We start from the raw sequence: 57,671 nt of genomic DNA, 5'->3' as shown, positions 1-57,671 counted from the left end.
TTTGTGACTCAGGACTCATAGTAGGACGCAAAGGATTGGTAATGGGTAATGGGTAACAGGGAACAGAAGAAAGATAAATTTCCCCTTCTGTTACCCGTCACCTGTCACCTGTCAACTGTCAACTGTCACCTGCTTCTGGAATCAGTTGTAGGAACTTGTCAATATCAACAAAAGCATCTTTGTAGCTACTCAAGGCCAAACTAGTGTTACCGACCTTAGCAGCTTGGTCAATTTTTACCAAGTGGCTTAAAAAATCCTTGCTGATCTGTCTGGCTTTAGGTTGGTCTTGGGGTAACAAATTGGGGATGACGTAAGTCATATTTAACCTAGCTTCTGTAATTGGGCCATGGATAAAATTGCCGACATCAATCCATTCACTGCTTTTAATCAGGGTTTTGAGTTCTTCTGAGCGATCGCGCACTATCTCAATATCAGGAACATACACCTGAATTTTCGCCACTTGATCTGGTGTGTAAGTTGGAGGTGCAGTAGCAACACTAGAACCACCACAGCTGATCAGGAATGTAGTCACTAGTACGAGAATCAGTGATAAAATAGAGCGTTGACGCACCATAAACGGAAATTAATTTACTATTTGTTTGCGGCTTTACAGTGTTATTTTAGATCGCTACTGTTCTTTATCGTTCTAGTCAACAAAGGTTTTTCCAAAAAATACTCCAGCTTGACAAGAACTTGTTGCCAACCCAATCAAAAGGCAGAGTTGTTAGTACTAGAGAAGGTTTTTTTAGTATAATTACTCAAGGAAATGTGAGGAAATCATAATTAACAGTTGCTAAATTTCCAATCTTCTTGATAAGCTAAAACACCAATGAGATCAACTTTCTCAGCGTTTTTCTGTTTTCACATCCCCATAGGCCGATGCAAGATTAGGAGTATTTCGTCGTGAACGCAGCTGAACAGACAACAAACTTTGAACTCACCAGCAAGATTGCTACGGTAGTTAATTTGTTCAAATTAGAGTTTCCTGATGCCAAATCCGATCTTAAACCTTGGAAAAATGACCCAGAAACTAGGGAATTAGTAGATCCAGATTCCATAGATATCGGTTTTCACTTTCCGGGAATCAGCAAATCTTGGCGCAGTCGCAGTATTTTAATTCAAATCCGTTTTTATCAAGATCCTATCAATCAATCCAAGCGTGCAATTGGTGTTGAAGCATCTGGATTTGACCATCGTGGACAAGTTTGGCGACTGTCAACAGTAGAACAATGGAATTTTGTTGGTGAGTCTACACCTTCCCCTTTAGTTGGAGACAAGCTTAAAGAAGTTTGCAGACAAATTTTAGATATATTTAATCTAAATTCCACTTTATAAACCTTATTAAACAAAAGCTTAATCTTCTGGCTTTAACACTATTGCTAATACCTGAATAGTGAAAAATTAAATTGGCTAATTTATATTTTTAAGCAGCCATAACTAACATAACCTGAGTTCGGTGTTCGGAGTTCGGAGACGCTACGCGATATGCCTACGGCACGCTACCGCGAACAGGAATCCGGTTTGATTCCTATATACAGCAGTTTGCGTAGTTAGGAGGTACAAAATCTAAGTTGAAACCTATACACAAAACCAGTTTTACTTCTGACTCCTGACTCCTGACTCCAGAATTCTGACTCCTGAATTCTACTATAACTGTTAACCGATAACAGAAATACCCGTATTTTTCTGCCATAAATAAATTCTGCAAGTCAAATTGATCAGCGCGTAAACATTCCCAGGGTGTTATCTGCCATAAACATCACACTGAGGAAATATATGCGCTTTTCCCCATATAGTAAACAACGCAATTTTTCTGTTTTATTTGCTGTTAAATGTGTTGGCTTTACGTTTTTTTTTGGAACTTTAATTTATGGTGGTTTTTATACAGGTTCTTTCATGATCTCTTCTGTTACATCCAGCTTAAACACTATTCACCCTACCTCAATTCCTGGTATTAAAGACCAAGAAAAATGTGAGAATACGGGTAGAGTTTGGCGAGATAATAAATGTTGGGATTATCAACATAATCCTGCATTTTGATGATTATATAGCAGTTTTATTTGATTTTTCCAAATCACCCATATACAGCTATCAGATCCCCGACTTATATAAAAAATCGGGGATATTATTACCAGGAAGACATAAAACTCCAACCCTCTTTTCCCTCTGCTTCTGGATTGTTATCTTCTGGTATATTTAAATTTGCATCTTCTCGAATTAAATTATCATAGTCACCTGAATCAACCCATTTTAATAATTCTCCAGTTCGCATTACTATCCAAGAAAGTCTATATTCTGTATAGCTTAATATTTTTGTCACCTGATCTAAATTATCAAAGCTATTGGATGCAAACTCACGAGACTGAATTAGAAAATCTTCAATGACATTATTATTTAAGTATTCATCGGGTAAACCAGCAAGTTTCATCAATGCAGTTGTGGCTATATTAATATCTTGACAAGCTAATAAACCAGCACGATCAGCAGTTAATTTAGCCATCATTACCCAATTATATAAAGCTAGCTCAATACCACTGGCAACTAAACCACCAAGACCTAATGTAGTACTACTCAATAAATTTTTTAAAGCCGGCATCACAATTGCCATTTGATGATATATCATATGTTGACTCTTAATGCGAGCAACTTCAGATCCTAAAACATAAACTAATTCATCTGGATTTAGCCATTCCATCGCTTCTAAATTAACACCAATTAAAGGTTTTTCTACTCCCACAACATATGTTTGAATATAACCTGTACCTCGAAAAAAATACAATTCAGGCAGGGGAGAAACATCAAGAATTTGGCAAGTTTCTACCAATGCTTGATATAATTTAGGAAAATTACGATTTGTAACTCTAATTTCACTACCAAGACTTTGCAATCTCAGCAAGCGATCAATACTATATTCGTTAATTTTTTTGAGTATGGGGGATATGCCCGGCATTTTTTGTAAAGAACCTAAAGCTTGCCGATCAAAGGGGTGTTCATAGGTTTTTGAATTTAAGCCAGTTAAAATTTTTCTGGTCATGGGTTCTGAGGGCTTTGAAGATGAGGTTGCTTCTGTTATTCTCTAATAGAACCTCACCAGATGTTTAAAAATAATTATCTTGAACATCTCAAGCCTGGAAACCCAACCTTTTTAGATGTAAGTATTCAGGATAGAGAATACTCCAAGTCAGGAGAATAAAGGCTTTTTAAGTCAACTTTGATGATTTTGATAAAATTTCACTTCTCTCTATTCTTCATTTCATAAGCATCCTGACTCCTGACTCCTAAATTCTTACTTTTGGATGAGATAATAGGTAAAGACGTTCCTCAGGAACGTCTCTAGCTTAAATATTCGCCTGTTGTCTTTGATAAAGTGACCAGTACAAACCCTTTTGTTGTAATAACTCTGTGTGTGTACCCCGTTCAGCAATTACACCTTTTTCCATCACTAATATTAAATCAGCACGTTTGAGAGGTGCGAAACGGTGGGCAATTAAAAACACGGTGCGGTTAGCAGAAACTTTTTGCAAGTTTTGTAATACTTGTTGTTCGGTTTCACTATCTAAGGCGCTGGTAGCTTCATCTAAAATCAAAATTGGCGCAGTAGAAAGAAATAATCGTGCTAAGGCTATACGTTGTCTTTGTCCACCAGATAAAGCTGTACCTCTTTCACCAACATTATTTTCGTAGCCATAAGGTAATTGACTGATGAAATCATGGGCTACGGCTAATCTCGCGGCTTCTACAACCTGTTCTGCGGTAATATCTGGATTTCCTAAAGAGATATTTTCCAAGATAGAACCGTTAAATAAAAAGTCTTCTTGGAGAACTACGGCGATTTGTTGTCGTAAAGATGCTAAATCAGCACTTTTGATGTCAAAACCATCAATAAGGATGCGTCCTGATTCAATTTGATATAGACGTTGTAAAATTTTGGAAAGGGTACTTTTTCCAGAACCGCTGCGTCCGACAATCCCTATAAATTGTCCTGGTTCGACATTAAAAGAAATTCCTTTTAATACGGGTTCGGTATTGGCATTGTAGCGGAAGAAAACTTGATCAAAGCTAACTTCACCTTTAAGCGGTGGTAAAACTAAACCTGTTCCGGCTTCGGTTTCTGGTGCGGCGTTGAGAATATCGCCAATCCGGTCTACAGATAGTAAAACCTGTTGGAGATTTTGCCACAACTGCACTAGGCGCAATAGGGGTCCAGTGACTCTACCTGATAACATTTGAAAAGCGATTAATTGACCTACTGTGAGTTGATGATCAATTACTAATTTTGCCCCAAACCAAAGGATTAGTAGTGTAGAGAAGTTGGTGAGAAAGTCGCCAATATTACTGCTAATATTAGAAGTTGTGGAAGCTTTAAAACTGGTGCGAATAAAGCGAGCAAATAAACCTTCCCAGCGATCGCGTGCTACTGGTTCGGCTGCGTGGGCTTTGACAGAATGTATACCAGTAACTGTCTCTACGAGAAAAGATTGACTATCCGCACTACGGTTAAAGGTTTCATTCAACCAATTCCGCAAAATCGGTGTCGCCACAATTGTCAAAGTCGCAAACAAGGGTAATACGGCTAAAGCCACAAAAGTGAGGGGAATGTTGTAATAAAACATCAACCCCAAATACACCACCGCAAAGATGCTATCTAGGATAACGGTTAAAGCCGTACCTGTGAGGAATTGGCGGATTTGTTCTAGTTCCTGTACCCTGGCGATTGTGTCTCCCACTCTCCGCGACTCAAAATAAGCCAAAGGTAAACGCATCAAATGGCGAAAAAGTTGAGCCGATAAACTCAAATCTAAACGCCGTGCGGTGTGAGTAAAGATGAATAGGCGCAGGATTCCCAGGATAGATTCAAATATAGCGACTAACAAAAGTGCGATCGCCATTACGTCCAAAGTGGCTAAACTCTCCTGTACCATCACCTTATCAATGATGACTTGGGTAATCAGCGGTGTCGTTAACCCTAACAACTGCAAAGTAAAGGAAGCCAGCAATACCTCACCCAACAATACCCGGTACTTCCAAACAGCAGGAGTGAACCAAGAAAGGTTGAATTTTTCTTGTTTAGAGACTAATTCAGCTTGCCAAATTTGTCCATCCCAAGCAGCTTCTACTACAGACTGGGTTAAATATTCACATTCAAAATTGAGGGGATTAGCAATGATTAAACTATTGCCTTTCATACCATAAGCCACCACCCAAGAAGAAGTTTTGATTTCTTCAGATTTCCACAGCAACAAAGCCGGAAATGACAACTGTCTTAATTCACCCCAACTTACCCGCAACTTTCGCAGAAGTAACCCTAGCTTTTCTCCAGCTTCTACCAAATTTTTAGGGCGTTGTCCTCGCATTTGCCGTTGCACCCATTCCAATTGCACAGCATTATTTAAATATTGCGCCACCATTGTTAAACAAGCAGCGCCAGTATTCCCACTCACTACAAAAGGATAAGCAGGTGAAGAAGGTGACAGGTGAGAGGTTACAGGTGACAGTGAAGAAAAAGAAGAAGGATAATAATGTGCTTCCTCTCCCTTCTTCCCTCTGTCACCTGTAACCTGTTCCCTCTCAGCTATAACCTCTTCACTATCACCTTCTTCACCTGTCAAATTCCAAAATTCATCAATTTGAGGAGTGGAAAATTTTGCCCATAGTGCTGAACTCCAACACACAACTACCACTTCCTTACTAGCAGCTACAGCTTTACAATCAATGAATAATTTTTGACACTCACCAAACCAATTTCCTTCCTGTAGGGTAGCTAAAGATTTGCTGACATCATCTCGTAAGCGAACTTTACCCGTAACAATAAAAAACTGATTATCTCCTGCTGCTTGTGACCAAATTCTTTCCCCAAGTTTGTATTGCCGAACTTCGGAATAATTTTTTAATTGGGTTTTTTGTTCGGGAGTCAACCAGCATAATGGCGGTTGATCCCAAGGCATAGCAGCTAAAACATTTACTTGTAGAGATTGATTATCCAGAATTTTTAGCTCACTTGTAATTTGACTGTCAGATTTTGAATTTTCTCCCCTATCCATTGCTCAAATAACTCATTTTGTAGTGATTGTTTAAGTTGAATATTTTCTAAAGATGCTGGCAGAATGTTTTCTAATCTAAACAAACTAAACCGCCCTTCTAATTCGATTGGGCCTATTAATTGACCGGGATTTACCGCATCCACAGCCGCCCTCAGCATATCTGGTAAACTACCCCGACTAAGTGGCCCCATCATGCCATTAAAAACTCGCTCATCTGCCAGTGAGTACTCTTTTGCTAGTTGCTCAAAACTACTTCCTTCTTCAATTTGAGTGTGTAGTTCTTCAGCCAGTTCTCGATTATCAACCATAATTCGAGAAAGTACCACTCGATCTAAGTAAATCTTCCGTTCAATAAAGTATTCTGATAGTTTTGAATCAGCGATTAAAGCCTTCAGTTTTTCTAATTTGAAGCTAAAAGTAACTGATGCTAGAAATGTGGCATAGTCAGTACCATTATTTTTTAACCATGCTTGGAAATTTTGGGGATCAGTAAGTTGATTTTTGAGCCGATAATCAATAATTGTTTGTTCAATTAATCCTGTACTGATATCTATGTCATCTCGTTTTTCTAGTTCAGTTTCTATTATATATTGACGCAGAACATCACTAATAAACTGATTCAGTTTACCAGAGACTTGTAAATACTTGACTACTTGAGAAAGGTCAATTTGCTCGTCGTTGACAGTCAAAAATGATGAAGATTCCATGAAATAAATATGATGAAGCCACTAAAAATATATACAACTTTTCCATTAAATAATAGATAAAACCGCAGGAAATTACGGTTCACAATGATAAAGATTCTGTGAATTAAATATGGCAAAAATAAATAATTATAAAATTTACCGACAATACTTAAGTTATTCAAACTAGTAAATACAATAATTTACTCAAAATTTAGTATTCTATGCTGCCAGAAATATAAAAAAAACAGCAAATTTGCTGCTATATTTTATCCAAATTTTGGTAAAAATTTAAACAAATATGCTCTTCCAAATCAAGGCAATGAGAATAGCTGCAACTGCCCCAATGAGTGTATTGACGATATTTACAACTTCATTAGTAAGCCAAGTATATTTAGATTGCAAAGTTGCACCAATGACACTTTCTAAATTTGTAGCAATAAATGCTGCGATCGCACACCAAACAATTCCTAGGGGATCAATTAGATTTACTCCCCAAGCCACAAGTGCGATCGCGATCGATCCTACTACACCCGCTAAAGTCCCCTCCAAGCTTACCGCCCCTTCTGTTCCCCTCGCCACAGGTTGCAGCGTCGTAATTAAAAACGTACTTTTTCCATAGGCTTTACCAACTTCACTCGCAGTCGTGTCAGATAGCTTAGTGCTAAAACTCGCCACATAACCCAAAACTAGCAAAGACTGGAAACTGGGTACAAGCAACACTCCCACAGCGCACAAAGCCCCAACTAACGCCGAACCCCAAACGTTTTCTGGGCCTCTAGCACCAGAACGCTTTTCCGCAATTCCTGCTGCTTCCTTTTGTGCCATCCCAATGCGTGTTACCCCAGAACCGACAATAAAATAAAACACTACCACTAGATATCCTTGCCAACCCAGTGTTCCCCAAATGATAATTCCCAATAACCACGCATGAAATATACCAGCCGGGGTAAGCAATTTTTTAGGAATAATTGCCACTATTGCCAACAAAATTGTATTTAATACAACGCCTACTAACCAGGGATTTGCAGAATTAATTAAAGATAACATTAGCCATTAAGTAAGTGTATATTCTTCACTTTAAAAGTTTTCCGACTGAAAAGGCAACAGCAATTCCAAATAAGATGTTATGCCTACGACAAGCTACACAAACACATCTCTTTTTTCCTTAATCTTGTATTAATACTTAGTTTGACAGACTCTCATGTTATATTGGATTCATAAATTACATTAAATTTCCATGCCAGAAGCAAAATTCATGGGATCTCCTAGCTGTTCACTTTGGATTTTGGTAGCTCGAACAGATTTGCCCTTTATGATGCATACAATACCTCATCTTGTAAAGATGAGTAACTTCGATTTTAGTCAACGTGTATTAGCTATAGATACAGCACCCTTATCGGGAGATAAAGTAGGGCGACCAGGAATTGGTACTCTAGAGCAATTGCGTGCTTGCTGCCAAGAATTGCTAAATAATGGAGTTGTGGATACGGTAGTCGATATCGACTATTCGCCAACCTATCAAGATCAAGTGTATGTCAAACATTTTGGTAGCCCCATCCGCAAAACACATAATTACAAAGGATACCCAATTCTGGGAACGATTTTTCACATTGAAGCTGCAAAAAGCGACTATATGCTGCATTATGACAGCGATATGCTGCTCCACCAGCAATCCAATCATAGTTGGATAGATGAGGGCATAAAATTGCTCCAACAACATCCGGAAGTGATGGCAGCAAGGCCACTGACAGGCCCACCAACCAATGATGGTAGTATGTATCAAAGGTTTCCTTACGAGCGAGATACAGACGGCTTTTACAAGTTCAAATTTTTTGGCAGTCGCGTTTATCTAATTGACCGCAAGCGTTTTGATGAGTTGCTGCCTTTACCAATTTTGTGGCGCAGTTATCGACGAAAAATACTCAACAATTTGCCCACAAAAATAAAAACGATATTAAATAATATTACTGGCAAGGGAGATTTAGATTCATGGGAAATTATGGTTTCCAACTTGTTAGAAACAACACCTTATGTAAGAGCCGTTCTTGATTCACCATCAGCCTGGACACTTCACCCCATAGATCGCAGTCCTGAGTTTATCGAAGCTTTGCCAAAAATTATTGAGAAAATTGAATCAGGTTTGTATCCTCCTGAGCAAGCTGGTTATTACGATCTTCAGCTAAAGTATTGGCTGTAATCATCAAGACCTTAGCCACAAAAGAGCCAAAATGAGAACCTAAGCAGCGATTCATCAAGGCTTTTACAAATTTGTTATCTCCAAATTTTTGTAAATATACATTGAAGAAATAGCATCTACATCCATCTCCTTTCTTTCACCATCATCTGTATTTTTAAACAACACTGTAAACGCACCAGCGCCTAAACCATCCTGGGGAAACATCCGATAACAAGGAATAGGAGTTAAATGTGATTGATACTGTGATAAATGAGGAACTTCCACCGCTTCAAATTGAGGAAATTTTTCTAAAAACCATTCACATACTTGCTCATTTTCTTCTGGTGAATAGGTGCAAGTCATATAAGCTAAATAACCTTGAGGAGCTACAATCTGCCCTGAGTTAGCAATAATACGTTTTTGGCGATTTGCGCTTTTATTAATTGATGTAGAATGAAAACATCCAGGTGCTTTTTCACCCTTAGCTAGTAAAGATTGCCCAGTACAAGGAGCATCTACGAGGACTAAATTACTAGACAAAGGAAACATTTCTGCCAAAATACTAGAATCTCTATTTACTACACCACTAGGTTTAATCTGGCAACGTTTCAAGTTAGAAATTAACATACCCAAACGCTTACCAATCACTTCATTACTAATCAGTAAATCAGGTTGTAATGCTTGCCAAGCAAAAACACTCTTACCTCCCGGTGCAGCGCACATATCCAACACTAAAGGTACTGATTGATTGATAGTTAATAAAATAGAAGCAGCAAATACAGAAGAAAAATCCAAACAATAAAAATATCCTTGTTGATGTAGGGGATGTTGACCGGGTTTTTGTCCTAACTGTAACCGATCTACAAATTGGGGTTGCCAAATTGTTGAATTTTCTACCATAAAAGGAGAATCTTCTGGCTTGTTTTTACACCAAATAATACAAGGTAAAAAAGGCTTAGGATTAACTAAAGCATCTATAAATTTTGCTTGTTGATCATCATTATTAAATAAACGACGCGAAACTTTAAGTAATAAATTTGAAGGCTTTTCCATCTTTAATTTTGTGGGTCAAGTATTTGGGGACTTTATCTAATTAGAACAATATTAAAACTGTTACACCAGAACAATGCCATCAAGGTATTTAGCTGCATACTGAAAATATAATGACCACCATTTAGATTGCGTTTGCGAAGCGCGTCCGGCGCGGCTTCTGGCCTTTGGCTAGAAGCTAACCGTGTTTTGACACTTGCTAAACTAACCCATTGCACCGGAGAGGTCATGATCCCAGATAATTTTCCGAAAAAATTACGCCAAGAAGCAAAACTTTGGCGAGATGAAGGACTTATTAGTTCTTCCCAACACCAGCAACTAGCAGACCGTTATCAATTTAATAAAATAGAAGCGGCTGCACGAGAAAGTTCTGGATTAATTGCCGTTGCCGCAGGTGGCTTACTTTTAGGATTAGGCATAATTATCTTTGTAGCAGCAAATTGGCAAACATGGTCAAGAGAAGTCAAGTTTATCTTGTTAATGAGTTGGTTTCTGTCTACTGCTATCACTGGTTTTTATACTTGGAGAGAACCAACACTCAAGAAATCTGAAAATAAAAAGCCACAACGCGGTAAACGTCTACTAGGAGAGGGGTTGTTAATTCTCAGCGCCTTTATTTTAGGGGCAACTTTACTGCTAATGGCACAAATATTCAATATTAGCGGTTCTGCTGCTGAGTTATTTTTGGCTTGGGGGTTCGGTGTTTTAGTGATGGCCTATAGTCTGTCGCTCAATTCTTTAGGTATTTTAGCTATTGTTCTCATCCAAATTGGTTATTGGATAGGACTCAGAGAGTTTTTATCCTCTCCTAATGAGTTGAGTTGGGCGCGGTTAGCAGTGCGACATATGCCTTTGCTTTCATGGTTGGCGTTTGTTCCCTTAGCCTATGTCTGCCGTTCACGGTGGATTTTTGGGTTAGCTGCTGTAGCCTTTACTGTTTCTTTGCAATATAACCTCAACCCATTACCACTGGCGACTTTTTCTTCTAATGTAGTTCCTTGGGTGGCCTCCTTTGCTTTAGCACTCCCGCCGTCATTACTCTGGAGTTATGATGACTTGCTTTTCCCTACGGTTCATTACAGGTTATTTCAACCCCTAGCCCGTAATTTAGCCTTGGTGTGTTTCAGCGTCGTCTTTTACTTGTTATCTTTCCGTTGGCAATGGCAATCTTTTGGTTTTGGTAATTCGGTAACAAATTCCTTGAATGTGTTCCAGTCTCTGCCAATAATTGATTTGGGAATTATCAGCGGATTGGCTGTTTTGCAGTGGTTATTTCTGTTTCGTCATCGTAATAATCCCACCCGCAAGGAAGTATTTTTCACGATCACTGTCATTATCATTTTTCTCAGCTTTATTGTCATAGTACCTTTTTGGCATCAAGCTATTAGTCGTATTCCTGAACTGGGCATTTTTGTTTTCAATGTCCTGTTGACAACATTAGTGTGGGGACTGATTCAAGAAGGAATGAAGTTAAATAACAGATTTTCTTTTTGGTGCGGTATGCTATTGTTTGTCTTGCAAATTATCAGCCGCGTGTTAGAGTACGATACCGATTTATTGTTTAGATCATTGGTGTTTGTATTGTGCGGTTCTGGTCTGATTTCTGGGGGTCTTTGGTTTGAACGTCGTTTCCAGGAACGTACTGCTACTAAGAAACAGTAGAGAAGCTGTTTAGCTAGAATTAACAGATATACTAAATCTCTGCGTTAAAAATCCTATTAGTTATTGGTCATTGGTTATTAACAAGTGACAACTAAACAAACTCTAAGCAATTAATTATCATGACAAATAAATCACCTGAATCGAATAAACCATCTGAATCGAAGCAAACCTTAAGCCCAGAGAAGGAGTTTTCAGAAAAGTTGACTTTTCGGGATTACTTGATAGCTACTGAACAAAAGGCTAATCAGCCGCTACCAATTTGGCGGTTAGTAGCACCTTTAATGGTACAAATTGGCCTAATTCTGGCGGTTCCAACTCAAGCGATGTATACAGATGTTGCTGGTAAGTCGGTGGTTTTGCAAACTCTACCGGTATCTTCTAATAATTTGTTGCGGGGTTCTGCTTTAACGCTTGATTATAATATATCCCGCAGCGCAACTTTGAGAAGATTACCTGGTTGGAGAGATTGGGTAAGACAAAATTCCCTGAGAAACTCACAAGTAACTCAGGGTAGTGTCTTATATTTAACTTTGCAAGAACAACTGTCTTTTAATCGTGATGTTGGTATTCCCAGGGCTTGGCGGCCAGTGCGGGTAAGTAGTAGTCGGCCTCAGAACTTACGCAATAATCAGGTAGCTTTAAGGGGTAATTATCAAGATGGTTTGATTAATTACGGTTTGGAAAACTATTACATTTCTGAAGAACAAAGACAGCAGATTAATAATGATCTGTTGGAAACACAGGAAAGCAGAAATGGGCGGAGATCGCCGATATTGGTAAGAGTGAAAGTCGATCCTCAAGGTAATGCTGTACCTACGAGTATGTGGATAGGCGATCGCAATTATCGCTTTTAGTCTTGGTGGTGTAAATTCCAGGCTGCACCAAAAGCAGCCCCAGCCCCGGCTAATAACCCAGTACTCATACCTTGAATAGTTTTTTCTACTGGGTTTTTAGTCAGACATTCGCTGCTGATTGTATCAGCACTCAAGCACATTTTGCTTTCTGCCCATGCAGAGGTTCCGCCTAAAATAACACCAGATACACTACAGGAAACAATAAGGAGTAACAGGCGCTTACTTTTTCTATCCATAGATGGATGCGTAAAATCGAAGGATGGAATGTGATCATCAACTACTTTACACTCTTTTTGTAATTTAGGAACAGGCTTGCCGATCTAGGGGTCATTCATGAATTACCCCTACTCTATGGGATCATGTTTTTTATGGAGTTCTCTAAATCCTGATTTTGATTACTAAATATAGGAATCCTATTTGATTTTTGACCAGAACTCAGTACATACTGAAAGCCTTCTTTCCTGTTCCCTGTTAAGAGTTCCCTGCCTCCACGAAAAATTCATGAATCAAATCGGATCACTATATTTGAGTTTAGTCAATCTTCAAGTTGAAAGGTAAGCGGGCATAAACTCCTTGAGGATCGTTCATTTTGTTCAAAATTGAAATTTCTTGCTGCAATTTTTCAAATTCTGCCAGAAGCGGATTAGCTGATTTGATTTGAGTTTTTTCAATTCCTAGTTTTGCTTGTGCTTCTTGCAGTTTACGCCCAAAAAAACGTTCTTCTAAGGTTGTTGCTCGCGGATATTCTTGTAATTCCCAATTATTACCTAATTTTGCTGCTTTGGCAGCATATTCAATAGCAACATTTAGACCACCAATTTCATCAACTAAACCGATTTGCTTTGCTGCTGCACCTGACCAAACTCGACCTTGGGCGATTTCCGCTACTTTTTGTTGGGGTAGCTTTCGACCTTGGGCAACTTTATTGATAAACATACTATAAATCCGGTTAACGCTGCGTTGATATAGAGCTAATTCTTGGGCAGATTTCGGACGAGCAACTGTTTGGTTATCGGCATATTTTGCAGTTTTGACTGTATCCCAGGTGATGCCGTTGTTATTTGCTAGTTTTTCACCGTTAAATAGTACGCCAAAGACACCTATAGAGCCTGTAATGGTGTTGGGTTCGGCAAAAATGCGGTTGGAGTCGCTGGCTATCCAGTAACCACCAGAGGCAGCGATATCACCCATTGAGACGATGACTGGTTTGACTTGTCGAGTTAATTTTATTTCTCGTTGTATGACTTCGGATGCTGTGGCGCTACCACCAGGGCTGTTAATCCGTAAAACGACAGATTTGACATCTTGATCTTGGCGGATTTTATTGAAGATTTTAGCAAAGTTATCGCCTCCTATTTCTCCATTTTCCCCTTTTCCATCGACTATTTCACCTTCTGCATAGACGATCGCAATTTTATTTTCTGAGTTGCGTTCTACACCCATTGATTTACCGGGAACTTCGGCATAGTCACTGATGTTAATTTGGCGGAAGCTTTTATCGTCTTTATCACTAGCAGTTATTTTTTTTAGGTCGGTAACTACCTCATCTAGATAGGCTATTTGATCTACCAAACCATTGCTTTTAGCGGTGTTAGCTTCTAGAATAGCTTGACTATCTGCGATCGCTTGCAATTTCTGTGGTTGAATTTTCCGGCTTGTCCCCACAGATGTCCGCCATTCTCCCCACACGTCATCTAATAATTTCTGCGTTTGTTCTCGATTTTCTGGACTCAGTTTGTTGAGTATAAACGGTTCTACTGCTCCCTTAAATTTCCCTACTCGGACTACTTGAACACCTATACCATATTTCTGCAATGCTCCTGTCAAAAACATTGGCTGTGAACTCAAACCGTTGATTTCCATTAGTCCTACGGGATTGAGAACGATATTATTAGCTACCGAACTTAAATAATATTCCCGTTCATTCCAATCTGTGCTGTAAGCGACAATTTTTTTGCCAGATCCACGGAATTTATCTAAAGCTTGACGGATTTCTTTCAGGGAAGCATAGCCGAGTCCACTAGCTGCACCAGATTTTGTCGCATCTATATAAATACCAACAATGCGCGGATCTTTTTGTGCTTTTTCTAAGGTTTCGATAACTTTGCGGAGTGTAATTCTATCTTCGTCTACTCCTGTTAAGGTTTTTTGCAGTAAGTCACTGGAACTAGGTTGACTATCGGTGATTTTCATGGATAAGTCGAAAACCAGCATGGATTTATCTTTGACTTCTGGCCCGTGTCTTTGGAAGTAGTAGCAGCGACAATCAGGAATAATAAGCCTAGAGTACTGATACCAGAAAAAATAGTCAGTCCCAGTAAGCTACCAATTAAACTAGCAAAAGTTTGTTTAAGAAAGTTAGTCATTAGTTATTAGTCATGAGTTATTGGTCTTTAGTCATCAGTAAAAAAACCAATGACTAAGGAAAGACAACCTGTTTACCTTATTGTATGCTGTGCAAACTGTTGGATTGCTTTAACTGATACAAAGTTCTATTACCAGTACAGAATAATACGGTGGTGATTTCGGCAATTAATACTTCTGCTAAGTCTTGCAGGGCTGTTTCTGATACATCTGCTGCTTGTAAGAAGGGCATTGCTAAACCAGCGATATCTGCACCGAGTGCGATCGCTTTGGCAACATCTAAGCCATGACGTAACCCCCCAGAAGCAATTAAGGGGATTTGGGGTAACTGAGCGCGAATACTAGTAATACACTCTGCTGTCGGTATCCCCCAATCCGCAAAAGTCTTACCCAAGCGCCGTTGTAAAGACGTTTCTGCCCTTTCGCTTTCTACCAGCGCCCAAGATGTTCCACCTGCACCAGCTACATCAATGGCTTGTATGCCCACAGATATCAGTTTGTCTGCCATTGTTGCGGAAATGCCGTTACCCACTTCTTTGGCAATTACAGGCACTGGTAATTTAGAGCATAAGTTAGCTATTTTGTCAAACAAACCCCGAAAATTGGTATCACCTCTGGGTTGAATGAACTCTTGCAAAGGGTTAATGTGTAAAATCAAAGCATCAGCTTCTAAAATATCAATAATTCGCAGACATTCATCAACGCCACATTGATAATTAAGCTGCACCGCACCCAAGTTAGCAAACAGCAGCACATCGGGAGCATATTTGCGAATAGCGAAAGTTTCAGCAACTTGGGGTTTTTCCAATGCTACACGCTGGGAACCTACACCCATTGCTAGTTTATATTGTTGGGCGATTTCAGCCAAACGACGGTTAATGATGCCGGCTCGATCTGTTCCTCCTGTCATGGAAGAGATTAATAAAGGTGCATTCAGGCTTTTTCCTAAAAAAGTAGTGCTGATATCAATGTCAGTGCGATCGCATTCCGGTAAGCAACAATGAGTAAAACGATAGCGTTCTAGTCCTGTAGTAACTTGCTGACACTGGACATCTTCCTCTAGACAGATGCGGATATGATCTGCTTTGCGATTTTGCGTTTGTGCCGGGGTGTTGGTAGGAGGGTTCACGGGTAATGATTCCAAGCTTTTCTCTTCATTATTGTGACAGTCCCTAGAAAATTTTCACGAATCAAATAAGATCCCTATGCGAGGCTGCATTCCATTGAATTTTTTACTACCATTTTTTAATTAAATTATTCTCATTTGCATCGCATAGTGATTTAACACTACCAAAACAATACCTATACTTCATTAAAACTTTGTGTCAAGTTAAGTAATAATACTATAGACTTAATTATACAAAACATAGAAGATAGCAGATAGACTGCTCAATAGTTACAGGGTATCAATCGCAATGGATGAGCTAATACTACAAGGCAATCAGGATGTCTCCCATCCTGTTTCTGGACTGGCAAAAATCGCTTTTTTGGATGGTATTGGTAAAGTCCTCAATCCCCTTGACGGAACTCACCTTAGTCTTAATCCATTGCTATTAACCACAATTGAAGCAGTACAAGACTGGTCTAACATAGTACCTGAACCGCTATCATGGGATCATATTTTTGGCTGGCAAAGTTCTACTACTAACATCCTGCAACAAGATATTTACCCCACCCTACAGCAATTTGCACAATCTCCTGATTTTCAGTCACAGATACACTCGATTTTCGGAGATAATCTCAACGCTGGGAAATTAAATGAAATTGCTTCTGATTGGTTAATGGGTAACTTTAGTCTATTGCCACAGATAGAAGTGCTAGACACAACTGTATTTTCCACAAGTACATTAGGCGCTTTTGCTGGAGAAACCAATCAAATCTATCTTTCTGAAAAATTACTTAGCAGCGGAAATACTGAATTAATTAAAGAGACAGTCATAGAAGAAGTTGGACATTTCCTAGACAAACAAATAAATACAGCAGACAGCCCCGGTGATGAGGGACAATTATTTGCAGCAGTCGTTACAGGTAAACAGCTTAACGCAGATCAGATTGCAGAGATTAAAACCGAAGACGATACAACGACAATCTTTGCAGATGGCAGATTTTTAACAGTTGAACAAGCTACATCTACAGTTACCATAACTGCCGCTCCTATAATTACCATTGCTGTCAGTGATGCAACTGCGGCTGAAACCATAGCAGGACAAACCGCAAACCCTGGTAAATTCACACTCAAACGCACAGGGGATCTCACTTCAACCCTAGCAGTTAATTATACCGTTGCTGGGACTGCCACCAATGGTACAGATTACAATCAATTGACTGGTACTGCAACTTTTGGCGCTGGTGCATCTACAACCACAATTGATTTGACTATGATTAATGATGCTATTTTAGAACCAGCAGAAACAGTCATAGTTACATTAAATAGTGGTAACAGTTACAATTTAGGCACAACAACAACCGCTACAGTTAACATTGCTGATAACGATAAACCGACAATAACTATCAAAGCTACTGATGCAAGTGCGGCAGAAACAGTAACAGGACAAACCGCAAATCCTGGTAGATTTACTCTCACACGCACAGGGGATTTGAGTTCATCTCCCACAGTTAATTATACCGTTACGGGTACTGCAACCAATGGGACAGATTACAATCAATTGAATGGTACTGCCACTTTTGCATCTGGTTCATCTACAGCCATAATTGATTTGACTGTGATTAATGATGCTCTTTTGGAAGCACAGGAAACAGTCATACTTACATTAGCGAGTAGTGAAAATTACACTTTAGGAACAGCCACAACAGCTACAGTTAACATTGCTGATAACGACAAACCAACAATTACTATCAAAGCCAGTGATGCAAGTGCGGCAGAAACTGTAACTGGACAAACCACAAATCCTGGTAGATTTACTCTCACGCGCACAGGGGATTTAAGTTCATTATCCACAGTTTATTATACTGTGACGGGTACAGCAACTAATGGCACAGATTACGAAACATTGACTAAAAGTGTGACTTTTGCCGCTGGTTCAGCTACAGCAATAGTTGATGTTAATGTCAAAGATGATGATGTATATGAAGGGAATGAAACAGTTATCGTCACTTTGGTAAATAACGCCAATTACACTTTAGGAACTGCAAAAACTGCCAATGTAAACCTAGTAGATAACGACAAACCGACAATTACCATTAAAGCCAGTGATGTAAATGCAGCAGAAACAGTAGCTGGACAAAGTGCAAATCCTGGTAGATTTACTCTCACACGCACAGGGAATAAAACTGCTGCTTTAACTGTCAATTATACAGTAGCGGGTACAGCAACTAATGGCACAGATTACAACACATTAACTAAAAGTGTGACTTTTGACGCTGGTTCAGCCACGGCGATAATTGATGTCACTCCTATTGAGGATATTGTCTATGAGGGTAATGAAACAGTTATCGTCACTTTGGCAAATAAGGCTAGTTACATTGTAGGAACTGCGAACACTGCTACTGTTAATCTTGCTGATAATGATTCTGCAACAACTGTTAAACCGACTATTTCTATTAATGCTAGTGATGCAAATGCAGCGGAAACAGTAGCTGGACAAACTGCAAATCCTGGTCAATTTAAACTTACAAGAACTGGAGATTTAAGTTCTTCTCTGACGGTTAATTACTCTGTGGTGGGTACTGCAAGTAATAGTGCCGATTACAATAATTTGAATGGAACAGTTACATTTGCTGCTGGTTCATCAACGGCGTTAATTAATGTTACTCCCATTGATGATGCTGCGGTTGAGGGAAATGAAACTGTGATAGTTACTCTCAATTCTAATGCGGCTTATAATTTGGGTGCGGTTAAGACTGCAACAGTAACTATTGTTGATAATGATCCTTTACCTTACATTACTCTAAGTAGTCCTAATGGTGGAGAATTCTTACAATCAGGTTCAACTTATAATCTAAGCTGGACTGACAATATTAGCGAAAATGTAAAGATTGACCTGTTTAAAGGAGGGGTTTTATCTAGAATTTTATTTAGTTCGACGGCAAGTGATGGTAGTGAAAGTTGGACTTTACCATTTGATTTAGTCGCAGGTTCAGATTACTCAATTCAAATTAGCAGTGTTAATAATGCTAATGTTTACGACTGGAGTAATAGCAACTTTACTATTAACACTATTAACAGTGATTGGTACAGTCAGAGTTTATTAGATACTGGACTGATCAGCTTAACTCGTTCTTTAGGAGAAGATGGTAACTTAAGTCGTAACGACATAATTTCTATTTTCCGTGAAACAAAAGATGCTGGTGTGATTGATGCTAATGAATTAACTGATTTGCGTACTATAATCAATAACTCTAGTCGTTTTACAATGACGGATCATGTAATAGTTCTGTCTAATAAAATTGCCTATAGTGTTCCGGCTAACAGTCGCTCAGGTTTCGGTGACTTGTTTGCTGGTAGTAGTTCTACCCAAATGGAAAACCTGATTGGTAAATGGTTCTTAGGTACAGATCGTCCTGTTTTAACCAGTTCTTCTTACATCTATCAATATACCAGTGGTTCTCTGTTCCAAAATGGAATCTCTTATACTGATGTCAATCAAGGAGTAGTTGGTGATTGTTACTTCCTTGCAGGATTAGCAAATACAGCATTTCGTTCATCCAGTACAATCCAAAATATGTTCATTGACAATGGAGATAACACTTATACAGTTCGCTTTTACAAAAATGGTGTAAGTGATTACGTCACTGTTGACCGATACTTACCCACTGATGCCTATGGATATTTTATCTATGCTCATCAAAGTGGAGATAGTTGGGGAAGTTATAATAATGTTTCTAATGAACTTTGGGTTATGTTAGCAGAAAAAGCTTATGCTCAGATGAATGAATCAGGAGGGTTACAAGGTGCTGCTAGTGGCATATACGCTAATAGTTATAGCAGTATCGCTAGTGGCTATGGAGGTGGTGCGATCAAAGATATTACAGGACGTGATACAGTTTATGACTATCTCACAACCAGTGATTTTTCTAATATCGTTAATGCTTTTAACTTAGGACAAATGGTTTATTTTAGTAGTAAATCATCTCCGATTAATACAAGTGTTGTCAGAAATCATGGATACGTTCTTGTAGGATATAACTCATCGACTCAAAGATTCACTCTCTATAATCCTTGGGGAGAAAATGGAGCTTATGACTCAGATTGGGTTCAAAAACCTGGCTATTTAGAAATGTCAATTAGCGAATTAGCTAGTAATTTTGACGGCTGGGAGCAGATAATTACATAATTCGTCGTATAGCTGTAACTGGATATTTCCCCCTCAAGGCTACAGCTATACCCATTAGCTGATATATGAAGTGGGAGAGCCTATTTGGGAAGATGTATCGAGAGCGATCGCATAACTCACATCTTGCACCAACAAAAATTGATGCAACCTCATTAATTATTAAACAGAAAACGTGGATAAAAAGTCCAAAACTTGATTAATCCACGTTTATTATAGCGGTTATCGGTTGAGTGAGATACAAGAACCCCAACCTCCTCCTCCTTCGGATTTACCAGTCGCCTACGGTGGTAAAGCCGCCTACAGCGATGAGGGGGCTATGATGTATTTCATTCATGTGCATACCGCTATATCTATTTCTCAGTTAGTAATTACCGTTAGTAATTACCTGCCTAAAAACCGACTAGCTAATTTCATAGCGTCAGCAATATCAACGTCTCCGTCTCCATCAGCATCTAGGAATTTATTCAGCAACGGATTTCCGCCTGATTGCAAGAAACTCAGCACTAAAGGCACTAATGTAGGTAATAATTGTTGAATCATCCCCACATCTAGACCTGTGCGTTGCGCTGCAATTTCTGCAACTTGTTGTTGAATAGCCGGAGAAAATAGGGTATTTACGGCTTGGGAATCTGGAGAAGTACCTGCAAATTGATTCACCAAGTTTTGGACGGCTTCAGTTCCCTCTGTGGCTTGCTTTTCTTGCAAAGAGGAATGCACCTGTTTCCCAACTACTGTTAAGATTGATTGAATAGTGGCAGTATCTGCACCAGTAGTGTTACTCACTTGCTGAACAGTGTTAGCAATTTTTACTAATTGACCTAAACCACCTTGTTGGTTGGAATTAGTGACTGAGCCTAGAATTTGATCAAAAAGTCCCATTCAGTTTTTTCTCCACTTGTAATGTAATATTTGCCAGAGTTCATACTTTAATAAAGAAAATTTAGTGGAAATTTAAGGTTGATTAAGCGGTAGAGCGATGACAAACTCTGTACCTTGATCTACCTCAGAATTACAACTAATTTTGCCTCTATGTTTTTCTACCACAATTTGATAAGTAATGGCTAAACCTAAACCTGTGCCAATTCCGCGTGGTTTGGTGGTAAAAAAAGTTTCAAATATTTTTTGTTTATTTTCTGGCGTAATTCCTTGACCGTTATCTGCAATTCTTACTAATACCCAATCATTACATAGGCATTCTGTAATAATGGTGATTTCAGGTGAAAATTGTGAATTGCCATAAGATTTTTCTTCTAATGCATCAATAGCATTACTCAAAAGATTCATAAATACTTGATATAGTAAACCCATATAACCAGGAATTTGGGGAATTTCTCCATAGGAGCGAATAACGTTAATACTATGTTTGATACGATTATTTAAAATCAATAATGTGCTATCAATACAAGGATGTAAATCTACTAAGTTAATTGTACCTTCATCTAACCGCGAGAAGTTTTTTAAACTGCGGACAATTTCTCGCGTGCGTTCAGTTCCTATTGTCATGGAACTAAATATTTTTGGTAAATCAGTTTCTAGGAAATCAAAATCAATTTCTTCAGCTATATTTTGCACTTGAATAGGCGGATTAGGAATTGTTTCTTTATAGGTTTTAAGTAATACTAATAAATCGTCAATATAACTTTGTGCATGGACTAAATTACCAGAAATAAAATTAACAGGATTATTAATTTCATGGGCAACACCTGCTAACATTCGCCCTAAACTTGACATTTTCTCACTTTGAATCAGTTTTGTTTGCGATTCTAATTCTTGAATTTCTAAAAGGTGTTTTACTTGTTGAATCAATAAATTTAAAGCATTAGCTAAAGTGCCAATTTCATCTTTTGTGGTTACAGGTGCTTGTAATTCAAAATCAGCTTCTTGGGTAACTCTGTGAGCTATATCTGTGACAGCATTAATAGGACTAGCAATGATTTTACTTGTATATACAGCTAGAGCTATTGCGATCGCAACTGATAGCACCATACTCACAATAATGATCTGTGCTTGCAGTCTGGTAGCCTCTCTATAAGCTAAATCAGCTTCTTTTTGGCGATTTTGAACCGTTTCGGCAAATTTGGATAATTCATGGGCATATTGATAAAAGTTCTGTGCGGTTTGACTTTGATTAAATTGCCAAATTAATTGCTGTGCTTTTGCTAAATCTTCTGGATTAGATCTCAACAGGGTAACTTGCTCAACTAACTGTTTGAGGTTTTGAAAATATGCTTTGATGTCGCTATTATACTTTTTGAGCAAATTCTGCAAATCATCTTGGGAATTGGGTTGACTAAATTTCTCTAACTGGGAAAATAAAATTTCGGCTTCCTGAAGATGAGCTTTTAATTCAGAATTTTTTGAGCGTGAAGCTTGCGACTGACTTAAAACAGGGATTATTTCCTGTTGATCAATCTGAACTTCCAAAAGCTTTCCTTGCAGACTACTTAACAAACTTCCTTCCTGATTGGCCAAGAGCATTTTTGCACCGGCTGCTTGGAAGTAGAGAGCGCCCATTACTAACCCGGCGGCTGTCCCTAAGACTGCAATTCCTAGAGAAAGGGTATATCCACTGACAATTTTTTGTCTAATACTGAGTCGATTAAAGAATTGTCGCAACCAGTTAGAGGAACTTAATTCAGAGATAGACTTCATGGTATAACTCGCCGTTGAACTTTTCGATAAGGTAAATTTTGAGGAAAAATGAAGAATTCAGCAGCCAGTCATTAACAGTGATCAGTGAACAGAGATTAGATAATTTTGGATTTCGGATTTCGGACTTCAGTGCGGTGAGACTGCACGAACAACAAGGTACAGTAAAAGTGAGTCGAAGGATTTTCGATTGATTTCTTGGATAAATCCGGGGACTTTGACCATCAAGGAATCATTGGTCACGGTTTTGAAGGAACATTTGATACAAACTGGATCTTAGTTTAGCAAAATTTGCTTCTTTGGACTCTGGATAAAAACACTCAACCTATTAAGATCAGAAGCATCTGTCTACTTAATACCCTTTCATTTTTGCTATTCATGCCTCTGTCGCGCATAGTCACACTTATTGTTGGTCTGATTATCATTTTGGGTTTAGCCCTATGGTTGATTGATTCGCTTACACGGCTATACTGGCAGTTATCCTATTCTCCCCTATTAGGAAATCTGCTGCTGTTGCTGCTGATTCTGCTTTTGGGAGGGTTGGTTGCTGCTTTTGTCTATTATGTACTGGTGCTGCAATCTGGTGAACAAAAATCACGCCGTAGTCACAGACGAGTTACTCCTAGTCAAATTCCTGCGGCTAAATCTGATGCGGCTTCAAGTACTCTTCAAGCTGTACGTCAGCAGGTAGCCCAAATTCAAGATGAGGTTACTCGTCAAGCTTTATTGAGTCGCACTCAGGAAATTGAAACAAATTTGGCACGGGGGGAAATTCAAGTTGTGGTGTTTGGGACAGGAAGTGCTGGTAAAACTTCCCTAGTGAATGCGATTATGGGGCGGATAGTCGGTCAAGTCAATGCACCGATGGGTACAACTCAGGTGGGGGAAACCTATTGTTTGCGGTTGAAGGGATTAGAACGGAAAATTTTAATTACCGACACACCGGGGATTTTAGAAGCGGGTGTGGCAGGAACGGAACGGGAACAGCTTGCTAGGGCTTTGGCGACGGAGGCAGATTTGTTGTTATTTGTGGTAGATAATGATTTAAGGCGTTCTGAATATGAGCCGCTGAAAGGGTTGGCGGAGATTGGTAAGCGATCGCTCTTGATTCTCAATAAAACTGATTTATATACAGATGACGATACAGAAGCTATCTTGACAAAGTTGCGCCAGCGGGTACGAGATTTTATTGCTAGTAATGATGTTGTAGCGATCGCAGCTAATCCCCAATCTGCACAATTAGAAACCGGCGAAACCTTCCAGCCAGAACCAGAAATTATCCCCCTATTACGACGCATGGCCGCTGTCTTACGCGCTGAAGGTGAGGATTTGGTGGCAGATAATATTCTCCTGCAATCTCTACGTTTAGGAGAAGAAGCCCGCAAACTGATTGATTCTCAACGCCGTCGTCAAGCCGATAAAATTGTGGAGAGGTATCAATGGATTGGGGCTGGTGTGGTTTCTGTCACCCCTTTGCCAGTTGTAGATTTACTTGCCACAGCCGCAGTTAACGCCCAAATGGTGGTAGAAATTGGCAGAGTTTACGGTTGTGATTTAAATATGGAACGAGGACGAGAATTAGCCCTGTCTTTAGGAAAAACCATTGCTGGCTTAGGAATCGTCAAGGGTGCAATTGAATTACTCTCGACTGCACTACAACTCAATGTTGCCACCTTTGTGATTGGTAGAGCCATCCAAGGGGTGACAGCAGCTTATTTAACGCGCATTGCCGGGAAAAGCTTTATTGAATATTTTCGCCATGATCAAGATTGGGGTGATGGGGGAATGACGGAAGTTGTGCAGCAACAGTTTCAGATCAATCGTCGGGATGAGTTTATCAAAGTTTTTATCCAAGAAGCGATCGCTAAAGTAGTCCAACCCTTAAAAGACACCTTTGAGGATCAAGAAGAGAACAGCAGCGAATCTCGTTAGAGTTCTCCAATTAAAAAAATATCCCACAATTTCTTTTGGTGCGGGCATCTTGCCCGCTAATAATACAAGGACGAGCAAGATGCCCATCCCACAAGATTGGATCATCTTTTTTGTGGAGTTCTCTTAGGCAAATTTCGTACATTGTTACCTATTGTATATTCCCTGCCCCCAGGGCATGGTTAATCTCTATCTTTTGAGATATACCTATCGACAATATTTCGGTTTAAATACGAATACTGTTGATTAATGTCCTTAACCTCCTCTATTCCTGAGCTTATAAATCAGATTGCAGCGCTTTGCTAAGGATTAAGGACAATTATCAAATCAATGTTACCCATAACAATGTTTTTCTCTCAATATTAAGAAATATTTCGCTAATAGCGTCAATAATATCGAGAGCCATCGTTTTCAGCCTTTAGATTTACTTATAGAAACAATAGAAAATTAGTAATAAAATTCCCAAATGGCTTGACACCTTGATGTATCCAATTAAGTCGGTGGATAAATAGCGATCGCAAACCGCAACCTAAAAATCACACAAATATTTCACCACTTCTTTATTTTTTGTGAAAACGTAGCCAAACTAACCTTTTTATCCCTCTACAATCTCATTCCTTAAACTCCTAAGATCCCTAATACCTCAGACCCCTGATACCTCAGACCCCTGATACCTCAGACCCCCTAAAAATAAAAATTAGTGTTCTAAGCTTCATTAAGCCTACGTAAAACCACTAAATAAAAAAATTGAGCATCTATGATATTAACGTGAATTTGATGTATTTTATTTCACCTCTTTGCAAACTACCCCAGAAAACAGTAAAAAGCTGTAAAAGCCTATGATGACGTTGTTAATCCATCTCTGTCAAGGGTGATAGACATTTATAAACTTGGATTTAATCTACTCACCTTAATTTAAAGCTACAAATAATTATTTCTCGGTATTCCGGAAACTGCTAGGAAATTCAGAAGAGGTAGGTAACAACTTATGTAAGGCTTTCTCAGTAAGGAACTTATGAGCAACCAAACAGTAAAACAACTTCTACAAGGACGTTATCAAATTGTTCAAAGCCTTGGTGCAGGAGTATTCGGACAAACATACATTGCCGAAGATGTAGACTATCCAGAAAGACCTAGATGCGTAATTAAGCAGTTAAAAATCAATGACTATCAGTCTAATGCTTACTTTGACTACTTAAGGCTGCGTTTCCTCACCGAAACTGAAACCCTCAAGCATTTGGGAAAACATAACCAAATTCCGCAACTGATCACCTTTTTTGAAGAAAATGAGCAGTTTTACTTAGTACAAGAACATATTTCTGGACAGCCTTTGTCCGTGGAATTAAGTCTCAATCAACAGCAGGGAATCCAATGGACTGCAATCGAAGCAATGACATTTCTTGAAGACGCTTTAGGAATTCTCGAATTTGTTCATTCTCAAGGTTTTATTCATTGTGATGTGAAACCAGAAAACTTAATCCGACGCGCTGGTGATCATAAATTAGTGCTAATTGATTTTGGCTCAATTCAGCCAATTGATTTTAGCACTGATGCAGAATTACCCATTTCCCAGATTCCTGTCAGTTCATTGGGTTACATACCACCAGAGCAATTTCTGGGTCAAACACAACCCAATAGTGACATTTATGCTTTGGGTATGATTGTTCTCCAAGCTTTAACAGGATTAACACCTCTACAACTAAAAATTGACCCTACTAATAATGAAATTCCCTGGCGTTGTGAAGGCACTGAAATTGATGAATATTTAGCTGTTTTTATCAGCCAAATGATTCGTTATAATTACCAAGAACGCTTTCAATCTGCCAGCGAAGCACTGTGGATATTAAATCACATAACATGGAAACACCAACCGCAAATTGTTCCCACCCAAGCTCCAACTTCTTTAAAAAAAACTGTTCAAAAGAAAAAGAGTAAATCGGAACCATTATTGGCAGGAATGCGACTGGGGCTAGCACTTAACTCTTTGGTAGTGGGATTAGGTGTATCGGCTCTAGTCAATAATTCACTAGTTTATTCAGAAACAGGAACTTTATCTAAAGCTATAACTGAATATCAATCAGGGGATTTAGAAAAGGCAATTAATATCGCTAAATCAATTCCTCCCTATAGCAACGTATATCCAGAAGCTCAAGATACAATTGCCGAATGGCAAAAACAATGGCACAGTGATACAGAAAATTATCTAGCAGCCGAACAAGCTTTAAATGACGGTAAATTATCAGATGCAATACTTAATGTTTCTCAAATTCCATATACTTCATATTGGCGTTCTAAACGAGAAAAACTAGTTCAGCAAACACAAGCTAACCTGGAAGAACAATCACGCAATTTATTAAATCAAGCTTACGCAAAAGCTGAGAATAGAGAATTTTCCGCTGCTTTAGAATATTTGCGTCAAATTCCTCCCGAAACTTCTGCTGGTACTATAGTTCAACAAAAATTGGCTGAATACAAACAAAAGCAGCAGATAAGAGCAGGTTATTTTTTACATACTGCTTACAAAAAAGCCTTAATGAATGACTTTGCTAGTGCGATAAAATTGCTCAAAAAAGTTCCCCAAGATACTGAAGCTTATCCTCAAGCTCAAATCAAAATACAAGAGTATAATCAAAAGTTAGAAATACGAGGAAAAATTCAAAACATCGTTAAAAATAGCAGAGTTTCTGTCATCAATCAACCTACTATATTTGGACAGATAGACTCAGATGCTAAAATTGCATATTTTCTATCACCAGATGAAGTACGAGAAGTCAATATTAGTACTTAACCAATATCAAGGATACTCACCTAACAATCATATATATGGGTTCAAAAATCCACTAAATTTGAGATTATTTATAAATTTGAATTAGGTAGCCGCAGAATCGGTACTATTATAGAGCGAGATTTTTCTGGTTGCAATTGAGTTTGCACCTGTTTTATAGCATCTATTGCTTGTTGGTAATCAGGCTTGTATTTAATCGCTTGTTCATAGGATGCGATCGCTTCTTGATATTGTTTTAAATTCAATAATGTATTTCCTCTACTATACCAACTTTCATAATGATTTTTCTGATAACGAACTGCTTTATTATATGATGCTAAAGCATCTGCATATTTTTGTAAATTATATTGTGAATTACCTAAATTATACCATACATTATAGTCATTTGATTTTAAAGAAATTGCTTTATTGTAAGATTCAATAGCTTCTGCATAACGTTGACTTTGATGAAATGCCCATCCTAAACTATACCATGCTTGATAGTTACTAGGATTATATTTAATAACTTCTTTAAAAGAATCAATTGCTTCAGAATATCGCCGTAAAGTAATCAAGCTATTACCTCTAGAAAACCAAGCTTGATAATGACTGGGCTTGTACTGTACTAATTGACTATATGCTTTTAAAGCATCTTCATGGCGGTTTAAATTGACTAGAGCATTTCCCCAATTATATAAAGCTGCTTCATAGTCTGGTTTTAATTCTAAAGCTTTGATATATGCTGTTATTGCATCATCATATTGTTTTAAACTCTGTAGCAAAAATCCTTTTTTATACCAAATTTCATAATTGTCTGGTTGCAATTTAATTGCTTGATCATAGGACTTAATTGCATCATCATATTGTTTTAAATTCTTAAAAGCATCACCTTTAGCATTCCATACGGCTGGGTAGTCTTCTTGCATTTCCAAGGCTTTATCAAAAGCAGAAATTGCTTCTGAATAACGCTGTAAATTCGCCAAAGTGAAACCTCTACCAGTCCAGGCTTCTAAATAATTTGGCTGAAGTTGAATAGCTTTATCATAAGCTATTAGTGATTCTTGATATTTTTGTAATTCAAAGAATGCTTGACCTTGACCATACCATGCTTGAAAATAATTTGGTTTAATATTTGCTGCTTTTTCATAAACTGCTAGGGCATCTTCGTATCTTTGTAATTGTAAAAGTGTATTACCTTGTTTATATAATTCTGTAGCATTATTAGTATTAACTTTATTCAAAATATATATTGATGCTGTTCCCCCCAAACCCATTAATAATAATCCTAATGTTAATTTGATAAATATACCTTTTTTGAATTTTTGCGGTTTGATATTTTTAAGATTATTACTTGTAGCAGCCGGACTTAATGCCAGTGTCCCAGAAGATGGTTTATTTAAACCTTGCAATGCATTTAATGCTACAGTTGCTGAAGCATAACGTTGACGAAAATCATAACAAACCATTTTATCTAAAAAATCTGCAAATTCTGATGTAACTGTGGCATGATTTCGCCACATAATTTCATTACTATCATCATCTTTTTCTAATTGATCCGGTGATAATCCAGTTATGGCTTGAATGGCAATAATTCCCAAAGCATAGATGTCACTACTCAACTTTGGTGTTCCTTGTGCTTGTTCTCCAGGCATATAACCGGGTGTGCCAATAGCGACGGTAGATTTCGTTTTACCTGCGGGAATCATGACTTGGGTGGTGATTTCTTTAACTGCGCCGAAATCAATTAAAATTAATTTGTTATCTTGTTCTCTTCTCAGGATATTGCGTGGATTAACATCACGGTGAATTACCTTTTGTTGATGTACAAAGTCTAAAATTTCTAAAATTTCTTGTAACAAGGAAATTACTTGATCTTGATTTAGAGTTTTTCCTGCTGCTAACTCTTGACTCAGGTCATGACTAACGATAAATTCCTGAACAAGATAGAATTCTGCATCTTCTTCAAAGTACGCTAGAAGTTGGGGAATGCGATCGTGAGTACCTAATTTGTACAAAACCTGTGCTTCAGTATCAAATAGCCGTCTAGCTATTTCCAAAGTGGCTGCATTAGTTGACTGGGGCTTGAGTTTTTTGACAACACACTGCGGTGAACCTGGCAAATGAGTGTCATAAGCAACATAAGTTTCGCCAAATCCTCCTCCTCCTAGGTGGCTGATAATTTGGTATCTTCCTACAAGTGTGTTTCCTAGCATCTCGGTTGCTGAATTGAATGCAATATTACCTAATTACATCTTGCCACAGAGGACTGGGGATTGGGTATTGGGGAGATGGGCAGGAACAATTACCAATTATGATCACGGATTTTAGAGTTTTTGATTACCAATTACCAATTACGAATTACGAATTATATGATTCCCATTAGTGATAATATCTATAGTTGGAAAAAGCCGATTATTACTTATTGGTTAATTGGTATTAATCTGTTTATATTTTGCTGGGAACTGAGTTTAGATATTAATGGTAAGTTAGGTTATTTTATCAATAGTTGGGGAATAATTCCAGAGCAAACTCATACAGCATTTACAAATGCAATTTTTTACAATTCAGCAGCGTGGATTGTTGTATTTTGGCGATTATTTTCTCTACCTATATCGCTGTTTTTACATAGTAGTTTTAGTCAATTATTGGGGAATCTACTTTTTTTATGGGTGTTTGGTAAAACTTTGGAAAGAACTTTAGGAAAACAGAGATATTTATTACTTTACTTAGTCACTGGCATTTTTGCTGGGATGATTCAAATTTTTATGGAACCAAAATTAACAATTCCAGTGATTGGTGCTAATGGGGCAATTGCATCTATTTTAGGTGCTTATATTATGAAGTTTCCTAAAATAAATATATATTCAATATTGCCTTTAATTATTGTATTTATTCCTGTGGAGATACCAGCATTTTTTTATTTGTTTTGGTGGTTTGTACAACAGTTATTTTACGGAATTGGTAGTTTAAATATTCCTGGTGGTGTAGCTAATCTTGGTTATTGGGGACAATTTGCAGGATTAGTAACGGGTGCAGCTTTTATAAGAATGGTGGAACGGCGGTAAATTCGTAACTCTGGGATCTTTACCTTATTTTCCATCAAGCGATCGCACCACATTATCCTGTAGGGGTGAAGCATTCGCACAGTATATATGGGCAGAAGATGAGGAAAATCCTACAAATGCTAATTAGCGATCGCTTTATTTGTTGAATTATTAATCAAAAAAACCTCCCAGATGGGAGGGAAAGAAGTAGCGGAGTCAATTTATCAACCTACACCATCACTACAGCACTCGCACCTCCGAAGGCTGCTGCAAGACCGGAAACAACCGCTGTGGCAAATAACCACCAAGCAGCATTAGCCGCAGCTTGGCGCGTTTCCTGGGCTTGTCGCTGTGCTTGGTGTTTCACCTGTTCTAGACGATGTTGGGCTTCGCGCTGTAAACGTTCTGCCCGTTCTAAGACATTATTCCGGGCGCGTTCAACTTGGTCAATAATCCTGTTAATATCTGCTTCTGAGATATCCTCACGGGAACTCAAAATTGCGACTAAAGTTTCCCGGTTGAAGGATGAAAGGCGATCGCGCAAAGCATCAAATCCAGCTTGAGGATCATCAAACAATTGGCGGATATCATGCTTAATTCCATCATAATTAAGTTCCGGGCGATCTAGAGAATTGAGATAATTACGAATATTGGCAAAAATGCCCTCAATCACATCTTGGATACGTCGTTGGACTCCCCGTACTTGTTCTACGAATTGGTCGCGGATGAGGACGATATTATCGGCAATTCTGGCTGCTTCTTCATCAGTCATGTCTTCCCGAATTTTCAACAAAGCGATTATGGTTTCTCGGTCAAAATGTGCCAAGCGATCGCTCAAACTTTCCATCCCCACCCTCGGATCATGCAACAATAAATGTAGATCTCGCTTGATCCCTTCCGGGTTCAATTCTTCCTTACCCGTCAGCCGTAAATACTCTTGCAGATAAGTTTGGAAAGTTTGTACCCTTTGCTGTGTCCTGGTTGCAAGGCGACGTGGCGCACGGACAAAGTTACGAATGGATGTCTGCACATCATCAATGACTTGATTAACTTGTTCCTCACTCAAGTCTTGACGTTGACTCAACAATTGCACCAAAGTATCCCTATCAATATGCGATAAACGACGACGCAGGGCAACCATACCCTCTCTAGGATGTTCAAATAATCTCGTCAAATCTCGCTGAATTCCTTCAGGATTCAATTCCTCCTTGCCAGTATTTCGCAAGTAATCGGCAATAGTAGTAGTCACAGAATCATATTGTTTCCTGGCTTTTTCTGTCACTAGTTGTGGTGTATGGCGGATACTATGCCATGATTCTTCCACCGTATGAATAATTTGATTAACTTGTTCTTCAGTTAAATCTTGGCGTTGACTCAACAGTTGCACCAAAGTATCTCGATCAAACCGAGACAAACGCCACTGAATTGCTGCTAGTCCAGCCTGGGGATCTTCTAAAAGTCTTCTCAAATCAGCACGGATAGCATCAGGATTTAATTGTTCCTTGCCTGTATTCCGCAGATATGACTCGACATTTAACCAAAGGGTTTCTGCTTGATATTTGGCTTGTTGTGCCAGTCCTAAGGATTCTACCAAAACGCGATCGCGCTGCATTTCCAATTCATCCAAAATCGGATCTAAATCCCGTTCTTGAATATCATTGCGTGCTAAGAGAATCTCCCCCATTTGTTCCCGTTGCATTTGTGCCAGTCGTCGGGATAAAGTTTCATGATCTGCCTCTGAATCTGCCAACAGTGGTTTAAAATCTCGCTCAATCCCTTCTGGTGTTAACTCAGTTTTCGCAGTCACCAACAGATAACTTTCTACCCGTCGTTGCAAATCTTGAATAATTTCTCTTTCTTCCTGGGCCGTTACTGTCACTAGCACATTATCCCGCACAGCCATCAATTGGTCAGCAATGTGGGTAATTTGTGTTTGAGTCAACAGTCCCCGTTGTTGGAGAATATTCACAAAATCCTGGCGAGATATTTTTTCTAATTCCCTATGTATTACACCAGGGTCAGCAACTGGATCATAGATCACATCCCGAAATTCTTGAGCAATTCTTTCCTGACTTAGTTGCCAAGCATAGGTGTTACGCAGGTAGTTTTCAATATCTGCACGAATGGGACTATAAGGTTGTTCTGTAACTTGTTTTATGACTTTTTGTCTAGCAGTACCAAAAGAATGCAAAATTTTCTCCACATCCAAATCTGATAAATCAGCCCTACCCAAAACTACCCCAGTTAGTGCCGATATTGCCTGTTGTACCATTCCTGGCTTTTTGTCTGCTGCTTTGGAGGTATGGATTTCAGCCATTAACTGGTCAACTTTAGTATTGAGTTCATCGGTTTTAGTTTGTCCAGGGGGAAGGGATTTGAGATACTCTGTCAACTCACCCAAGCCATTTGTACTTGGTGCTTGCTTACTTACCACCTGTTGCCAAATTTTGTATAAAGTATCAGCAATACGCTTAACTTCCCGTTTAGATAAATCAGTCCGACTGCTCACCAAATCAATAAACTGTTGACGGTCAATGTTGCGGAGGTCTGGACTATGAGCGATCGCTTGAAACTGCGGTTCATTGAGTAATCTTTCAAATTCTCCCCGAATTTTAGATATATCAAGTTCTGGGGGACGTAGCTTTTCTATGTAATCTTCTATATTCTCACGAATACTGGCCGGATCGAAACCAGAAGCAGGTAATGCGATCGCACTCTCCAACTCACGACGCACAGCAGATGCAGCCGCACCAGCCGTTGCTACCACTTGCTGATTCACAGCTTTAGCCCCCAGCGCCGCCGTAGCCGTTCCCATAATCGCCTGAAAACCAGAGGTAGCAGTATTCACCACTGAGCCAATTAAAGAACCTACAGTAGTAGTACTAACCCATACTAGTAATAAAAAGTATGCCCCCCAAATTACTAATCCTAAAATTGCTCCTAAACTCGGATCTAAAATCAACAAACTCAATTTCACAGCCAAGAAACAAGCAATTAATAAAGCTAATGTAACTGTAACTAACGTCCAAACCCCCAAGCCCGTACCGATTTTGCGAATTGTGCCACCAAAACTTTCAATTTCTTCTGATTCTGATGGATGTCCCAAATAGGAAATACCAGCAGCAACCGAAAGATTTGTGAAAACTAATTGGAAAGCAAATGCCAGAATCACCCCAGAGATTAAAGCCACAAAAAAGCGCGGGCCAGAAGTGAGAACCGATGCCTGTGCTGGTGAGACGTTGGCGGGGTTTACAGGTATTTGTGCCATCCACCATAAATGTTTGTACAGTTCCTGCATGATTTATATTTTCCTGCCTCTAATTCAACTTGAGAAATTCAATATTTCGTTAGTATTTGTGTCCAAACACAACTCCTCTAGCTTCTAGAATCAGGGAAAGTAGGCTACCATAGCATCCATCTAAGGTTTGAAGACCTAGTACAACCTTAGAAAGGAATTGAGTCTTTTATTATTGTAAATATATGTTTAAATTATGTCTTTTATAAATAGAAGTCTTGCTATTTTTAGTTATAGATTTTCAGTTTTTACTGAACATAAATCATGGTTCAATTATCTTAGTTTACGTTTATTTATAATTAATAATTTTGTCAACCTCTCAAGGTAGATTTGTTTGCGTTACCAGGTTGATAATTATCTCCCACAAGTAGTGCCTCTAGTTTGTATCTATAGGCATAAAGAAACTTTGTGTGTCAAAGCTACATTAAAGTAAAGCAACCAAATTGTTTTGGATAAAAGATTCAAAACCTCAAATTCACTTAATTTTGGAGATTGCAAATGGAAACTCGCTCTTCTACCGATATACCATCTGTTGCTAAAGCCTATAACGGTGTAGATCGTAACGCTTTTATCTTTGGCTGGAATCCTCAAGCCGAATTGTGGAATGGACGCTTGGCAATGATTGGATTTCTAGCTTACCTACTTTGGGATTTAGTCGGCTATAGCGTTCTTCGTGACGTGCTGCATATCATGAGATATTAACCAACCTAGTTAGCTAGTTAAGGCTGGTAATAGGTAATTGGGATAATTCCTAATCAAACTCCGTTATCTACCTATGATCTTTAAAAAATCCCCTTTTCCAATCAAGAACAGGAAAAGGGGGAATTTTTTTATAATTTGCACAACTTAAAGTAAAAAACGCACCAACATATACAACCCTGAAGTCACAAGTTGCAGCAACATTACAGGAAGACCGTAATGCAAAAAAGTCTTAAAGGAAATTCTTCTCCCATGCTGTTCAGAAATCCCAGCCGCTACAATATTAGAAGATGCACCTACGAGAGTACCATTACCTCCCAAAGTTGCACCAAACATCATGGCATAAAACAATGGTAAAACTTCCGGGGGAAACTGTCCTTGATAATTTTGTGCTAAAACTTCTGCTGGTGCTAATCCCACATTGACAATATATTGTTTTAGCAAAGGAACCATCGCCACAACTAAAGGAATATTAGGAATAACGCTAGATAATATCCCCACCAAAAATAGCAATATTAGCGAACCAAGGAAAATATTTTTGCCCAAAATGGTTCCTAAAATACCTGATAAACTTTGAATCACACCTGTTTTATCTAGTCCCCCAATTAGCACAAAAATGCTCATGAAAAATATTAAGGTACTCCAGTCTACATCCCTTAATATATTGTTAACAGTATCAATGCGGCTATGGTGAGATAACAATAAAGCTAAAGCAGCACCTAACAAAGCTACCGCAGCAGGTGAAATAGGTATTGGTAAAGATTCACCAATTACAAAAAATATCAATACAAAACCTACAATCACTCCACCCACCATTAAAACTCGTGGATGATTGATTTGTGGATGTGGTAATTCCTCCAAATTATCTAGCGTTGTATTCCAAATTTTTTTAAATAAGAATGGTAGGGTAATAACTACAGTTCCAATAGCCAAGACTCCTCCTAAACTCAAGTTCCATAAATAATCTATAAAACTAATATTCACAGCATCACCAACTATATAAGTCGCGGGATCTCCAACTAAAGTTAACAATCCAGCACTATTGGCAATCAACACCATTAAAATCAATAAAGGCACAAAATTTACCCCAATTTCTTGTGCTATTGGAGGAATTAAAGGTGCTAACAGCATGACTGTTGTCGCATTGGGCAAAACGGCACAAATAGGAGTAACAATTCCCACAATACTCAGTAATAAACGCTTACCATTACCTTGCGCTAGGATGACAATTTGTGTGGCTAAATAATCAAATATCTTAGTAGGCTCAAATGCACGCACCAATACCATTACGCCAAAAAATAAACCCAGTGTTCCATAACTATTGCCAATATAACTAACAGCCTCTGGCAAAGTCATAATATTACTAAAAACCAGTAATAATGCTCCCAATAAAGCAGCAATAGTAAGATGTACCCACTCCATCATGATTAAAACAATGACGGTAATAAATATGATTACACTGAAGATAGCTTGCCAATTTTCCACACATTTAACCTCGAAATATTACTGCTTGGATAGTAGCGAAAAAGCCACCTATACTTTAGGTGACTTTTCCATAATTTTAATTAATTGCCAATCACTGTGATTGAGAATAGCAATTATTCATCAATGCAACTGGGAATACCCAAGACAGCACAGGGAAAATTAGTACCTAGCGTCTTAATCATCGGATCATCTACAGATTTGCACCCTAAAAATAGAATATCAGCAGTTTCTGATTCCACAAATTTTTTAAGTTCTGTACCAATTTTGCCAAACCGCAGATGTGATTTAAATGAAACTTGCCATTCTTGAGCTAGAGTTTTTGCTTGCCAGAGAATTCTTTCTGCTTCTTGAAAAAAAGTTCTTGATTCTCCTTGTAATTTTGGTGAAATTTCTATTACCTTTTGTTGAGTTAATACTGATGTAACTGACTTTGATAAATTGCTCGCTGCACACTCTAATGGCAGCTGATTATGGGGAAAATTGAAAATACCAAGATATTGATTGCTGGAGTTTGGTTCTACTACATAAACAGCCTGAACTGTAACTTGAGTATTGGTAGCTAAACTCGTTTGGTGGGCAATCCAACAAGCAATATCTAAGGCTGTATGACTTTGAGGTGAAGCATCATAGCCAACAATTAAGTTAACGGAATTGGTTATTTGATATTGTTGAGAAACCTGGTTTTCAGCTTCTGGTAACAATACCATTTGTTCAACTAGGTCATCACGACCTATCGCACATTGCAAACGTGCTAACATTGGTTTGATTTTCACAGTTTTAACTTCTCTCCCTTGAAACGGATTACAAATGAGAAGCAGGGATGCTAATTTTGGATTTTGGATTTGATCCAAAATCTAAAATTGATTTAGGAAACCCCAATCATAACTGCTATTACAGCCAAGGTTTTGGGGGTTCCTTCCATTGCCGACGGAGTTAGCTGACGGGCTAAGACTGGAAGGTGTCTCTCGTTAGATTAGCCCCAATTTTTGGTTCCTCCGCTTCAAATCTAGCTTTCATGAATTTGAATTAGGCTACCCACTAAAAAGACAATAATACTATTTTATTCTTCTGAAGTAAAGTAGTGGTCTAGAAAATTTAAAGCGTGGTTGCGGAGTTCAAAATATTCTTTAGAATTTCGGATCGCACTCCGATCACGTGGACGCTGAAACGGAACTTTGAGGATTTCTCCGATATTAGCACATGGGCCATTGGTCATTAATACAATCCGATCAGACATATAAATTGCTTCATCTACATCATGAGTAATCATCATTACTGCTTGACGATGATTTTCCCAGATATCTAATACCTGACGCTGCAATTTACCACGAGTTAAAGCATCTAGTGCGCCAAAAGGTTCATCCATTAATAACATTTTGGGGCGAATTGCCAAAGCTCTAGCAATACCTACTCTTTGTTTCATACCTCCAGAAATTTCATCAGGATACTTATCGGCAGCCGCTGTTAAGTTTACCATTGCCAAGTGTTCATTTACAACGCTAATTCTTTCGGCACGATTAGCATTTTTTAGCACTTCATCCACAGCTAAACGAATATTTTCGCGCACGGTTAACCAAGGTAGCAAAGAATAATTTTGAAATACCATCATCCTCTCTGCACCCGGTTTGCGGATTTCTTTGCCATCTAAACGTACTGAGCCAGAGGTAGCTTTTTGAAATCCACCGATAATTTTTAGTAATGTTGATTTACCACAACCAGAATGTCCTATGACAGAAATATACTCATCCTCACCAATTGTCAGATTAACGCCATCTAAAATGACAGCATCACCTTTATCTGGTGTCGGATAAGACTTGACCAAATTTTCAATTTCTAAAAACCCATGATGGGGCTTAACTTCTTGATAAGTATCGTTAGAGAAAGAGGTATATCTCATGATTAAATATTCCTGAATTAGTTGAATTTTGGATGGTAAATATTACTCGTCCCATACTCTGTATGAGAATGAATTCTAGAAAGCTCTAGCTCTAAAGTCCTTGAAGGCGGAGCCTTTGTGATTGCATTTCCAGTCAGAGACTGGGAACGAGATATCCCTTTTTTAGGACATAAAAAAGCGAGTAGGAGCATTTGCTTTGATGGTAAAACTATTTAGATAACCGACAGGATCACTAGGATCAAAGCCTTTTTTATCTATGAATACTTCTGGCGGTTCAACTTTATAATCTTCCTTGGGGCATTGAATTCCCATTTCCGCAGCAATCTCCCGATATAAATCTGTTCTCCAGCCTTTTTGGGCTAATTGAACGGCATTTTTGGGAATTTCTTTGATTTGCCCCCAACGAGCAGCTTGGGTAATTAACCAGATGCTGTGAGAACGCCATAAAAATGTCGAATGATCTCCTGTTGGTTGAGGAATATTTTTAGGAATATCAAAGAAAATTGTGGTATCAGCGGCTTTAATAGTTCGGTTTTTGTCATCAAAACCACCATAGCTGTAATTGCCAATAATTCCCGGAGAAGTCAATTTAGTTAGGGGTTCATTTTTCTGTTTTGGTTTTGCACCCGTAAAGGATATTTCTGTTAGCAATTGAGCTACTTCTTGACGATTTTCGGGTTTACCGCAATACTGACAAGCTTCTATCATTGCCTTTACTAAAGAACGATAGGTTTTGGGATAATTGTTGATGAATGATTCCATCACTCCCAGCAGTCTGTCTGGGTGTCCTTGCCAAACTTCTTTACCTTGAGCGAATGTAAAACCGATACCTTCGTTTCCTTGAATTGCTCTGGTGTTCCAAGGTTCGGCTACCATGTAAGCTTGCATAGCGCCAATTCTCATGTTTGTCACCATTTGCGGTGGGGAAACGATAATTACCCGAAATTCCTTGAAGGGATCTACACCAGCAGCAGCGGATATATAGCGGACAAAGTATTCATAAATAGCAGAACTCAAAACTACTGCCCAAATTTTCTTTTCTGGGGGTTGTTTGTCAAAATAGCCCCGGAAGTCTTTTCCAAAGGCTTCTAAAGCACCATCACCATATTTTTGTTGATATTCGTACCAAGGACGTATCCCAAAGTCCCACATCTCTTTGTTCATGGTCATGGCGTTACCGTGACGATGTATGGTCATGGCTGCACATAAGGGGGCATGACGTGCGCCTTCTGCACCTATGCGGGCGTTGGTGACGGCACCAGAGACGACGGGAGCAGCATCGAGACGACCGAAAATCAGACCGTCGCGGGAGTTTCCCCAACTAGCTTCGCGGTTGAGTGTGACATTTAAGCCATATTTGCGGAAAAAACCTTTTTTCCATGCGATCGCAAATGGCGCACAATCATTTACAGGAACATAACCAACTGTAAGATCAGGTTTTTCTAAATCTTGGGGTCTAACTAAGGGTTCCACAGCTAAAGCTGCTTCTGTCAGTCCTTTAACAGACTTATCTCCAGATATCCCACATGATGACAACGCTAAACCCGCAGTCGTTGCACCTATTCCCTTGATAAAATCTCTGCGATTCCAATTATTTTCACTCATAATTGTCTACAATTTCGGATTTTTCGTGTTGCTGATTGATGGGATGATTTGTTGCTCACGCAGAGGCGCAGAGACACAGAGAGAAATGAAGAGTTTGGCGTTGCATAATTAGAGGATGAAATTAACTTTGAAAACTTTTTTTCTTTGCGTCTCTGCGTGAGACAAAAGATGTAATTGATTTACCTGAAAATCGCCGTAAATAATTCTTTTACTTCACACTTCCCGGACGGTGGGTAACTAATTCTTGAATTTTGCCGACAGCATAATCTAAAACTAAGCCAGTTAAGCCAATTACAAACACTGCCAAAAATACAGAACTGAGATTTAAACGACTCCATTCATCCCAGACAAAAAATCCTATACCTACACCACCTGTCAGCATTTCTACAGCAACAATTACTAGCCAAGCAATCCCTAAACTAATTCGCAAACCTGTAAAAACATAAGGCAAACTGGCAGGCCAAATAATTTTGATAATCTGTCGCCACCGAGGCATTTCCAACACCAGTGCTACATCTAAATAATCTTTGGAAACGCTAGAAACTCCCAAGGCTGTATTAATAATAGTTGGCCAAAGGGAGGTAATGAAAATGACAAAAATAGCAGAAGGATCTGCCAAATTGAATATAGCTAAGGAGATAGGCAACCAAGCAAGGGGTGAAACAGGTTTAAATATCTGAATAATAGGATTAAAAGCCAGCATCGCTGGTTTAGACATCCCAATTAAAAACCCCAAGGGAATTGCTACTAATGCACCTAACCCAAAACCTAGTAATACCCGGCGTAAACTGGCTAATAATAACCAACCAATTCCTAAGTTACCTGGGCCTCTGTCATAAAAGGGATTTAAGATGTAGTCAAGATTAGCAATTAAAGCTTCTGATGGTGTAGGCATCAATTCACGATTAGCAATTGCTACCACCCACCACAGTATAATTATTCCCAAAAAACCGACAACAGGCAATAGAAACTCATCCCGAAAAATGACAGGTTTTGCTTTTTTCCAAGCAAATTTTCCTGCAACCGCAATGGTTGCAGCTAAATTAAGTTGAAAGATCATTTATAACCTCAACAGATTTAAGTGCAGGTACGAAAAATGCGAGCAGTACCAGCCTTGGACACTGATGAGATCAGAACATTAGAAAAATGCTGTCTCTTCAGTCTCCTCTCAATGCTTACGAAGTTAGCTGACGGGCTAGGACTGAGAGATGTCCCTCTATCAGGAATAGTGAGTTTTGAGTGCTAAGTGATGAGTTGAATATTGATTAATTTTTCACTTTTTGCTCTTAAATAGTCACTTTCTGAAAGATACGCCCCAAAATTTGGTTTCTCCGCTCCAGCGTTAACTTATGTGCTGGATTAAGCTGACTTACTCTAAATACACATTAACAGCAAAACCATAACATTAATGTACAGTAAAAGCATCTGTATTCATAATTAATTTTATTACTTTCAGTACTTAATTGTAGTAAGTCTTCTATTGCGTCAGCAATAATTAAATTAGTTTATAGTTGTAGGATGAGTAAGTCTCTGTCTATAGGCATATAGAGAAAAGTAAGTATCAATAATTATGAAATTTATATACTTAGGTATTTTTGTTTAGCATGGTAAAAATATTACTGAATTACTCAATAAACAGATAAATTATTACATACTTTCTCTGCTAAGTAAGTTGTATATAAAATTGTGATTATCAAACATATAATCGTTAAACTGATTACATAATAGACATCCAATTAACTGAATTAAAAAAAATGGATTTTAGTCAATTACTGGCTGAACGGATTGATACAATAATAGATCAATGGGTAATAGCAGTTCATCAAGATAAGCGGATTGAAAGTGCAAATAATCTACCATACAGCAGAATCAAAAATCACGTGCCTGATGTCTTAAAAGCAATGGTTACTGTGCTTTCAACATCTCAGGGTAATGATTATAAAGCTATAGTAACTGCCAGTTGGCAGCATGGATCACTTCGGGCTACACAAGGCTTTAATCCAGCAGAAATTGCTAGGGAATATCATCATTTAAGAACGGTGATTTTTGATACTCTACAAATAGATTTAATGCAAGGAAAGCCGACAGAGATCATTCGGACTATGCGGTTAATTAACGCCGTGATTGATGAAGCGATTGCACGCTGTTTTACTAGTTATGTTGATGAAAGATTACGAGAATTAGAAAATCTACATAACACTTTAGCATTACATAATCAGGAACTAACTCGCTTAGTTAATACTAATCGAGAACATCTCTCTCTACTAGCACATGATTTAAAACATCCCCTAGCTTCGATTATTGGTTACTCTGATTTATTTTTACGTGAACATCGAAAAAAAGCTCACAAACAAGATACTTGTAACAATATTGAACATATTGAACGAGTATTACGTAATGGCCGACACCTGCTACGTTTAATTAATGATTTACTAGAATTATCGCGGCATGATGCTGGAAAAACTAGACTTGAACTCACATCAACTAATGTGTGTGAAATAATTGACAATATATGTGAAGTGTTTGAACCTTTAGCCACTGAAAAAGATTTGATTATCACAGTGAATTGTCATCAAGCTCTCCAACAAGTAATTACAGATGGCTTTCAGTTGCAACAAATTTTTATGAATCTTGTAAGCAATGCGATTCGCTACACAGAATTGGGCAGTATTAATATTTCTTGTCAGATGTTAGATGATCAAAAATGGGGATTTAGCATTACTGATACAGGTATTGGTATTGCACCAGAAAACCAAGAGCAGATTTTTGAACCCTATTTTCGCTACGCTAATAAAAAGTTTCGTCTTCCTGATAGTACTGGTTTAGGTTTGGCCATAGTTTCCCGATTGGTAAAATTATTACAAGGTGAAATTAAGCTAGTTTCTCAACCAGGATTTGGTTCTACTTTTACTGTAATATTGCCGTTGCAAATGGAAATGAAAGAAAGTTGATTTCGCTCAAAGAGACAAAAGGTATTTTTGCAGCTTTGAGTAAAATCAACAATTTTTACTCTAACAACCCGCGTTTTTTCAATTTAGCTAACGCATCTTCAGCAGCATCTTTTTCTGCTTCTTTTTTATTACGTCCCTGTCCTGTTCCACGTGGTTCTTTTTCTCCCTCTACAAATACTTCGGATTTAAACACTGGTGTATGAGACTGTCCACCTATTTGTTCTGTCACATATTTGGGGGGATTTGCGCCAATTTCTCGTTGTACCCATTCTTGAAAGCGGTTTTTGGAGTCTACATTAGAACGAGATACGACAATTTTTTCTGAGACGGAATCAAACAGCGGTTCTACAATAGTGCGAACTACTTCAATATTGGAATTGTTATCTAGATAGTACGCACCAAGAACGGCTTCAAATGTGCTACTTAATAAATTAGGATTTTGATATCCTCCGTCTCGAATTGCACCTTGTCCTAAACGCATTCTGAAGTCTAAACCTACTTCAATCGCAAATTTCGCTAATTGCTTTTCATCAACTAATGCAGAACGACGACGAGTTAATTCATCTTCTTCTTTTTCTGGATAACGTTTATAGAGATATTCACCGCTTAAGAAATTGAGAATAGCATCACCAAGAAATTCTAGACGTTCGTTTTGTTCAGCTTCTCCTGGATGTTCGTTGATATAAGACCGGTGGGTGAGTGCTTGACGGAGGAGTTTTTCGTTATGAAATGTGAGAAGTTTGTGCATTTTTATTTTTTCGTTTTGTAGGTAAGATGAATCTTATTTAAACATGAAAAAACCGCAAGATGCGGTAGTTTTGGTAAAACCCAGATAACTAATATAACTGGGTTTCAAAAGCAAATTCAGGCAGTTAATTTATATTACTCTATTAAAAGCAATTCCTGATTTTGTCTTTGGATTCTACCTGAATCTACAGCATAATCAATAAACTTACTAAAGCTTGTAAATTGCTTACCATTAGGTGTAGAGATTGAGGAAACGCCCTGATATTTCGGGAATAGTTGACGCATTGATCTACCAATGTAGCTGTAGTGTGTAGGTTTACCTTGACTTAACGCATTTTTGACAGTTTCAATCAGATACACTTCAGCTTCATTGTAACTAATTTGAGGATTGATAATGGTGGTTTGAAGTTGAGTTTCTTCACCAACTAATTGAGGTAACTCGTCTATAAAGTGGAAGTTATCATCACCGACCAAATTAATTAACCTTGGACTCTCACTACCTCTTTGAGCGAAGACAATCACTTTTTTATCCATAGCTTTGAGAATGGCAATTAATACAGCAAAATCTCCATCTCCTGACAATAGGATAATCGTTTTTAGAGAAGGATGAAAAGCAACTGCATTATAACATTCATCTTTAAGTTGATTATCTGCACTATTTTTTGATGAGTCTGGAACATCTACACAATTAAAACCAAGTAATTGAAATATATTTTTGGCATCAACTTGATTTTTATGCAGTGAATTATAGTAAAAATTCTTCGATTTTATATTTCCCTGCATTTTCGCAAAATTAAGTAATAAATCACCATATTTTTTGATTGAGAGAACATTTTGAATATCCCCAAAAATGCCAACAGAGTCTTTTTTCTGAACTGTTTGGGTGTTCAAAGATAGATGAGTCATGATCAAACGTCCAATTTTTTAAGTTAACTGGACAGATTCAACAAATTACACATCCATAGCAGTAAAAATACTTGAAGGAAAAACTACATAATTATCTCCTCCTCCAGTAGCTTGTCTATATTAGGCAGTTTCAGTCTCAGTAACAGGATTCAGAGAATACATAGACTTTTGCAAGTAATGTAATCCTTGCTGACAAATTCTGCATTATACCTCCATCTGAATATTTATCCAGATACTTTATTTTTTTCGTGCTAATTGAGTAATTAGCGATGTAATAAAACATCAGGCTAAGTATCCAAACGAAGGTATAATGCAGGACTTATCAGAAAGGAATCCTGCTGCTGAGACAACCACCGCCCTGCGATATATAGTTCTGCTTGAGATAGCATTTATATGTTGGCTGTCTTCTTTATACAATCGCACACTGAATCTGAAATGTCAAGCATTATTATTGTAAATAATTGTAATATCCATAACTTGATATATTCAATTAATCTATTACGCGGATTTCAGCTATCTGAAACGAGAAATATTATAATAATATAGCAATCCTACCCCAATAGTGAGAAAATACGTAGATAAAAATCCTTGTTTGATAAGCATTTGAGGCTTTTTGAACTCTCACGGATCATTTAGGATTGCTATAGATAAAAAGAATAAATTATCAACTCATGTCAGCTAAAGATATTTTTCATGATGCTGTTAGGAAAGGATTAGAAAAAGAGGGTTGGGTGATCACAGATGATCCTTTGAGGATTGAAGTTGGTGATGTGGAAATGTACATTGACCTCGGTGCGGAGGAAATTTTAGCGGCGGAAAGAACAGGAGAGAAAATAGCAGTTGAAATTACGAGTTTCACAGGTACATCCAGTATTTCTCAATTTCATACAGCAGTGGGGCAGTTTTTTAATTATCGTTTTGCATTAGAAGAGAAAGAACCAGACAGAGTTTTATATTTAGCTGTTCCTTCAGGAGTTTATAACGCTTTCTTTCAATTGCAGTTTATCAAAACAGTTGTTGAACGTTCTCAAATTAAACTTATTATCTACGATCCGATTCAGGAGGAAATTGTAGTATGGAAAAACTAGATAACTATCGCAATTATGTAAAACAAGTGATCACAGAATATTCTCAATTAGGTTCACCGAAAGATGAAATTGAACAACAACTGATTTTTGATACTGTTGGTGATCATTATCAGTTGATGTATGTTGGTTGGAAAAACAGACGACGACAACATGGTTGTGTTTTACATCTTGATATTAAAAATGGCAAGATTTGGATACAACATGATGGCACTGAGATTGGTATGGCAGATGAATTAGTTAAATTAGGAGTACCAAAAGAAGATATTGTCTTAGCATTTCATGAACCTTTAATTAGACCATATACTGGTTTTGCTATTGCTTAAATTTAGATATCGTTATTCCACATACCCGAACTCTTAAAGAAGTCGGGTATCTAAATTTTAAAATTTGAGTCCGTTATATATATTCTAAAATGTGCCAGAAATTGCTATGCTACAAATATAATAAATATTAAGGAAACAATGCCTGCGCCTACTATTACCCCGACAATGACTGCTTTTCCCCTGACTGCTGTAGTTGGTCAAGAAGCAATTAAGATAGCCTTGCTGTTAACAGCAGTAGATCCCGCTTTGGGGGGTGTGGTAATTGCAGGTCGTCGTGGTACGGCTAAATCTGTGATGGCGCGTGCTATCCACGCCTTGTTACCACCTATTGAAGTTGTTAAAGATTCACTGTGTAACTGTGACCCGAATCACCCAGAAGAATGGGATGATAAACTCTTAGCTGAGGAAAGACAGGAGATAGAAACGGAAATTATCCCTGCACCTTTTTTGCAGATTCCCCTTGGTGTGACAGAAGACAGGCTTTTAGGTTCTGTGGATGTGGAACAGTCGGTTAAACAAGGTGATACGATTTTTCAACCGGGGTTACTAGCTACCGCAAATCGTGGGGTGCTGTATGTCGATGAAATCAATTTATTAGATGACCAAATTAGTAATCAACTTTTAGCTGTATTATCGGACGGACGTAACCAGATTGAACGTGAAGGGATAAGTTTTCAACATCCCTGTAAGCCGTTGTTTATTGCGACTTATAACCCAGAGGAAGGGGCGTTAAGAGAACATTTACTTGATAGAATTGCGATCGCACTATCAGCAGACGGAGTTCTGGGTTTAGATCAAAGAGTACAAGCAGTTGAGCAAGCGATCGCATATTCCAAGTCTCCCTCAGAATTTCTGCAACAATATAGCGAAGACATCGACTCACTCAAAACCCAAATCATCCTCGCACGGGAATGGTTAAAAGAAGTCACCATTACCCAAGAACAAATTACATACCTCGTTAATGAAGCCATTCGCGGTGGTGTAGAAGGACATCGTGCAGAATTATTTGCGGTGCGAGTAGCCAAAGCCGCAGCAGCTTTGGAAGGACGCAATACTGTCAATGCTGAAGACTTACGTCGCGCAGTAGAATTGGTCATTGTTCCCAGAACAACCATAATTCAAACCCCACCCCCAGACCAACCACCCCCACCTCCCCCACCACCACCAGAAAATCAAGAGGAGTCGGAATCAGAAGAAGAACAAGAAGAAGAACAGGAAGAAGAGAAAGAAGAAGAACAAGAACAGCAAGAACCCCCAGACATTCCCGAAGAATTTATTTTTGATCCAGAAGGGGTAATTCTTGACCCAGAAGTGCTTTATTTTACCCAAATGGCACAACGTCAAGGTAAATCTGGAAGTCGCAGTATTATCTTCTCAGACGACCGGGGACGGTACATCAAGCCGATGATACCTAAAGGTAAAGCTCGTAGAATCGCCGTAGATGCCACACTCCGCGCCGCTGCACCGTATCAAAAAGCACGGCGAGCTAGACAACCAGATAAAAAAGTGATTGTGGAACAGGGAGATATCCGTTCCAAGCGGTTGGTGAGAAAAGCCGGTGCTTTGGTGGTGTTTGTTGTGGATGCTTCTGGTTCAATGGCTTTAAATAGAATGCAATCCGCTAAAGGTGCGGTGATGCAACTTTTAACAGAAGCTTATCAAAATCGTGACCAAGTATCTTTAATACCCTTCCGAGGAGAACAAGCAGAAGTTTTATTACCACCAACTCGTTCCATTGCTTTAGCTAAAAATCGTTTAGAAAGATTACCCTGTGGTGGTGGTTCTCCCCTCGCACATGGTTTAACTCAAGCAGTTCGTGTGGGTGTAAATGCCCAAATGGGTGGGGATATCGGTCAAGTTGTCATTGTGGCAATTACTGATGGTCGTGGTAATATTCCTTTGGCTCGTTCTTTAGGTGAACCCATAGAACCAGGTGAAAAACCAGATATCAAAGCCGAATTATTAGATATTGCAGGCAGAATTCGAGCTTCAGGGATGCAATTGTTGGTAATTGATACTGAGAGTAAATTTGTATCAACTGGCTTTGCAAAGGAATTGTCAAAAGCAGCCGGTGGTAAATATTATCACTTACCGAAAGCGACGGATAAAGCGATCGCAGCAATGACTAGAGGAGCTATAGCGGATATAAAATCTAGTAGATAGTCTGAATCAGGATTTACAGGATTAAAAGATTGACAGGATGAATACAAAGAGATGCTTCAATTTGGTTGCTTAACTACATCTAAATTAAATTTGAAATCCTGTTCATCCTCAAATCCAGTCAATCCTAAGCACTAATGACTCCTGACTCAGCTTGTGGCTGTAAGTAGCAGATTAACTCCTGTATTCCCTTATGCAGATACCGAGTTACTGTCATCGGACTAGCACCAATTTTCTTAGCGGCATCCTTGCGGGTAAGTTCCTTAACAAAAACTAATTCAACTGCCATGCGGGGTTTATCGTCTAACATATTCATAGCCCCTTGTAGCTGTAGTCGTTCTTCCTCTTGTTGTTGCAGCAGAGTAGTACGAGGACAGGGAAGTATATCACCCAAAGTGATTTGATAATCAACGTAGTTAGCCGGAGTAGCGTCTAAACTCAGAGGCATCCGGTTTTGAGCAGCTAACTTGCATTCTTGCCACTCTTGTAGAGAAATATGAAGTTTGTTAGCAATTTCAATATCTTTGGGTGGACGGCTTAGAGATAGCGTCAACTCTTTGCGAATTTTTTGCCCTTCATTGTAAAGTTCTTGCCAACGACGGGGAATTCTGACTAAAGTAGAGCGATCGCGCAAAAAATGCAGCATTTCACCGCGAATATAAGGTATAGCAAAGGAGCTAAACGCATAACCTTGAGTAGGATTAAAGCGCTCAATAGCCCTAATTAAACCAAAATAACCGATCTGTTCTAAATCTTCATAAGGCTCATTACACTGATGGCTAAATTTATAAGCCATTTTACGGACTAAACCCGTGTGTAACTGTACCAGTTGGTTACGAAGTTTAATAGAAGGAGCGCGGTGGTATAAGTGTAATAGCTCTATACCATCATATTGCACAGAGGACTCACTTGCTGCCATATCAATTCCCTTGTAGTAACCCCCTTCCCCGAAGAATGGAGTTGCGTATACTTGATTTCAAACTGTCATTATTTTCCTTAGTCATCGCTGAATAAGCCATCGTTGTTTTACTGAACTTAAAATAAGCTTACGTCAGCTTCTAAGTGAAATCACTTATGAGTCTTCATTTTTCTCTGTTATCTGTAATTTTTCTTTACAACCCTAAAATTTCCTCAGTACATAGTTTTTCATTATGTGATTAAACAGAAACGACTCTACGTAATAATGCTATATATGTGCAGTATTTATCTCTAATAGAGAATAAAAAATCAACTAACACCTGATAATAAATAAAAAACAGGTGATCTCCCCCTTAACACTTCGTTACAAAACTTACTTTTATTTAGTGAATATTACTTAATTATTCAAGAATGACTACTAGATCCGTTATGAGAATAGCAGCAACCCTAATCAATACCTGTGGAAATATCGTTATAAAATGCGTTAAAATTTAAAACCATAAAAATTGTCTTTATAAAATTTTACAAGCACTACTAAAAAATCTCTTTTCTAGATATCCTCCCTAGTCTCTAAACACAACTATTGGTAAGAATGGAGAAGAAGAGGTAATTTACTCAAAAATTTAGTAGTTTTTAGATATGAGCAATACCAGCAATTTTCGTCAAGCTTTCCGTGAAGCTCAAAATCACGCCCTTGTTGGCCCCAATGTCATTGCTAACGCCCTTCCCTTTGTTGGTGGTGGTTTAGTTTTAACTGCATTGGGTACTTATGGCGGTTTGGGAGTGATTCGTTCTAACCCCGAACTATTCTTTCCTACCTTCTTTGGTGCTGTAGTTCTGGAGTTCATCCTCTTCTTTATCGCTCAAAATGTTGCTTCCAAAGGTAACAACAGTGTCGCCCTCCCATTATTAGCAATTTACAGCCTCTTATCTGGATATACCCTCAGTGGGTTGGTATTTGTCGCTTTGAGAACCCAAGGCGTAGGTCTTCAAGGCATTGGTATCGCTGCCCTTGGTTGTGGTGTCACCTTTATTGCAGCTCGTCAAATTGGTTCTAATCTCTCAGAATCAGACGGTATAGCGTTGACAAAAACCGTCTCCTTGGGGGTAATTGCCTTAGTTGTTGTTTGTCTAGTGCAGTTTGGGTTGGCATTATTTGGTGTTTACACACCCACATGGTTAGAAATCGGTATCTCTGGTTTAGGGGTATTTATTTTCGCGGGAGCTTCTGTCGTCGATTTCTACATCTTGCCCCGCACCTATCGAGATGATCAGTACTTGCCCGCAGCTTTGTCGATGTACCTAACCTACATCAACCTGTTTATCTTTATTCTGCGGTTACTCATTGCTATCAATGGCCGTGATTAATTGATTGTTATACTCAAAACGGCTTAATCATTTGATTCTATAGGTAGGGGTAATTCATGAATTACCCCTACACATCTAGGTTTTCCCAATTTTAGAAAAGTCCAAGTTCTAACCGTGTTTAGTATAACAACAGAAACAACACCATTTAACTAAGACTAACCGTGGTTCATCAACAAGAGCCACGGTTTCTCATCATCAAGCTGATTTACACCACAGATTTTAGCTAATTTGTCCAACTTACAGCTAAAATCTAAGACATAAAGAGCGATAAAAATCCAAATCGTTCTCAACTAAAGTAAGTAATATGGATGTCCTAGAACTCAAACGCGAAATTGAAACGTTGTCTGGCCGCCTGGGTAAAACCCAGGACTATCTTTGACGTACCCGCACTCAAAGCCAAAATTCATGACTTGGAACAAATATCAGCCCAGCCAGAATTTTGGGACGACCAAACCCAGGCACAACAAACACTACAAGAACTCAATGACCTCAAAGACCACTTAGAGCAATATTATCGGTGGCACGCCAATTTAGATGATACCAGGGCGGTGATTGAGCTACTAGAGTTAGAAACCGACGAATCACTCTTGCAAGAAGCGGAATCTACCATCACCAAGCTGAACCGTGAACTTGACCAGTGGGAATTACAACAGTTACTTTCTGGCCCCTACGATATTCAAGGCGCAGTTTTAACAATTAATGCAGGTGCAGGTGGTACAGACGCTCAAGATTGGGCATTTATGCTCATGCGAATGTACACCCGTTGGGCAGAAGATCATGGCTACAAGGTAATTTTATCTGAAGAGTCAGAAGGTGATGAAGCGGGAATTAAATCAGCCACCTTAGAAATTACCGGTCGCTACGCCTATGGTTACTTGCGTTCTGAAATGGGTACTCATCGCTTAGTGCGGATTTCTCCCTTTAACGCTAACGGTAAGCGCCAAACCAGTTTTGCTGGGGTGGAAGTAATGCCACAAATAGATAACACCGTCAAGTTAGACATTCCAGAGAAGGATTTGGAAATTACCACAACTCGGTCGGGTGGTAAAGGTGGGCAAAATGTCAATAAAGTAGAAACAGCAGTGCGGATAGTTCACTTACCCACTGGTTTAGCTGTGCGCTGTACAGAAGAGCGTTCCCAACTGCAAAATAAAGAAAAAGCCCTGGCTCGTCTTAAAGCCAAACTGTTGGTAATTGCCAAAGAACAACGCGCCCAAGAAATTGCCGAAATTCGTGGTGATATGGTGGAAGCTTCCTGGGGAAACCAAATTCGTAACTATGTGTTTCACCCTTATCAAATGGTCAAGGATTTGCGTACAAATACGGAAACTACTGCCATTGGTGATATCATGAACGGCGAAATTGATGCTTTCATTCAAGCCTATCTGCGGCAAGAAAATCAACTAGTAGATAGCAATTCCGCATAATTTGGGAATTTGTAAATAGTCATGGCAGTTAAAAGCAGATTTTGCTGTGAGGAGGTACATATCTAGCGGGCAAGATGCCCGCACCACAAGAGTTTTATTATTCAAGTTTGTATCTCATTAATTGACACTCTCAGGGCTAAAGCCGCTGAGTTTCCCACTTACCAAATATTCCTATGAGCAAATATCCCTCGACCGAACCTAAACCCAGCTATGTGAAACTGGCCATGCGAAACATGGTAAACAAAGGTGGTACATCACTCAAACATTTTGCACTGACTGCTGTAGGGCTGTTAACGCTCTTAGTTGGTCTGGCTTACCTAACTCGGTAACTAAGGAGAGTTTCTGCTTGGTGAAAGTTGAATTATATGTAGAAAATTGTTTTGATGAGCCTTCCCCAGTATCAGCAGGTCAGGGGGATACTCTTTTAACAGTATTTGACAATACTTGGGAAAACTGGTTTCATCGCTGGTTAGAAATCCTAACTCCTGATCTTCCACCTGCACCAAGTTATGAAATAGGGCTACGTTTGACAAATGATGCCCAAATTCAGGAACTAAATGCTCAATATCGCCAACAGGATAAACCTACAGATGTTTTAGCCTTTGCTTCCTTAGAGGCAGATTTACCCCAAAGTGAGGAAATGCTGGCTTCTCAACCTTTGTATTTAGGTGATATAATTGTATCTATAGATACAGCAAAAACCCAGGCGCAACAACAGGGGCATAGTTTAACCACAGAATTAGCTTGGTTAACTGCTCATGGTTTGTTGCATCTTCTGGGCTGGGATCATCCAGATGAAGAAAGTTTGATGCAAATGTTAAAACAACAAGTTATATTACTGAATGGGATAAGTATTAATATTGACTTAAATTAGTGGGTGTGGCTCAAATTTTTACTCTTGGTGGCGATTTTGACAATATTATTGTCACTAATTCTTTAGAATTGCGTCAAAGTTAATTAAGCTCTTAAAATTAACCAAGATTCTCACCCTATAATATTGGTATCGTCTGGCCTATGTCCCAAAAAATTTCGCCACCTCCTACACCAAATCGCTTATCAACCCTTGTGTCCAAAGAACGGGAACTTTCCTGGCAGATAGCCTCTAATTTATTTGTTAGTTTTAAGTATGCCTGGGCTGGAATCAGCTATAGTTTTCAAACTCAACGCAACTTTCGTATTCATCTCAGTGTCTGTGCTTTTGCTATTGGTTTAAGCATTTTTTTGCATTTACAATCTGTAGAGATAGCCATAATTGCTATTACTAGCGGTTTAGTTTTGACATTGGAGTTAGTGAATACGGCTATTGAGTCTCTAGTTGACTTAACAGTTAAGCAAACTTACCATGACTTGGCTAAAGTTGCTAAAGACTGTGCTGCTGGTGCTGTGCTTGTGTCTGCTTTGGTATCTTTGTTGGTAGCTGCGACACTATTACTGCCTCCTTTAGTAGCTTTAATTGTTACCACTTTTTAGATTAGTTTTGTATTTCTAGCTTTGAGAATGGCATTTTTGAAATTGGGCAAATACGCCTTCCAAAATGCTGAAATATTATTATGGATAATATTGTTTTCAGGGGACGTAGAAACCCCATCTATTGCTTCGCGAAGGCAAGCTACAACGAAGTAAGATAGGGTAGTTCATATGAAATTAGGTAAAAATTGTGATTATAGTCATTGATAATTACGATAGCTTTACATACAATTTGGTGCAGTATTTGGGGGAACTAGCCCAAGATTTCCCGGTAGCGGCTGAATTGAAAGTTTTTCGCAACGATAAAATAACTGTAGAGGAAATTCGGGATTTAAAGCCTGATGCGATCGTAATTTCCCCTGGGCCTGGTCGTCCAGAAGATGCGGGAATTTCTGTAGATGCGATCGCACAACTAGGATATAGTATTCCCATTTTGGGTGTTTGTTTAGGACATCAAAGTATTGGTCAGGTATTCGGTGGTAAAATCGTTTCTGCCCCAGAATTGATGCATGGCAAAACCTCCCAAGTATCTCATACTGGAGTTGGGGTTTTTCAAGGATTAGAAAATCCTATTACCGCCACCAGATATCATAGTTTAGTGATTGACCGCGAAACTTGCCCCGAAGTCTTAGAAATCACCGCTTGGGTGGAAGATGGAACAATTATGGGAGTACAACACCGGAACTATCCTCACATTCAGGGAGTCCAGTTTCATCCAGAGAGTGTACTGACTTCTTCGGGTAAGCAGTTACTGCGGAACTTCCTGGAACAACTACAGACGAGAGTGTGATTAAATGAAACGACGAGAGTTGATAGGCTATGCTGGGGCAGGTTTGGTGACAGCATTAGTGACTAATTTAGGTTCCAATCTTCCAGCTACAGCCCAATCTAGTGGTGTATCAGTTCAGTGGTTGGGTCATACTTGCTTTCTGTTCACTGGTGGGGGTGTAAAAATTCTCGTTAATCCCTTTCGGACTATCGGCTGTACGGCTGGTTATCGACTCCCCAAAGTTGCAGCTGATTTAGTGCTGATTAGCAGTCAACTGTTAGATGAAGGTGCAGTAGAAGGACTACCAGGAAATCCCAAGCTGATCTATGAACCAGGAGTTTATGAATTTAAAGGTCTTAAATTCCAGGGAATTTCTATAGATCATGACCGCAAAGGTGGCAGACAATTCGGTAAAAATACCGCCTGGAAGTGGAACCAAGGGGGAATTAATATCTTACATTTAGGGGGCGCAGCTGCACCTATTTCCATTGAGCAAAAAATCCTTACAGGTCGTCCCGATGTGGCATTAGTTCCTGTAGGTGGTAGCGCTAAAGCTTACAATGCTGAAGAAGCAAAACAGGCAGTTGGTGTGTTAAATCCAAAGTTAGTAATTCCTACCCATTACCGCACCCAAGCAGCAGATGCAGCTAGTTGCGATATTACACCAGTAGATGATTTTTTGGCTTTGATGCCTGGTGTCAATGTGCGACGCAGCAATGGTGATGCTGTGGCGATTAATTCCAAGGCTTTACCGGAAAATACTGAAATTCAGATTTTAAGTTACAAGTTCTAGCTAAATCGGGTAGAGATTTAAATCAGGTAGGTTGGGTTAAGCGACAGCACAACCCAACAAAAGTCCGTAAATGTTGGGTTTCCTAACGTCAACCCAACCTACACATTTACTAGAAAATCGCCTACTAATAGTTCAGCGATTTCTCAAAGTTTTCAATTTTTTATATAATAGTTCTTCCTCATCAAATTTATAATAGCATATCTAAAACTCAATGTCAACACTGCTATATAAAAGCTAGACAAGTCTAGACATTTACTTCTTAGTTCAACGGGAGTATGGAAGCGGTAAGACTTCAGCATCTGTCGAGATTCTTCCCTCCACTGCGTTCCGGTCAGAATGACAGTTTATGAGTGCGTTCCGGTCAGAATGACAGTTTGTTTCAGGAACATTAACTTCTAATTCCCAATTTCCCCCTAATGCTGCATTTCCCGTTTTCGTTGCGGTTGCGCTAATGGTTGCGTTGGTAATCTTATGTAATTTGTGAATAAATTCTTCCCCTGCATCCCCCTCAGCGACGTTACAACCATAGAGTAATATGCTATTGCTTTGCCAACGCTGTAATAAAGCAGCATATTTACTAATATTGTCTAAATTCAGTTGACTATTTCCTAAATACAAACATCCCGTAGAACCGTGAGAAACGATGTGAATAGAGGTAATTTGGGGATGATTTTGTAAAAATTCGGTAATTTCTACAATTCCGTCTCGATTTGGGGACAGAATAACCGTTTCTACTCCGTCAACAACTCCCGTCTGTAGGGTTTGGTAGTCGGAAACTGAGGAATCAATGAAGATAATGCTAGAGATTCGATTGAGTGAATAGCTGTTCAACATATTTTTTAGTTTTGTACCTGATACCAGAATGTAGTTTCCTGTTGCATTAGGACTATTAGGAGTCTAGCAGTGCTAAACCCCTAACTGCTGATATGTATGCACAAAATTACCTAGTTTCAGGCTTTTGGAATCCTATATTAGTGCGGTGCGTCATATTATTATAAAAAAGTAAAGTTTCTCGCCGTTTTGAGTATAGGTTGGTAATGGGAAAAAACCAATTACCCATCACCAATTACCTATTACCTATTACCAATTTAAGCGGTATACCATTCTGGAGTCAGCTTATCTGCTTCAGTAACAGGAGCTTCAGTTGCTAGAGTACCATTCATAGTCCAGATGGTGTCTGCACTTGTTTGTTGATCACGCCAGTAGATATCGGTTTTGCCATCGCCGTTGAAATCGCCAAGGGATGATGTCAAACCTACGCTATTGCTGGGTAGGAAGGCTTCAGAACTCACTTGTGTACCATCCATCAACCAAGCTGTGTTTGCACCTGTGGTGGAATTATGCCAGAAGATGTCAGTTTTGCCATCGCCGTTGAAATCACCAATGCTGGATGTCCATTCTGCGCCAAGTGTGTTGACAACGCCTTCGGTAACGAAGATGCCATTCATTGTCCAAATCTTGTTTTCACCTGTTTGGGAGTTGCGCCATAAGATGTCTGTCTTGAAATCGCCGTTAAAATCGCCTAGGCTAGTTGTCCAGGATGCATCCTGTGATTGCAAGTTATATGGGGTGGCTTGGCTACCATCCATGAACCAAGCGATATTCTCGCCGCTGGTGTTGTTGCGCCAGAAGATGTCACTCTTGCCGTTACCGTCGAAATCGACAATGGTTGCAGTTAAGGCTACATCTGTGGTTTCGAGAATGGTGGCACTAACTACAGTGGTTCCATCCATTTGCCAAATGGCGTTTTCACCTGTTTGAGCATTATGCCAGAAGATGTCGGTTTTGCGATCGCCATTGAAATCGCCAATGTTCGCAGACCAACCTGGATCTACTCTATCTAAGTTCAGGAAACTAGACACTCTTGCGCCATCCATTAGCACAACAACATTCTCACCTGTTTGTTGGTTGCGTAGCAAGAAGTCGGTTTTATTATCGCTGTTAAAATCAGCAGTTTCATAACTCCAGGTGGTTAAGTCATATTGACCTAAAGAAGCCTGTTCTACGACTCTTGTCCCATCCATCAGGCGAACTAAAATTTCACCGGTTTGCACATTCACCCACAGTTTATCTGTTTTACCATCACCGTTAAAATCAGGAACAATTGCGGCGCTAGTTAGGTAAGGATTAGGGTTGGGGTTGGCGCTACCTACTGGCAATGAGGGTAATGAATCAAGTGGGATAGGAAATATTGAATCTTCTTGTGATTGAGGTGCAGAACTATTAGGAAGTTGCGTATCAAGAGATGTTGTCAAAGCTTGTGATTTTTCGAGAGATTGTAATCCTGATACTGCTAGTTCTTTTGAATATAATCCTGAGCGAGTTGCTGCTTGAAACATGGTGTGTTTTTATGGGTAATTAATATAAAGTTTTAATTTGTTTACAATAAAGATTCTGTAAATAATAAACATTCGGCTAATTCTTTTTAGCAAATGTCATTATTTGCAGATAAATCTCTACTGTTTGAAAATTGCTTTTGTCAAAAATAAAAATAATATCTTAATGATCAAAATAGATTTTTGATATTGTTTATTAATGTCATTGTTTAATCATAAAATCCTGGTTTTTTGACAATTATCTTGATCGCAATTCTCAAGGAGTTACAAACAAATCAAAGATGATGACTATGATGACTATATTTGTGAGTGACAGTAAAAAATGAGATAAAGTAAAAATTGGCTAAAATAACTGAGATAAGTAACTATTAATAGAGATACTTTTAGTTACTAAAGTAAAAAACACTACTATAAATTCAACAGTAAATTAGTTATGCAAACAGAATATCGGCAACGTCGTGACCAGGTAATGGCGAAAATAGGTGCTGGTACAGCCATTTTTAGGAGTGCGCCAACTGCTGTGATGCACAACGATGTTGAGTATAATTATCGTCAAGATAGTGATTTCTTTTACTTGACTGGGTTTAATGAGGCTCAAGCTGTAGCGGTGTTAGCACCTCATCACCCAGAACATCGGTTTGTGCTGTTTGTTCAACCCAAGGATAGGGAAAAGGAAGTTTGGAGTGGTTATCGCTGTGGGGTAGATGCAGCGAAGGAATTTTATGGTGCAGATGCGGCTTACCCGATTGCGGAGTTAGATGAGAAGTTACCCCAATATTTAGAAAAAAGCGATCGCATTTATTATCATCTAGGACGCGATCGCAATTTCAATGACAAAATTCTCAAACATTATCAAAATCTCCTGCGGACTTATCCCAAACGCGGGACAGGGCCAATTGCTATTCAAGATACCATTACTGTCTT

At 38.8% G+C, this 57,671-nt stretch carries 47 protein-coding genes, 1 pseudogene and 2 riboswitches (1 of these 50 only partly in view); of the genes and pseudogenes, 23 read left to right on the top strand and 25 right to left on the bottom strand.

Features of this window, described 5'->3' with window-relative positions:
* Positions 1–118: 118 nt before the first annotated feature.
* On the bottom strand, positions 119–574 hold the full coding sequence (gene psbQ, locus AC012T_RS00480; protein ID WP_487062309.1) for a photosystem II protein PsbQ: 456 nt from the start codon (positions 572–574) through the stop codon (positions 119–121).
* Positions 575–903: 329 nt separating this feature from the next.
* Here psbQ and AC012T_RS00475 point away from each other — a divergent pair, with 329 nt between their 5' ends.
* Positions 904–1,335 (top strand): hypothetical protein, encoded by a 432-nt coding sequence (locus tag AC012T_RS00475; protein WP_487062307.1) that lies wholly within the window; start codon positions 904–906, stop codon positions 1,333–1,335.
* A gap of 193 nt (positions 1,336–1,528) precedes the next feature.
* On the opposite strand, the gene AC012T_RS00470 is transcribed toward AC012T_RS00475, so the two are convergent.
* A complete protein-coding gene (locus AC012T_RS00470) occupies positions 1,529–1,693 on the bottom strand; it encodes a hypothetical protein (protein WP_487062305.1) in 165 nt (54 codons plus the stop codon).
* An 83-nt stretch (positions 1,694–1,776) separates the two neighbouring features.
* On the opposite strand from AC012T_RS00470, the gene AC012T_RS00465 reads away from it, so the two are divergent.
* Positions 1,777–2,040 (top strand): hypothetical protein, encoded by a 264-nt coding sequence (locus AC012T_RS00465; RefSeq protein WP_487062303.1) that lies wholly within the window; start codon positions 1,777–1,779, stop codon positions 2,038–2,040.
* 88 nt (positions 2,041–2,128) lie between these two features.
* On the opposite strand, the gene AC012T_RS00460 is transcribed toward AC012T_RS00465, so the two are convergent.
* From AC012T_RS00460 to AC012T_RS00445, 4 genes are all read right to left on the bottom strand, one after another.
* Positions 2,129–3,034 carry a M48 family metallopeptidase gene (locus AC012T_RS00460; RefSeq protein WP_487062301.1) on the bottom strand — a complete coding sequence of 302 codons (906 nt, stop codon included), beginning with the start codon at positions 3,032–3,034 and terminating at the stop codon, positions 2,129–2,131.
* 304 nt (positions 3,035–3,338) lie between these two features.
* On the bottom strand, positions 3,339–6,041 hold the full coding sequence (locus AC012T_RS00455; protein ID WP_487062299.1) for a type I secretion system permease/ATPase: 2,703 nt from the start codon (positions 6,039–6,041) through the stop codon (positions 3,339–3,341).
* On the bottom strand, positions 5,990–6,748 hold the full coding sequence (locus AC012T_RS00450) for a peptidylprolyl isomerase (RefSeq protein WP_487062297.1): 759 nt from the start codon (positions 6,746–6,748) through the stop codon (positions 5,990–5,992). The genes AC012T_RS00455 and AC012T_RS00450 overlap by 52 nt, the downstream gene beginning before the upstream one ends.
* 267 nt (positions 6,749–7,015) lie before the next feature.
* Positions 7,016–7,774 carry a TIGR00297 family protein gene (locus AC012T_RS00445; RefSeq protein ID WP_487062295.1) on the bottom strand — a complete coding sequence of 253 codons (759 nt, stop codon included), beginning with the start codon at positions 7,772–7,774 and terminating at the stop codon, positions 7,016–7,018.
* Between the two features lie 190 nt (positions 7,775–7,964).
* Between AC012T_RS00445 and AC012T_RS00440 the strand changes: the two genes are divergently transcribed.
* Entirely contained in the window at positions 7,965–8,924 is a 960-nt protein-coding gene (locus AC012T_RS00440; protein ID WP_487062293.1) for a glycosyltransferase family protein, read from the top strand.
* 63 nt (positions 8,925–8,987) lie between these two features.
* Here the strand turns inward: AC012T_RS00440 and AC012T_RS00435 are convergent, their stop codons facing one another.
* Both AC012T_RS00435 and AC012T_RS00430 read right to left on the bottom strand, forming a co-directional pair.
* Positions 8,988–9,956 (bottom strand): RsmB/NOP family class I SAM-dependent RNA methyltransferase, encoded by a 969-nt coding sequence (locus AC012T_RS00435; protein ID WP_487062291.1) that lies wholly within the window; start codon positions 9,954–9,956, stop codon positions 8,988–8,990.
* Positions 9,957–9,988: 32 nt separating this feature from the next.
* The gene (locus AC012T_RS00430; protein WP_487062289.1) at positions 9,989–10,183 is read right to left on the bottom strand and encodes a hypothetical protein; all 195 of its coding nucleotides are present in this window, start codon (positions 10,181–10,183) and stop codon (positions 9,989–9,991) included.
* Here AC012T_RS00430 and AC012T_RS00425 point away from each other — a divergent pair.
* Positions 10,182–11,615: a DUF2157 domain-containing protein gene (locus AC012T_RS00425; RefSeq protein WP_487062287.1), complete on the top strand. Its 1,434-nt coding sequence runs from the start codon at positions 10,182–10,184 to the stop codon at positions 11,613–11,615. The two genes, AC012T_RS00430 and AC012T_RS00425, sit on opposite strands and share 2 nt — an antisense overlap.
* 119 nt (positions 11,616–11,734) lie before the next feature.
* Complete coding sequence (locus tag AC012T_RS00420; RefSeq protein ID WP_487062285.1) at positions 11,735–12,469, top strand: GDYXXLXY domain-containing protein; 735 nt, start codon at positions 11,735–11,737, stop codon at positions 12,467–12,469.
* On the opposite strand, the gene AC012T_RS00415 is transcribed toward AC012T_RS00420, so the two are convergent.
* From AC012T_RS00415 to fni, 3 genes and pseudogenes are all read right to left on the bottom strand, one after another.
* Positions 12,466–12,705: a hypothetical protein gene (locus tag AC012T_RS00415; RefSeq protein ID WP_487062283.1), complete on the bottom strand. Its 240-nt coding sequence runs from the start codon at positions 12,703–12,705 to the stop codon at positions 12,466–12,468. The two genes, AC012T_RS00420 and AC012T_RS00415, sit on opposite strands and share 4 nt — an antisense overlap.
* A 295-nt stretch (positions 12,706–13,000) precedes the next feature.
* Positions 13,001–14,835 (bottom strand): annotated as a pseudogene (gene sppA / locus AC012T_RS00410) (signal peptide peptidase SppA).
* Between the two features lie 77 nt (positions 14,836–14,912).
* The gene (fni, locus tag AC012T_RS00405; protein ID WP_487062281.1) at positions 14,913–15,962 is read right to left on the bottom strand and encodes a type 2 isopentenyl-diphosphate Delta-isomerase; all 1,050 of its coding nucleotides are present in this window, start codon (positions 15,960–15,962) and stop codon (positions 14,913–14,915) included.
* A 286-nt stretch (positions 15,963–16,248) separates the two neighbouring features.
* Here fni and AC012T_RS00400 point away from each other — a divergent pair, with 286 nt between their 5' ends.
* A complete protein-coding gene (locus tag AC012T_RS00400; RefSeq protein WP_487062279.1) occupies positions 16,249–20,127 on the top strand; it encodes a Calx-beta domain-containing protein in 3,879 nt (1,292 codons plus the stop codon).
* A gap of 65 nt (positions 20,128–20,192) precedes the next feature.
* Entirely contained in the window at positions 20,193–20,327 is a 135-nt protein-coding gene (locus AC012T_RS00395; RefSeq protein ID WP_487062277.1) for a hypothetical protein, read from the top strand.
* A gap of 181 nt (positions 20,328–20,508) precedes the next feature.
* Here AC012T_RS00395 and AC012T_RS00390 read toward each other — a convergent pair whose 3' ends face one another.
* Together AC012T_RS00390 and AC012T_RS00385 are read right to left on the bottom strand one after the other, a co-directional pair.
* Positions 20,509–21,006, bottom strand: a complete 498-nt coding sequence (locus AC012T_RS00390) for a DUF937 domain-containing protein (protein ID WP_487062275.1) — start codon at positions 21,004–21,006, stop codon at positions 20,509–20,511.
* A 72-nt stretch (positions 21,007–21,078) separates the two neighbouring features.
* Complete coding sequence (locus AC012T_RS00385; protein ID WP_487062273.1) at positions 21,079–22,779, bottom strand: sensor histidine kinase; 1,701 nt, start codon at positions 22,777–22,779, stop codon at positions 21,079–21,081.
* A gap of 375 nt (positions 22,780–23,154) precedes the next feature.
* On the opposite strand from AC012T_RS00385, the gene AC012T_RS00380 reads away from it, so the two are divergent.
* Both AC012T_RS00380 and AC012T_RS00375 read left to right on the top strand, forming a co-directional pair.
* Positions 23,155–24,708, top strand: coding sequence for a YcjF family protein (locus AC012T_RS00380; protein WP_487062271.1), 1,554 nt, complete (start codon positions 23,155–23,157; stop codon positions 24,706–24,708).
* 1,012 nt (positions 24,709–25,720) lie between these two features.
* On the top strand, positions 25,721–27,493 hold the full coding sequence (locus tag AC012T_RS00375) for a protein kinase domain-containing protein (RefSeq protein ID WP_487062269.1): 1,773 nt from the start codon (positions 25,721–25,723) through the stop codon (positions 27,491–27,493).
* A 68-nt stretch (positions 27,494–27,561) separates the two neighbouring features.
* On the opposite strand, the gene AC012T_RS00370 is transcribed toward AC012T_RS00375, so the two are convergent.
* Positions 27,562–29,682, bottom strand: coding sequence for a tetratricopeptide repeat protein (locus AC012T_RS00370; protein WP_487062267.1), 2,121 nt, complete (start codon positions 29,680–29,682; stop codon positions 27,562–27,564).
* Between the two features lie 156 nt (positions 29,683–29,838).
* On the opposite strand from AC012T_RS00370, the gene AC012T_RS00365 reads away from it, so the two are divergent.
* Entirely contained in the window at positions 29,839–30,534 is a 696-nt protein-coding gene (locus tag AC012T_RS00365; protein ID WP_487062265.1) for a rhomboid family intramembrane serine protease, read from the top strand.
* Positions 30,535–30,742: 208 nt separating this feature from the next.
* On the opposite strand, the gene AC012T_RS00360 is transcribed toward AC012T_RS00365, so the two are convergent.
* Complete coding sequence (locus AC012T_RS00360; protein WP_487062263.1) at positions 30,743–33,811, bottom strand: MFS transporter; 3,069 nt, start codon at positions 33,809–33,811, stop codon at positions 30,743–30,745.
* A gap of 495 nt (positions 33,812–34,306) precedes the next feature.
* Here AC012T_RS00360 and AC012T_RS00355 point away from each other — a divergent pair, with 495 nt between their 5' ends.
* Complete coding sequence (locus AC012T_RS00355; protein ID WP_015216614.1) at positions 34,307–34,510, top strand: chlorophyll a/b-binding protein; 204 nt, start codon at positions 34,307–34,309, stop codon at positions 34,508–34,510.
* A gap of 144 nt (positions 34,511–34,654) precedes the next feature.
* Here the strand turns inward: AC012T_RS00355 and AC012T_RS00350 are convergent, their stop codons facing one another.
* The 5 genes from AC012T_RS00350 to ntrB form a co-directional block, all read right to left on the bottom strand.
* Positions 34,655–35,992, bottom strand: a complete 1,338-nt coding sequence (locus tag AC012T_RS00350; RefSeq protein ID WP_487062261.1) for an ArsB/NhaD family transporter — start codon at positions 35,990–35,992, stop codon at positions 34,655–34,657.
* Positions 35,993–36,105: 113 nt separating this feature from the next.
* On the bottom strand, positions 36,106–36,750 hold the full coding sequence (locus AC012T_RS00345; protein WP_487066372.1) for a universal stress protein: 645 nt from the start codon (positions 36,748–36,750) through the stop codon (positions 36,106–36,108).
* A 149-nt stretch (positions 36,751–36,899) separates the two neighbouring features.
* A riboswitch (cyclic di-AMP (ydaO/yuaA leader) is annotated at positions 36,900–37,035 on the bottom strand.
* A gap of 17 nt (positions 37,036–37,052) precedes the next feature.
* Complete coding sequence (locus AC012T_RS00340; protein WP_487062259.1) at positions 37,053–37,889, bottom strand: ABC transporter ATP-binding protein; 837 nt, start codon at positions 37,887–37,889, stop codon at positions 37,053–37,055.
* A 162-nt stretch (positions 37,890–38,051) separates the two neighbouring features.
* A complete protein-coding gene (locus tag AC012T_RS00335) occupies positions 38,052–39,494 on the bottom strand; it encodes an ABC transporter substrate-binding protein (RefSeq protein WP_487062257.1) in 1,443 nt (480 codons plus the stop codon).
* Positions 39,495–39,702: 208 nt separating this feature from the next.
* Positions 39,703–40,554, bottom strand: coding sequence for a nitrate ABC transporter permease (gene ntrB / locus AC012T_RS00330; RefSeq protein WP_487062255.1), 852 nt, complete (start codon positions 40,552–40,554; stop codon positions 39,703–39,705).
* 97 nt (positions 40,555–40,651) lie between these two features.
* Positions 40,652–40,870, bottom strand: a riboswitch (cyclic di-AMP (ydaO/yuaA leader).
* A gap of 378 nt (positions 40,871–41,248) precedes the next feature.
* Here ntrB and AC012T_RS00325 point away from each other — a divergent pair.
* Positions 41,249–42,445: a sensor histidine kinase gene (locus AC012T_RS00325; protein ID WP_487062253.1), complete on the top strand. Its 1,197-nt coding sequence runs from the start codon at positions 41,249–41,251 to the stop codon at positions 42,443–42,445.
* A 55-nt stretch (positions 42,446–42,500) separates the two neighbouring features.
* Here AC012T_RS00325 and rnc read toward each other — a convergent pair whose 3' ends face one another.
* Both rnc and AC012T_RS00315 read right to left on the bottom strand, forming a co-directional pair.
* Positions 42,501–43,193 (bottom strand): ribonuclease III, encoded by a 693-nt coding sequence (gene rnc, locus AC012T_RS00320; RefSeq protein WP_487062251.1) that lies wholly within the window; start codon positions 43,191–43,193, stop codon positions 42,501–42,503.
* Between the two features lie 134 nt (positions 43,194–43,327).
* Positions 43,328–44,098 (bottom strand): NYN domain-containing protein, encoded by a 771-nt coding sequence (locus AC012T_RS00315; RefSeq protein WP_487062249.1) that lies wholly within the window; start codon positions 44,096–44,098, stop codon positions 43,328–43,330.
* Between the two features lie 671 nt (positions 44,099–44,769).
* Here AC012T_RS00315 and AC012T_RS00310 point away from each other — a divergent pair.
* From AC012T_RS00310 to bchD, 3 genes are all read left to right on the top strand, one after another.
* Positions 44,770–45,186: a XisH family protein gene (locus tag AC012T_RS00310; protein WP_487062247.1), complete on the top strand. Its 417-nt coding sequence runs from the start codon at positions 44,770–44,772 to the stop codon at positions 45,184–45,186.
* Complete coding sequence (locus tag AC012T_RS00305) at positions 45,174–45,509, top strand: XisI protein (protein WP_487062245.1); 336 nt, start codon at positions 45,174–45,176, stop codon at positions 45,507–45,509. Before AC012T_RS00310 ends, AC012T_RS00305 begins: the two co-directional genes overlap by 13 nt.
* A gap of 138 nt (positions 45,510–45,647) precedes the next feature.
* The gene (bchD, locus tag AC012T_RS00300; RefSeq protein WP_487062243.1) at positions 45,648–47,672 is read left to right on the top strand and encodes a magnesium chelatase ATPase subunit D; all 2,025 of its coding nucleotides are present in this window, start codon (positions 45,648–45,650) and stop codon (positions 47,670–47,672) included.
* Positions 47,673–47,796: 124 nt separating this feature from the next.
* Here the strand turns inward: bchD and AC012T_RS00295 are convergent, their stop codons facing one another.
* Positions 47,797–48,588: an RNA polymerase sigma factor SigF gene (locus AC012T_RS00295; protein WP_487062242.1), complete on the bottom strand. Its 792-nt coding sequence runs from the start codon at positions 48,586–48,588 to the stop codon at positions 47,797–47,799.
* Between the two features lie 638 nt (positions 48,589–49,226).
* Between AC012T_RS00295 and AC012T_RS00290 the strand changes: the two genes are divergently transcribed.
* The 7 genes from AC012T_RS00290 to AC012T_RS00260 all read left to right on the top strand — a co-directional run bounded on the left by AC012T_RS00290 (position 49,227) and on the right by AC012T_RS00260 (position 54,411).
* Complete coding sequence (locus AC012T_RS00290; protein ID WP_487062241.1) at positions 49,227–49,955, top strand: Bax inhibitor-1/YccA family protein; 729 nt, start codon at positions 49,227–49,229, stop codon at positions 49,953–49,955.
* 304 nt (positions 49,956–50,259) lie between these two features.
* Positions 50,260–51,382 (top strand): peptide chain release factor 2 gene (gene prfB / locus AC012T_RS00285; RefSeq protein WP_487062240.1). Its coding sequence is split into 2 segments (ribosomal slippage): positions 50,260–50,331 and positions 50,333–51,382, totalling 1,122 coding nucleotides; the frame shifts between segments, so codons are not numbered across the junction.
* 173 nt (positions 51,383–51,555) lie between these two features.
* Positions 51,556–51,711 (top strand): DUF3285 domain-containing protein, encoded by a 156-nt coding sequence (locus AC012T_RS00280; protein ID WP_487062238.1) that lies wholly within the window; start codon positions 51,556–51,558, stop codon positions 51,709–51,711.
* 20 nt (positions 51,712–51,731) lie between these two features.
* A complete protein-coding gene (ybeY, locus tag AC012T_RS00275) occupies positions 51,732–52,256 on the top strand; it encodes an rRNA maturation RNase YbeY (RefSeq protein ID WP_487062236.1) in 525 nt (174 codons plus the stop codon).
* Positions 52,257–52,396: 140 nt separating this feature from the next.
* On the top strand, positions 52,397–52,852 hold the full coding sequence (locus AC012T_RS00270; RefSeq protein ID WP_487062234.1) for a diacylglycerol kinase family protein: 456 nt from the start codon (positions 52,397–52,399) through the stop codon (positions 52,850–52,852).
* A 187-nt stretch (positions 52,853–53,039) separates the two neighbouring features.
* Positions 53,040–53,639: an anthranilate synthase component II gene (locus tag AC012T_RS00265; RefSeq protein WP_487062232.1), complete on the top strand. Its 600-nt coding sequence runs from the start codon at positions 53,040–53,042 to the stop codon at positions 53,637–53,639.
* Between the two features lie 4 nt (positions 53,640–53,643).
* Positions 53,644–54,411: an MBL fold metallo-hydrolase gene (locus AC012T_RS00260; protein ID WP_487062230.1), complete on the top strand. Its 768-nt coding sequence runs from the start codon at positions 53,644–53,646 to the stop codon at positions 54,409–54,411.
* Between the two features lie 264 nt (positions 54,412–54,675).
* Here AC012T_RS00260 and AC012T_RS00255 read toward each other — a convergent pair whose 3' ends face one another.
* Both AC012T_RS00255 and AC012T_RS00250 read right to left on the bottom strand, forming a co-directional pair.
* Positions 54,676–55,245, bottom strand: a complete 570-nt coding sequence (locus tag AC012T_RS00255; RefSeq protein ID WP_487062228.1) for a DUF4347 domain-containing protein — start codon at positions 55,243–55,245, stop codon at positions 54,676–54,678.
* Between the two features lie 254 nt (positions 55,246–55,499).
* A complete protein-coding gene (locus AC012T_RS00250; RefSeq protein WP_487062226.1) occupies positions 55,500–56,750 on the bottom strand; it encodes an FG-GAP repeat domain-containing protein in 1,251 nt (416 codons plus the stop codon).
* A 430-nt stretch (positions 56,751–57,180) separates the two neighbouring features.
* Here AC012T_RS00250 and AC012T_RS00245 point away from each other — a divergent pair, with 430 nt between their 5' ends.
* Positions 57,181–57,671, top strand: partial view of an aminopeptidase P N-terminal domain-containing protein gene (locus tag AC012T_RS00245; protein ID WP_487062224.1) — the beginning only. The gene runs 817 nt beyond the window's last position; only the first 491 of its 1,308 coding nucleotides appear in the window; the start codon lies at positions 57,181–57,183; the stop codon falls past the right edge of the window.

It is taken from the genome of Anabaena sp. EIM26, from assembly GCF_057568715.1.
Note: the sequence above shows the minus strand (reverse complement) of the source record. Positions and strands in the feature narration are given on the sequence as shown.

Bases quoted from the DNA above. Each gene is read 5' to 3' on its own strand.
- rnc (WP_487062251.1), bottom strand. From the start codon at position 43,193: ATGCACAAACTTCTCACATTTCATAACGAAAAACTCCTCCGTCAAGCA.
- AC012T_RS00435 (WP_487062291.1), bottom strand. From the start codon at position 9,956: ATGGAAAAGCCTTCAAATTTATTACTTAAAGTTTCGCGTCGTTTATTT.
- AC012T_RS00460 (WP_487062301.1), bottom strand. From the start codon at position 3,034: ATGACCAGAAAAATTTTAACTGGCTTAAATTCAAAAACCTATGAACAC.
- AC012T_RS00355 (WP_015216614.1), top strand. From the start codon at position 34,307: ATGGAAACTCGCTCTTCTACCGATATACCATCTGTTGCTAAAGCCTAT.
- AC012T_RS00430 (WP_487062289.1), bottom strand. From the start codon at position 10,183: ATGACCTCTCCGGTGCAATGGGTTAGTTTAGCAAGTGTCAAAACACGG.
- AC012T_RS00335 (WP_487062257.1), bottom strand. From the start codon at position 39,494: ATGAGTGAAAATAATTGGAATCGCAGAGATTTTATCAAGGGAATAGGT.
- AC012T_RS00310 (WP_487062247.1), top strand. From the start codon at position 44,770: ATGTCAGCTAAAGATATTTTTCATGATGCTGTTAGGAAAGGATTAGAA.
- AC012T_RS00325 (WP_487062253.1), top strand. From the start codon at position 41,249: ATGGATTTTAGTCAATTACTGGCTGAACGGATTGATACAATAATAGAT.
- bchD (WP_487062243.1), top strand. From the start codon at position 45,648: ATGCCTGCGCCTACTATTACCCCGACAATGACTGCTTTTCCCCTGACT.
- AC012T_RS00340 (WP_487062259.1), bottom strand. From the start codon at position 37,889: ATGAGATATACCTCTTTCTCTAACGATACTTATCAAGAAGTTAAGCCC.
- AC012T_RS00360 (WP_487062263.1), bottom strand. From the start codon at position 33,811: ATGCAGGAACTGTACAAACATTTATGGTGGATGGCACAAATACCTGTA.
- AC012T_RS00390 (WP_487062275.1), bottom strand. From the start codon at position 21,006: ATGGGACTTTTTGATCAAATTCTAGGCTCAGTCACTAATTCCAACCAA.
- AC012T_RS00380 (WP_487062271.1), top strand. From the start codon at position 23,155: ATGCCTCTGTCGCGCATAGTCACACTTATTGTTGGTCTGATTATCATT.
- AC012T_RS00450 (WP_487062297.1), bottom strand. From the start codon at position 6,748: ATGGAATCTTCATCATTTTTGACTGTCAACGACGAGCAAATTGACCTT.
- AC012T_RS00440 (WP_487062293.1), top strand. From the start codon at position 7,965: ATGCCAGAAGCAAAATTCATGGGATCTCCTAGCTGTTCACTTTGGATT.
- AC012T_RS00305 (WP_487062245.1), top strand. From the start codon at position 45,174: ATGGAAAAACTAGATAACTATCGCAATTATGTAAAACAAGTGATCACA.
- AC012T_RS00375 (WP_487062269.1), top strand. From the start codon at position 25,721: ATGAGCAACCAAACAGTAAAACAACTTCTACAAGGACGTTATCAAATT.
- ntrB (WP_487062255.1), bottom strand. From the start codon at position 40,554: ATGATCTTTCAACTTAATTTAGCTGCAACCATTGCGGTTGCAGGAAAA.
- AC012T_RS00250 (WP_487062226.1), bottom strand. From the start codon at position 56,750: ATGTTTCAAGCAGCAACTCGCTCAGGATTATATTCAAAAGAACTAGCA.
- AC012T_RS00445 (WP_487062295.1), bottom strand. From the start codon at position 7,774: ATGTTATCTTTAATTAATTCTGCAAATCCCTGGTTAGTAGGCGTTGTA.
- AC012T_RS00365 (WP_487062265.1), top strand. From the start codon at position 29,839: ATGATTCCCATTAGTGATAATATCTATAGTTGGAAAAAGCCGATTATT.
- AC012T_RS00370 (WP_487062267.1), bottom strand. From the start codon at position 29,682: ATGCTAGGAAACACACTTGTAGGAAGATACCAAATTATCAGCCACCTA.
- AC012T_RS00255 (WP_487062228.1), bottom strand. From the start codon at position 55,245: ATGTTGAACAGCTATTCACTCAATCGAATCTCTAGCATTATCTTCATT.
- AC012T_RS00425 (WP_487062287.1), top strand. From the start codon at position 10,182: ATGATCCCAGATAATTTTCCGAAAAAATTACGCCAAGAAGCAAAACTT.
- AC012T_RS00400 (WP_487062279.1), top strand. From the start codon at position 16,249: ATGGATGAGCTAATACTACAAGGCAATCAGGATGTCTCCCATCCTGTT.
- psbQ (WP_487062309.1), bottom strand. From the start codon at position 574: ATGGTGCGTCAACGCTCTATTTTATCACTGATTCTCGTACTAGTGACT.
- AC012T_RS00385 (WP_487062273.1), bottom strand. From the start codon at position 22,779: ATGAAGTCTATCTCTGAATTAAGTTCCTCTAACTGGTTGCGACAATTC.
- AC012T_RS00345 (WP_487066372.1), bottom strand. From the start codon at position 36,750: ATGTTAGCACGTTTGCAATGTGCGATAGGTCGTGATGACCTAGTTGAA.
- AC012T_RS00420 (WP_487062285.1), top strand. From the start codon at position 11,735: ATGACAAATAAATCACCTGAATCGAATAAACCATCTGAATCGAAGCAA.
- AC012T_RS00395 (WP_487062277.1), top strand. From the start codon at position 20,193: ATGAAGTGGGAGAGCCTATTTGGGAAGATGTATCGAGAGCGATCGCAT.
- AC012T_RS00295 (WP_487062242.1), bottom strand. From the start codon at position 48,588: ATGGCAGCAAGTGAGTCCTCTGTGCAATATGATGGTATAGAGCTATTA.
- AC012T_RS00415 (WP_487062283.1), bottom strand. From the start codon at position 12,705: ATGGATAGAAAAAGTAAGCGCCTGTTACTCCTTATTGTTTCCTGTAGT.
- AC012T_RS00290 (WP_487062241.1), top strand. From the start codon at position 49,227: ATGAGCAATACCAGCAATTTTCGTCAAGCTTTCCGTGAAGCTCAAAAT.
- AC012T_RS00260 (WP_487062230.1), top strand. From the start codon at position 53,644: ATGAAACGACGAGAGTTGATAGGCTATGCTGGGGCAGGTTTGGTGACA.
- AC012T_RS00455 (WP_487062299.1), bottom strand. From the start codon at position 6,041: ATGGATAGGGGAGAAAATTCAAAATCTGACAGTCAAATTACAAGTGAG.
- AC012T_RS00280 (WP_487062238.1), top strand. From the start codon at position 51,556: ATGAGCAAATATCCCTCGACCGAACCTAAACCCAGCTATGTGAAACTG.
- AC012T_RS00315 (WP_487062249.1), bottom strand. From the start codon at position 44,098: ATGACTCATCTATCTTTGAACACCCAAACAGTTCAGAAAAAAGACTCT.
- AC012T_RS00465 (WP_487062303.1), top strand. From the start codon at position 1,777: ATGCGCTTTTCCCCATATAGTAAACAACGCAATTTTTCTGTTTTATTT.
- AC012T_RS00470 (WP_487062305.1), bottom strand. From the start codon at position 1,693: ATGGCAGAAAAATACGGGTATTTCTGTTATCGGTTAACAGTTATAGTA.
- AC012T_RS00270 (WP_487062234.1), top strand. From the start codon at position 52,397: ATGTCCCAAAAAATTTCGCCACCTCCTACACCAAATCGCTTATCAACC.